General features: G+C 51.5%; 49 protein-coding genes and 2 tRNA genes (1 of these 51 running past the window's edge). 6 read left to right on the top strand and 45 right to left on the bottom strand.

The features are described from left to right. From K6V98_RS06105 to K6V98_RS06010, 20 genes are all read right to left on the bottom strand, one after another. A protein-coding gene (locus tag K6V98_RS06105) for a DUF47 domain-containing protein (RefSeq protein ID WP_222199643.1) crosses the window boundary here: on the bottom strand, window positions 1-122 show its 5' end (the start). The gene continues 505 nt to the left of window position 1, outside the view; the window shows 122 of its 627 coding nt (coding positions 1-122); the start codon lies at window positions 120-122; its stop codon lies off the left edge, out of view. A gap of 53 nt (window positions 123-175) precedes the next feature. After that, window positions 176-1225 (bottom strand): inorganic phosphate transporter, encoded by a 1050-nt coding sequence (locus K6V98_RS06100; RefSeq protein ID WP_222199642.1) that lies wholly within the window; start codon window positions 1223-1225, stop codon window positions 176-178. Window positions 1226-1746: 521 nt separating this feature from the next. Further along, window positions 1747-2415 (bottom strand): DivIVA domain-containing protein, encoded by a 669-nt coding sequence (locus tag K6V98_RS06095; protein ID WP_222199641.1) that lies wholly within the window; start codon window positions 2413-2415, stop codon window positions 1747-1749. A 43-nt stretch (window positions 2416-2458) separates the two neighbouring features. After that, entirely contained in the window at window positions 2459-2734 is a 276-nt protein-coding gene (locus K6V98_RS06090; protein WP_371734532.1) for a YggT family protein, read from the bottom strand. A gap of 6 nt (window positions 2735-2740) precedes the next feature. Continuing rightward, window positions 2741-3463 (bottom strand): cell division protein SepF, encoded by a 723-nt coding sequence (locus K6V98_RS06085; protein ID WP_222199640.1) that lies wholly within the window; start codon window positions 3461-3463, stop codon window positions 2741-2743. 67 nt (window positions 3464-3530) lie between these two features. Then, window positions 3531-4271, bottom strand: a complete 741-nt coding sequence (locus tag K6V98_RS06080) for a YggS family pyridoxal phosphate-dependent enzyme (protein WP_222199639.1) — start codon at window positions 4269-4271, stop codon at window positions 3531-3533. A gap of 77 nt (window positions 4272-4348) precedes the next feature. After that, a complete protein-coding gene (locus K6V98_RS06075) occupies window positions 4349-5194 on the bottom strand; it encodes a phosphate signaling complex PhoU family protein (protein ID WP_222199638.1) in 846 nt (281 codons plus the stop codon). A 228-nt stretch (window positions 5195-5422) separates the two neighbouring features. Next, window positions 5423-6214 carry a purine nucleoside phosphorylase YfiH/LACC1 family protein gene (locus K6V98_RS06070; RefSeq protein WP_222199812.1) on the bottom strand — a complete coding sequence of 264 codons (792 nt, stop codon included), beginning with the start codon at window positions 6212-6214 and terminating at the stop codon, window positions 5423-5425. Window positions 6215-6292: 78 nt separating this feature from the next. Continuing rightward, window positions 6293-7417, bottom strand: coding sequence for a cell division protein FtsZ (gene ftsZ / locus K6V98_RS06065; protein ID WP_222199637.1), 1125 nt, complete (start codon window positions 7415-7417; stop codon window positions 6293-6295). A gap of 242 nt (window positions 7418-7659) precedes the next feature. After that, window positions 7660-9282, bottom strand: coding sequence for a cell division protein FtsQ/DivIB (locus K6V98_RS06060; protein WP_222199636.1), 1623 nt, complete (start codon window positions 9280-9282; stop codon window positions 7660-7662). Continuing rightward, window positions 9239-10150 (bottom strand): UDP-N-acetylmuramate dehydrogenase, encoded by a 912-nt coding sequence (gene murB, locus K6V98_RS06055; RefSeq protein ID WP_222199635.1) that lies wholly within the window; start codon window positions 10148-10150, stop codon window positions 9239-9241. Before murB ends, K6V98_RS06060 begins: the two co-directional genes overlap by 44 nt. Window position 10151: 1 nt before the next feature. After that, window positions 10152-11612, bottom strand: a complete 1461-nt coding sequence (gene murC, locus K6V98_RS06050; RefSeq protein WP_222199634.1) for a UDP-N-acetylmuramate--L-alanine ligase — start codon at window positions 11610-11612, stop codon at window positions 10152-10154. Between the two features lie 144 nt (window positions 11613-11756). After that, window positions 11757-13436, bottom strand: a complete 1680-nt coding sequence (ettA, locus tag K6V98_RS06045) for an energy-dependent translational throttle protein EttA (protein ID WP_222199633.1) — start codon at window positions 13434-13436, stop codon at window positions 11757-11759. A 455-nt stretch (window positions 13437-13891) separates the two neighbouring features. Further along, window positions 13892-14659, bottom strand: coding sequence for a TatD family hydrolase (locus tag K6V98_RS06040; protein WP_222199632.1), 768 nt, complete (start codon window positions 14657-14659; stop codon window positions 13892-13894). Next, entirely contained in the window at window positions 14656-15654 is a 999-nt protein-coding gene (locus K6V98_RS06035) for a tRNA threonylcarbamoyladenosine dehydratase (protein ID WP_222199631.1), read from the bottom strand. Before K6V98_RS06035 ends, K6V98_RS06040 begins: the two co-directional genes overlap by 4 nt. A 24-nt stretch (window positions 15655-15678) precedes the next feature. After that, window positions 15679-16365 carry an HAD family hydrolase gene (locus K6V98_RS06030; RefSeq protein ID WP_306792801.1) on the bottom strand — a complete coding sequence of 229 codons (687 nt, stop codon included), beginning with the start codon at window positions 16363-16365 and terminating at the stop codon, window positions 15679-15681. A gap of 461 nt (window positions 16366-16826) precedes the next feature. After that, the gene (locus K6V98_RS06025; protein WP_222199810.1) at window positions 16827-17135 is read right to left on the bottom strand and encodes a YjcQ family protein; all 309 of its coding nucleotides are present in this window, start codon (window positions 17133-17135) and stop codon (window positions 16827-16829) included. A 73-nt stretch (window positions 17136-17208) separates the two neighbouring features. Beyond that, the gene (locus K6V98_RS06020; RefSeq protein WP_222199630.1) at window positions 17209-17391 is read right to left on the bottom strand and encodes a hypothetical protein; all 183 of its coding nucleotides are present in this window, start codon (window positions 17389-17391) and stop codon (window positions 17209-17211) included. Between the two features lie 1262 nt (window positions 17392-18653). Continuing rightward, window positions 18654-18730 (bottom strand) — tRNA-Lys (locus K6V98_RS06015). A 25-nt stretch (window positions 18731-18755) separates the two neighbouring features. Then, window positions 18756-18832 (bottom strand) — tRNA-His (locus K6V98_RS06010). 210 nt (window positions 18833-19042) lie between these two features. Here K6V98_RS06010 and K6V98_RS06005 point away from each other — a divergent pair. Further along, on the top strand, window positions 19043-20341 hold the full coding sequence (locus tag K6V98_RS06005; protein ID WP_222199629.1) for a phage minor capsid protein: 1299 nt from the start codon (window positions 19043-19045) through the stop codon (window positions 20339-20341). A gap of 284 nt (window positions 20342-20625) precedes the next feature. After that, entirely contained in the window at window positions 20626-20922 is a 297-nt protein-coding gene (locus K6V98_RS06000; RefSeq protein ID WP_222199809.1) for a YjcQ family protein, read from the top strand. A 406-nt stretch (window positions 20923-21328) separates the two neighbouring features. Here K6V98_RS06000 and K6V98_RS05995 read toward each other — a convergent pair whose 3' ends face one another. From K6V98_RS05995 to argS, 4 genes are all read right to left on the bottom strand, one after another. Next, window positions 21329-21802: a VanZ family protein gene (locus K6V98_RS05995; protein ID WP_222199628.1), complete on the bottom strand. Its 474-nt coding sequence runs from the start codon at window positions 21800-21802 to the stop codon at window positions 21329-21331. A gap of 4 nt (window positions 21803-21806) precedes the next feature. Continuing rightward, entirely contained in the window at window positions 21807-23129 is a 1323-nt protein-coding gene (locus K6V98_RS05990; protein WP_222199627.1) for a hypothetical protein, read from the bottom strand. 774 nt (window positions 23130-23903) lie between these two features. Beyond that, entirely contained in the window at window positions 23904-26294 is a 2391-nt protein-coding gene (rho, locus tag K6V98_RS05985; RefSeq protein ID WP_222199626.1) for a transcription termination factor Rho, read from the bottom strand. Between the two features lie 207 nt (window positions 26295-26501). After that, complete coding sequence (gene argS, locus K6V98_RS05980; protein WP_222199625.1) at window positions 26502-28349, bottom strand: arginine--tRNA ligase; 1848 nt, start codon at window positions 28347-28349, stop codon at window positions 26502-26504. A gap of 250 nt (window positions 28350-28599) precedes the next feature. Between argS and K6V98_RS05975 the strand changes: the two genes are divergently transcribed. Beyond that, the gene (locus tag K6V98_RS05975) at window positions 28600-29100 is read left to right on the top strand and encodes a CarD family transcriptional regulator (RefSeq protein WP_222199624.1); all 501 of its coding nucleotides are present in this window, start codon (window positions 28600-28602) and stop codon (window positions 29098-29100) included. A 191-nt stretch (window positions 29101-29291) separates the two neighbouring features. After that, the gene (locus K6V98_RS05970) at window positions 29292-29885 is read left to right on the top strand and encodes an HD family phosphohydrolase (protein ID WP_222199623.1); all 594 of its coding nucleotides are present in this window, start codon (window positions 29292-29294) and stop codon (window positions 29883-29885) included. Window positions 29886-30016: 131 nt separating this feature from the next. Here K6V98_RS05970 and K6V98_RS05965 read toward each other — a convergent pair whose 3' ends face one another. From K6V98_RS05965 to K6V98_RS05930, 8 genes are all read right to left on the bottom strand, one after another. Beyond that, a complete protein-coding gene (locus K6V98_RS05965) occupies window positions 30017-30637 on the bottom strand; it encodes a DUF5028 domain-containing protein (RefSeq protein ID WP_222199622.1) in 621 nt (206 codons plus the stop codon). Window positions 30638-30646: 9 nt separating this feature from the next. After that, window positions 30647-31291, bottom strand: coding sequence for an ATP-binding cassette domain-containing protein (locus tag K6V98_RS05960; RefSeq protein WP_222199621.1), 645 nt, complete (start codon window positions 31289-31291; stop codon window positions 30647-30649). Between the two features lies 1 nt (window position 31292). Next, the gene (locus K6V98_RS05955; RefSeq protein ID WP_222199620.1) at window positions 31293-32123 is read right to left on the bottom strand and encodes a hypothetical protein; all 831 of its coding nucleotides are present in this window, start codon (window positions 32121-32123) and stop codon (window positions 31293-31295) included. After that, window positions 32120-32974: a hypothetical protein gene (locus K6V98_RS05950; RefSeq protein ID WP_222199619.1), complete on the bottom strand. Its 855-nt coding sequence runs from the start codon at window positions 32972-32974 to the stop codon at window positions 32120-32122. The genes K6V98_RS05955 and K6V98_RS05950 overlap by 4 nt, the downstream gene beginning before the upstream one ends. Continuing rightward, window positions 32971-33651: a hypothetical protein gene (locus K6V98_RS05945; protein WP_222199618.1), complete on the bottom strand. Its 681-nt coding sequence runs from the start codon at window positions 33649-33651 to the stop codon at window positions 32971-32973. Before K6V98_RS05945 ends, K6V98_RS05950 begins: the two co-directional genes overlap by 4 nt. A gap of 13 nt (window positions 33652-33664) precedes the next feature. After that, window positions 33665-34165, bottom strand: coding sequence for a DUF2712 domain-containing protein (locus K6V98_RS05940; RefSeq protein WP_222199617.1), 501 nt, complete (start codon window positions 34163-34165; stop codon window positions 33665-33667). Window positions 34166-34263: 98 nt separating this feature from the next. Then, window positions 34264-36801 carry a helix-turn-helix transcriptional regulator gene (locus K6V98_RS05935; RefSeq protein ID WP_222199616.1) on the bottom strand — a complete coding sequence of 846 codons (2538 nt, stop codon included), beginning with the start codon at window positions 36799-36801 and terminating at the stop codon, window positions 34264-34266. 12 nt (window positions 36802-36813) lie between these two features. Then, window positions 36814-38100 carry a glutamate-5-semialdehyde dehydrogenase gene (locus tag K6V98_RS05930; protein WP_222199615.1) on the bottom strand — a complete coding sequence of 429 codons (1287 nt, stop codon included), beginning with the start codon at window positions 38098-38100 and terminating at the stop codon, window positions 36814-36816. A gap of 67 nt (window positions 38101-38167) precedes the next feature. Between K6V98_RS05930 and K6V98_RS05925 the strand changes: the two genes are divergently transcribed. Further along, on the top strand, window positions 38168-38365 hold the full coding sequence (locus tag K6V98_RS05925) for a hypothetical protein (protein WP_222199614.1): 198 nt from the start codon (window positions 38168-38170) through the stop codon (window positions 38363-38365). A 3-nt stretch (window positions 38366-38368) separates the two neighbouring features. On the opposite strand, the gene proB is transcribed toward K6V98_RS05925, so the two are convergent. The 4 genes from proB to K6V98_RS05905 all read right to left on the bottom strand — a co-directional run bounded on the left by proB (window position 38369) and on the right by K6V98_RS05905 (window position 47485). Continuing rightward, window positions 38369-39490, bottom strand: coding sequence for a glutamate 5-kinase (proB, locus tag K6V98_RS05920; RefSeq protein ID WP_222199613.1), 1122 nt, complete (start codon window positions 39488-39490; stop codon window positions 38369-38371). Window positions 39491-39570: 80 nt separating this feature from the next. Then, complete coding sequence (locus K6V98_RS05915; RefSeq protein WP_222199612.1) at window positions 39571-44628, bottom strand: glycosyl hydrolase family 95 catalytic domain-containing protein; 5058 nt, start codon at window positions 44626-44628, stop codon at window positions 39571-39573. Between the two features lie 768 nt (window positions 44629-45396). Then, entirely contained in the window at window positions 45397-46902 is a 1506-nt protein-coding gene (locus K6V98_RS05910; RefSeq protein WP_222199611.1) for a nicotinate phosphoribosyltransferase, read from the bottom strand. A gap of 169 nt (window positions 46903-47071) precedes the next feature. Continuing rightward, window positions 47072-47485: a hypothetical protein gene (locus K6V98_RS05905; RefSeq protein WP_222199610.1), complete on the bottom strand. Its 414-nt coding sequence runs from the start codon at window positions 47483-47485 to the stop codon at window positions 47072-47074. A 319-nt stretch (window positions 47486-47804) separates the two neighbouring features. Between K6V98_RS05905 and gpmA the strand changes: the two genes are divergently transcribed. Then, window positions 47805-48563, top strand: a complete 759-nt coding sequence (gene gpmA, locus K6V98_RS05900) for a 2,3-diphosphoglycerate-dependent phosphoglycerate mutase (protein WP_222199609.1) — start codon at window positions 47805-47807, stop codon at window positions 48561-48563. A gap of 570 nt (window positions 48564-49133) precedes the next feature. Here gpmA and K6V98_RS05895 read toward each other — a convergent pair. From K6V98_RS05895 to K6V98_RS05855, 9 genes are all read right to left on the bottom strand, one after another. After that, window positions 49134-50240, bottom strand: a complete 1107-nt coding sequence (locus tag K6V98_RS05895) for an SIS domain-containing protein (protein ID WP_222199608.1) — start codon at window positions 50238-50240, stop codon at window positions 49134-49136. Between the two features lie 74 nt (window positions 50241-50314). Beyond that, entirely contained in the window at window positions 50315-51319 is a 1005-nt protein-coding gene (locus K6V98_RS05890; RefSeq protein WP_222199607.1) for an SIS domain-containing protein, read from the bottom strand. 197 nt (window positions 51320-51516) lie between these two features. Then, window positions 51517-52368, bottom strand: a complete 852-nt coding sequence (locus K6V98_RS05885; RefSeq protein ID WP_306792800.1) for a PTS system mannose/fructose/sorbose family transporter subunit IID — start codon at window positions 52366-52368, stop codon at window positions 51517-51519. After that, window positions 52349-53128, bottom strand: a complete 780-nt coding sequence (locus tag K6V98_RS05880) for a PTS mannose/fructose/sorbose/N-acetylgalactosamine transporter subunit IIC (protein WP_222199606.1) — start codon at window positions 53126-53128, stop codon at window positions 52349-52351. The genes K6V98_RS05885 and K6V98_RS05880 overlap by 20 nt, the downstream gene beginning before the upstream one ends. A 145-nt stretch (window positions 53129-53273) precedes the next feature. After that, window positions 53274-53741, bottom strand: coding sequence for a PTS sugar transporter subunit IIB (locus K6V98_RS05875; protein ID WP_222199605.1), 468 nt, complete (start codon window positions 53739-53741; stop codon window positions 53274-53276). A 279-nt stretch (window positions 53742-54020) separates the two neighbouring features. Next, window positions 54021-54443 carry a PTS sugar transporter subunit IIA gene (locus K6V98_RS05870; protein WP_222199604.1) on the bottom strand — a complete coding sequence of 141 codons (423 nt, stop codon included), beginning with the start codon at window positions 54441-54443 and terminating at the stop codon, window positions 54021-54023. A gap of 190 nt (window positions 54444-54633) precedes the next feature. Further along, the gene (gene pgi / locus K6V98_RS05865) at window positions 54634-56343 is read right to left on the bottom strand and encodes a glucose-6-phosphate isomerase (protein WP_222199603.1); all 1710 of its coding nucleotides are present in this window, start codon (window positions 56341-56343) and stop codon (window positions 54634-54636) included. A gap of 80 nt (window positions 56344-56423) precedes the next feature. Continuing rightward, window positions 56424-57218, bottom strand: a complete 795-nt coding sequence (locus K6V98_RS05860) for a phosphatase PAP2 family protein (RefSeq protein ID WP_222199602.1) — start codon at window positions 57216-57218, stop codon at window positions 56424-56426. Between the two features lie 218 nt (window positions 57219-57436). Then, a partial coding sequence (locus tag K6V98_RS05855) for a hypothetical protein (protein WP_222199601.1) occupies window positions 57437-57671 on the bottom strand: 235 nt, incomplete at its 5' end.

Raw genomic sequence — 57671 nt, 5'->3', positions numbered from 1 at the left:
TCTTCAATCGTTTCGGGATCAAAGTTTTCCATGATCTCGAACAACATCTGTGCGGCACGTTTAGAAATTTCAGCGCACTTGATGAAAGTATTGAAGTAGAACTCATCGGATTTCTTTGCCATGGTGGTTCCTCTCTCGATGTTCGACGATACGCAAACCTGATACGCAGATGCGATCAGAAAATGAGGATGAAGATTTTTGCCATGATGAAGCTAATGAGACCACAGCCTGGGAAGGTAAAGACCCAGGTGAGCATCATGTCTTTGACTACAGAGAAATTAATAGCAGAAAGACGCTTCACCGCACCCACGCCCATGATGGCGCTCGTTTTTACATGAGTCGTAGAAACAGGAACACCCGTTAAGGTGAAGACTAAAAGTGAAAGTGAGCTGGCCAAATCTGCGGAAAAGCCTTGGTACTTTTCCAGTTTGACCATATCCATACCCACGGCCTTAATAATGCCCTCGCCACCCACCGAGGTACCAACACCCATCATGGTGGAGCACAAAAGCATCAGCCAAACTGGAATAATGACACCCTCAACGCTTGGGTGTCCATTTGCAAAGGCCATACCTAAAAAGAGCACGCCGATGAACTTCTGGCCATCCTGAGCTCCATGCATAAAGCTCATTGCAGCTGCGCCAAAGATCTGTGCGTACTTAAAAAACACGTTGGCCGGACGACGCTCAACGCGTGCAAACAACATGGTTACTGCCTTGCAAACAAAATAGCCAAACAAAAAGCCACCGATGAGCGAGAACACCAGGCCAACGATCACCTTTGCCCACTCATCCATATTGATACCACTCGCTCCTCCAAGGGCAAGTGCGGCACCAGTAAGGCCAGCAATGAGGCTGTGGCTCTCTGAGGTTGGAATACCAAATTTAGCGGCACCTGCGCTATAGACCACAATGGAGAACAGGGCTGCGCAAAGCGCCACGATGGCATTGCTAGTATCTGCACCAAAATCCACCATATTCGAAATGGTGGATGCAACGCTGGCATTAATATGCGTCATGACCAAAACGCCCAAGAAGTTCAGAATGGCGCTCATGATAATTGCTGGGCGCACGCGCATACACCGCGTGGTAACACAGGTGGCAATGGCGTTTGGTGCGTCTGTCCACCCATTAACGAAGATAACGCCCAATGTGAGCACAACAGTAATAGCAAGCGCTGGCGACGAAAGCACTTGCTGGACGAAGTAGGATAACGATACGTCCACGGTCAACTCTTCCTTCTCGGGGATGCAGTTCTGAAAGACACCCCTCTGTGTCAGAATCGCGTCTAGCATAGCATTACGAGAAGCATACATTGCCCATACTTAAGATTTGCTGTGTAAGGTTATCGTAAGGTCTCACGTTACTTGAGGTGAGTTTGAGCGATTTTGAATCAGGAAAAAGAGGTACTCCAACGGGATCGAGTCGCCTTACATCAGGCAACGAACGCGTATTTTCCGCCTTCGAGTATGAGTCGGTGCTCGAACGATAGTGAGCCGGTGCTCGAACGAAAGAAAGCTGGCGGCTCACATACTGGGATTCTGAGGTTGATCGATATCATGCAGGTGCTCGGGCGTTGAAACAGATGACTCGCAAACGATCAGTTGAACTGGAAGAGCCTGGTTTCCATCCAAAACAAACAGCCTCTTCGCAAAACATTGCTGTTGCGAAGAGGCTTGTGCTCAACATCTCTTGTCTTGAGCACTACAGAGTAGCTGCAGTTCCTATTATGCGTGCGGGCTAGAGCCTAGTCGAGATCATCCATAGCAAAATTGGACTGAGGCGCAAAGGGGTCAGCAGCCGGTGCTGGAGCTTGAACAGGAGCTGCTGGCATGGTCAGCGCCGGGGATGCAGGAGATCCCGATCCCGTTGGCAAGTTGGACATGAGCTCAGCTGGAAAGGAGTTTTGAGCATCATCCATGAAGTGCTGAATGAGGTTCAGATACTGATTCTTAAACTCCTCACGGGATGCCTTCAAGCGATCAATCTCAGCAATCTCATTTTGCTTCTCAGCCAGAGCCTGGCGAATCACCTCGCGCGCCTTCGCATCCGCCTCGGTGCGAATACGCTCTGCATTATCGTTAGCCTCAGCAACAATGGCATCTGCCGTTTGCTGGGCAGCAATGAGGGCTGCAGAGATCTGGCGCTCAGTTGCAGCTGTGGAAGGCTCAACCACCGCAGCAGGAGCTGCCAACGCAGAGCCACCAGAGGTGCGCTCGCGCTCAAGCTCGGATCGAGCCTCTGCAAGCTGCTGCTCGGTAGCAGTCAAACGACCTTTTAAATCCACAATCTTATTGAGCATTGCATCAACCTCAGCTGAGATGCGCTCTAAAAACTCATCGACCTCAACTGGGTTGTATCCGTGCTTTGCCTTGCTAAATTGCTGGACTTGAATGTCTGCCGGTGTAATAGCCATGAATAACAGTCCTTTCGTTGCTGGATACGCGAAAGCTCGCGATCTAGGCCATAGACATCATAGTAGTAAGAACAATCTGCTCAACCAGTTTAAGCACAATAATTGCCGCTACTGGCGAGAAATCCATGCCTCCAATAGGTGGAATGACTCGCCGAAAGATGCTCAAATATGGCTCAACAATTGAGGCTAAAACTGCAGCCAGATCAGAGATCAGGCCGTCTTGCCTACGTGGGAACCATGAGAGCAAGCAGTACACGAGAACGAGCAAGCTATAGAAGTTAAACAGTGACTCAGTGAGTCTCATGATCGATAAAAACACGTAGGCCTACTTTTTGAGATAACCCTCTTGGCGAAGTTTTGCCAGATCGGATTCCCGAACCTCGCTACCCGCCGGAAGGACAATGAATAAACGGTCTCCGAGCTCGCGGACAGTTGCACCAAGACCGCACGCAAAACCATAGCTAAAGTCAAGCACGCGCTTGGCAACCTCGGTTCTCACACCAGCAAAGACCAAAACAACCGGTTGCTTGGTGCGAACACGGCGAACGACAGTCTCAACATCGTCATAGCTCTCTGGCCGCAAAATAAATGCAGGAAGCTGCGGTGTTGCATGAATGGCTTGAGCTGTGCGAGTTGCTATAGGATCGGGCGAGCTTGCCGGGGCAGCAGATGCATACCGAACGGATTCAGCATAGCTCGATGGCGTGTCATACGCACCAGGGCGCATCGCAGCATCTGCGCTACGAGCAGGTGGAGCATAGGTTGAAACATGGCGATCCGCATCCCCTACCAACTCACCGCTGCGGGTGTAGACGGCGATGCTTTCTGCCTCACCGCGACGCGTCTGGCCAAGCACGCCGGAACGCTGGCCATCATCTGCTCGAGCTGGATACGCCGAATCGGGCATATGATACGCATCATCGCCATAGGGATCCTGCGAAGGATCGTCATAATACTCATCGACATAGTCATCATCTTCATGACCGTAGGCGGCATTGCCGCCCAGACCAAAGGGGAGTCTGCCTTTGATCTCATCTAGGAAGCCCATACTTCCCCGCCTCTCTGCCTGGTGCGTTCAGATCTCATGTGCAAGATCGGCATTGTGTCCGATCTGTTTATTTTAGCGCAAACACAGGATCGAAGACCACTCTACCAAGTCGAACGATTGTAGAACCCTCTGAGACGGCCTCCTCAAAATCCTCGCTCATCCCACAGGAAAGCTCTACGAGATTAAGATCTGGGTGGCAAGAAACAAGCTCGTCGCGCAAGAGACGCAAGCCCTCAAAGCAGTGACGCGCCTCATCAGCGTTGCCCCGTGGTGCCATGGTCATCAGTCCGCAGATCCGAATGCCAGAAAGCTCCTTCAAATCATCAATTGCAGCACGGAGTTCATCGGGTGAAAATCCAGCCTTGGTACGCTCTCCTGAGACATTCACCTCAAGAAGCACCGCCTGCTCAGAAAAATGAGGATCCTCCCCTGCCAGGCGCTCTGCGCGCTTCGAGACTGCTCGCGCCAAGTGCATCGAGCTGATGGAGTGAATCAGATCAACGCGACCAAGCACTGCATTAATTTTGTTGGTTTGCAAGTTTCCAATTAGCTCAAAGTGAGGAGTAACTTCAGGCGAAGCAGCGGCAAGGCCTTGCAGCTTGGCATGTAACTCCTGTGGACGATTCTCGCCAAAAGAGCGATAGCCAACTCGAATGGCCGCCAACACCTCATCAATTCCTACCGTCTTTGAAACTGCAACTATACGTACCTCGTCTGCAGAACGGCCACTTGCAGCAGCTGCAGACGAGATACGCTCACGAATCTCAGAGAAGCGGTGTTTGAGTCCGTCCTCATAGGCATCTAGCATGTGTGCACTCCTGTTTCTGATGGCTCAGGCTCATGGTAGCGCAAGCAGCTCACACAAAAAGACAGATCCCAGCCTTCTTATGCGTGATCCTCAGATCCATCATTGAGACGACGAATATGCTCAGCCAACTGCTCATCAACTTCATCAAGCGGGACACGAGCAACAAAGCGAGCATCGCGAGCAGGATTCAGGATTGTTCCCTCTCCTGACGGGATCCTCATATCTTCCAGCTCATCGGTATCTGCATCGGCAACATCGGCCAAGCTCCAACGCTGGCCGGTCAGCATAAAGGTAATCCGTGAAGCGGCGTCGATTGAGATGGAAGCAATCCGGTCGAGATAGCGCGCAACCATTATGACGCGACGCAAATCATCCAGAGAGCTATCGCCAGCCAACTGCTCAGCACCAATGCGGTTGTAGGCACGGAAGAAACGCTCGTACATTTCATGAACAGGCTCATCTTGCTCAATGAGCGCACGAGCCAAGGTCATATCGCTATTTACTAAGGCACTAATCGTCAGGCCGAGTACCCGATACACATCTGAGGCTTGGCGCTCAATGAGATCGGCTAGCTCAGATGGCAAATCGATATCTGCCTTGACCTTCTTACGTGCTGCTCGAGCAATGCGACGTACCTTATCGCAGATACGCTGGAGGTTGTAGTTCACAAAATTGATAGTTTGCAAGGTGCGAAAGTCAGAAGCCATAGGACCTTGCATTGAAATGAGGTTATAGCAAACAACCTCAAGATTTTCGCAACGCGCATCAATATGCAAGGTCTCCTCGCGAGCTTTGGCGGCAAGCTCAGTATCATCGGTTAAAAAGGCACGGACGGCATCGTGAAGCGTGAGATCAAGGGCTTCAAAAATTGAAAGCATCTCGTGGCGTGCTTCGATGAGTTGATGAGAAAAGAGCTTGCGCATGGATGAATCTCCATTCATGACGATTACTGGCTACTGCCCTGATCAGTGTGGCAGCAAGAAGACAAGACTATGTAAGGGAATCGTGTGTACATCGTAAGGGTTGAAATGTTAGGACGTATAAGGCCGTCTTGACTCCGCTTGGTCGCTCACCTGCTTCGTGGGAATTCACTCCCCTTGTTACACATCACTCCAACGGATTCACTCCGTTAATAAGACCTGTGCAATCATCTAGGCTTCAGGCAACAACACCGCAAAGGCACCATGCCTGCCGCAAGTGCCCGCCTCTGCACGATAGGAAAAGAAGCGATCAGTCCCGCTCGCAGTAGAGAGCTTCGTATCAAAGATGGAAGCCTTCTTAACTCCTACATCACACAGAGCTTCTTGTATGCACTCAGATAGATTAATCATGCCGGGGTGTTCAGGCGAGATCGCACGTCTAAACTCAGAGAAAAACTGAGCAGCCAAATCATCGGATACGGCGTATTCAAATCCTTGGATATGAGGTCCGATATAGGCTGAGATCTCAGCTGGCGTGCACCCGGTTACACGCGCGAGCTCAAGGGCAGCCCCAGCAGCAATGCGCGCCAAGGTACCACGCCATCCAGAGTGGACAACCGCAAAAGCCGCACCAAGGGTAAGGATAACCGGTACACAGTCGGCAAAGCACAACAGAATTGGCACGCCCGGCGCAGTGCAGATAATGCCATCGGCACCAGAGCGCGCAAGACGTCGAGCAGCAGAAAGCTCGTGAGCATCAGACGAGGTAATGCTCACCAGATTTGTTCCATGTACCTGACGCGGAACGATCAGCTTATCTTCAGCATCCTCAACACCAAAGGCAGCAAGCACCCGACGGCGATTCTCTAACACCGCAGCCGGATCATCACCAACATGCTCACCTAAGTTCAAGCTCAAAAAGGGCTCGGCGGACACGCCTCCGGTACGCTCAGTAAAACCAAAACGAAGCCTACTTTCTGTAGCTGCAATGCAGCACAGATCACCTATACACATGCGTTTCATCTCAACCAAGGTGTTGCTCCTTAAACAAAACCGGGGGCAAACATGCCCCCGGTGCCATAACGAGATGTACGTGCAAGCCTAGAAGCTACCGCGTTTTAAGAAATCGGGGAGCTCAAACTGCTCGTTGCCAAAGTTTGGCAAATCGGTGTTTCTGGAAGGAGCGGCAGGCGTGCTTGTGGCAGCAGGAGCCGTTGTGTCAGATGGACGCGAGCTGCGCTGACCAAACAGATCATCCTGGCGACGAACATTTGCATCAGTAAAACCAGTTGCAATCACGGTAATACGAACCTGATCGCCCAAGGATTCATCTACAACCGTACCAAAGATGATATTGGCCTCAGGATCAACCGCATTCGCTACCAGGTCGGCAGCATCGTTGATCTCTTGGATACCAAGATCTTTACTACCAGCAATGGAGAGCAGAACGCGGGTTGCGCCATCAATCGAGCTCTCAAGCAAGCGGCTAGAAATTGCCTGCTGTGCAGCGTCAACAGCACGGGTATCGCCAGAGGCAACACCGATGCCCATCATGGCGGTACCAGCCTGGCGCATGATGGTCTTCACGTCTGCGAAGTCAAGGTTGATAACACCCGGAACCGTAATCAGATCGGTAATGCCCTGGGTACCCTGAGAAAGCACGCCATCGGCCATAGAGAAGGCCTCAAGCATGGAGGTCTTCTTCTCAGCAATATCCAACAGCTTATCGTTCGGGATCACAATGAGGGTATCCACGCTCTCAGAAAGGGTCTTGATGCCCTCTTCAGCAGCGCCCTTGCGCTTGCGACCCTCAAACGTAAAGGGCTTGGTTACCACGGCAACCGTCAGAGCACCAACCTCGTTCATGGCAATATCTGCAACGATGGGAGCAGCGCCGGTACCCGTACCGCCGCCCTCTCCTGCGGTGATAAAGACCATATCTGCACCGGCAAGTGCCTCAGCAATGTCATCGCGCGACTCATCTGCTGCCTTGCGGCCAACCTCAGGATTGGCACCGGCACCTAAGCCACGAGTAAGATCAGTACCAATGTGAACCTTAATATCGGCATCAGAGATAGCCAAAGCCTGGGCATCGGTATTGATAGCCACAAACTCAACGCCGCGAATGCCCTCTTCGATCATGCGGTTCACTGCGTTGGTGCCACCACCGCCGACACCCACAACCTTTATGACGGCAAGGTAGTTGTTGATCTCGTTCTCGTGCATGTATCGGTCCTCCGAACATCGGGGTCTCGCGGATGCGAGTACGGTCGATTCGCAACGTTAACCTTCAAGTTGAGATTAAACATCAAGGTAAATCACGGTATCTTTGCACAATTTCGAGCACTAAGTCAAATTATGCAGCCGTTTTCATGAAAGGTGCTAGAAAAGCCCAGATGAATATCGAAACCATTCGCACGTCCACCGTCGGTAAATGGCATATACGCAGGAATAGTTCGCACAAGCCACTAGCTCGCAGGTGCTGAGCGGAAGGTATAGGCATCCGGCGTTCTCACATTGATATAAGTCACGCCTTCTTGCTGCTCTAAGAGCTTGTTTACCACGCGCTCCTTGGTCGTAATATTTTCTGGTGTGCCAAGCGAAACCTCAACACCGGAGGTCAAGCTAGCAGAAATCGCCTCAACAGAGGCCACTGACATAGACTTAATCTGTGCCACAAACTCTGAGGAAAACCCCGTTGCATATGCAAGCGCAGCTTTAATGACCTCAGAAGAGACTGCTTTGCCACTCGATGGATCCACATCGGCAGCAACATCGGTTAGCAAAATTGCCCCGGAGTTGCGCGCGATTGCAGCTGCAGCTGCCACCCCAGTAACCTGATGCATGCCCGAATCTTCTGAAGGCTGCTGGGTACCTTGCTCCGGCGCAGCCTCTGTAGCTTGTTCAGCACCTGCATCGTGGGATGAACCCTCTCCACCCTCACCGGACGCGACAGTTGCGGTATCTGGCGCTGCCTCCGAAGGAGCCTCAATGGCCAACGAACCATCTGCGTTGAGCGTAGCTACCGTGGACACAGGAGCAATCCATATCCCATCGGTACTGATTGCCCAAGCAACATCGTCTGCGGGCATATAGGCAATAAGAGCCACCGAACGTTCCTCTGGTTCAATAATCAAGGTATGAGGGAACTGTCGCTCGATTTTTACATCTTGAACCCAAGGGCTCCGCTTCACGTTGTCGCGAATAGCTCCCGTGTTCACATTGAGTAGCGTGATCCCTTCTGGAAGGTCAAGCAAGGTCTTCAGCTCTTCGGCGCTCACATGAGATCCGCCCTTTACCTCAATATCGGTGGCAGCAAAAAGCGGCGAATGAGCAACGATAAAAAAGGCCAAAACAAGCGTAATGAGTACTCCAGCACCGAGCATGATGCGACCCCGAAGATGGCCAGCCGATGCTGGTACATGCGGGCGCGGCATACGGGCAAAGGCTGAGCGCATATTCTCGCTCAGCGCTCGAGCAGATGCACGTCGCGGTGGTCGAGATGTGTTTGTAACAGCGTCGGAGCCATGCTCGGCACGAAGTTTGCTAAACGGGAGGCGAAGGCCAAAGGCTGGAGCTTGAGCATTTACCTTACGCTGGCGGGGTGCCTTTGATCCTCCCGTTGATACACGTGAGCTTCGTGCTTCTGAACGAGCTGGAGGCGCTTGCTTTGGTCGAGGACTTGCTTTGACAAATCGTGGAGCCCGAGGTCCTGTTTCGAGCTTCCGAGAAGCTGGAGATCCAGATAAACCCGGGCGCGCAGCTGGCCTTCGACCATACGAAGAACGTGGCGCGTCTCCAGCTTGTGCCAAAAAGTCTCTATTCTTCGAACCTGCACCCCGAGAACGACGCGTAGAGGCACCGAAGGTTTTACCTGAAGCAGCAGAGCGTACACTCGGACGCACCTGGGACGAAACGCCAGATGACGTGCGTGAGCTGGTAGCACTCGATAGCGAAGAGCTTCCCACCAGCGAACCATCAGCTCCGGCAGAACGACGACGCTTAGCTGAGCCGGCAGGAGCGCGGCGAAAGGTAGGTTTTGAGGACTTAGAACCCGAGGAATTTGATTTCGGGTTTAAGTTCGATGTCATACGCCGCCTTCACCTCCCCGAGCATGCGCTTGATCAGATCAAGTACGTCTGCAGCACGAGCCGAACCCTTATTTACAATAAAGTTTGCGTGAATCGGAGAGATTTCTGCACCTCCCGAAACGCAACCTTTCAAGCCACAGGCTTCAATCATAGCGCCAGCGGCATGGCCTTCTGGATTCTTAAAAACAGATCCACAGCTTGCCGATCCAACAGGTTGTGTGCGGCGACGGCGAGAAAGGTGGCGCTCCATGCGCTCGCGTACATCTTGCTTGGGCGCATGCTCGAGTTCAAAGGTTGCCTCAAGCAGAATCTCATCGTGTGGGAGTGAACAGAAGCGATACCCCCATACCAGCTCATCATGGCTGCGGTGAACAATTCCCTCGCAGGGCTTATAGGTAACCACGTCACGAATGCGCGCGCCAACCCATTCCTCGCGCGATCCCGCGTTCATAGAAACTGCTCCGCCAACGGTGCCAGGAATGCCGACAGCAAACTCAAGACCCGTCAGCGAGCGTGTTAGTGCTTCATTGACCAAACGCGGCAACATTGCCCCCGCACCAGCCGTGATTGTGCAGCCATCTTCTGCAACGGTAAAGCGGGCAAACCCAGCACCTAAGGTAACCACAGCACCGCGATAGCCATCATCGGCTACCAAGATGTTTGAACCTTTACCCAAAACGACCCATGGAACTTCTTCTCGAGATAAGACCTCGATCGTCCGGCGCAAGGCATGATAGCTATGACAGGTTATGAAGAGATCTGCGGTGCCGCCAATCCGCAGGCTCGTATGACGCGCAAGGCGCTCACCTTCTATGACATCGGTATCAATCTGCTCTGATAGCCGATATGTCGCGTTAAAAAATGCCATGCTAGTGAGTATCTTGGTCGCTTGCGAGCATCTCAGCGGCGCGCTCAAGGTATTCAGGGCCGACGGTCGTCACATCCCCTGCACCCATCGTGATAAGCACATCTCCTGCACCTGCAAGCTCATCAATGGCAGCCATGAGTTCAGTGCGATCTTGAGCATAACGCACGGTCAAATTCGGGTGACGCTCAGCTACCGTATCGGCAAGCATCTTTGAGGTAACACCTGGGATTGGCATCTCACCTGCCGGAAAAACATCAATGAGGATGAGCCGGTCGGCATCGGCAAAAGCATCAGCAAAGCCATCTAACAGGGCTTCGAGCCGCGAATACCGATGCGGTTGAAACACCACGCACACATGCTCATAGCCCAAAGAAGCTGCGGCTTTAAGCGTGGCCTTGATCTCCGTTGGATGATGCCCATAATCGTCCACAATCGAGACACCGCGAATCTCGCCAATCCGCGTAAAGCGGCGACGAACTCCCTCAAAGCTGGAGAGCGCCCGGGCAGCTGCTACAGTATCAAGACCTAACTCGTGAGCAACCGTTAAGGCAGCTGCGGCGTTCAGCATATTATGACGCCCAGGATTGCTATGAATTTCTACTGTGTGCTTTTCGCCTTGAGGGAAAATAAGCTCAAAGGTAGAAGCTGATTCTGGAGCAGATGCCTGAGCTTGTACGATCACGTCGTTTGTCTCATGAAAGCCATAGGTAACAAAGCGCCTACCGGTGCGTGCTGCCAGTTCTGCCAAGCGAGCATCGTCCCCACACACAACCACAACGCCGGCCTCGCCCACCAACGACATAAACTCACAGAAGGTATCTTCAATCTCTGCCAAAGATCCATAGTGATCAAGGTGGTCAGCCTCAACATTGGTCACCACTGCAATATGGGGGTGAAGAAAGAGAAACGAGCTGTCCGACTCATCGGCCTCGCAAACAAAATAGGCACCGTTGCCATTGCGACCATTTGTTTCATATCCCTCAACAATGCCGCCAATCAGAAAGCTGGGGTCGAGCGACATGCGATCGAGCATAGTGGCACACATAGAAGACGTAGTTGTTTTCCCATGAGTACCGGCAACTGCGATCGTAGTTTGGCCGCATGAGAGCACCGAGAGCATCTTGGCTCGAGGCCATACCGGTATCCCCAGCTCACGCGCACGAACAAGCTCTGGGTTTGATTCTGGAATGGCGGTTGAGACGACTACAACATCAGGTGTGATCTCATCAATAGCAGACGCTTCATGCCCAATACGAATCGGAATACCAGCTGCCAACAGACGACGGATATACCGTGACGTTTTAAGATCAGAGCCACTCACCTCAAAACCGCGCTCATGCAGCACCAAAGCAATACCGCTCATACCCGCTCCACCAATACCAATAAAGTGGACTTTTTTAAATTGAGGAGGAGTGTGAGGGCACGTAGCAGCAGTTTGGTGAGATGAAGTAGTGGTGGGCATAGGCTCCTCCAGGCGGGAACGGTTAAAACCAAGGGCTAGTATAGGGCATTCGCAGCGAGCTACAGCGGATCAGGCGCGAACACAGCGCCTCTCTGCCACAATCGCTAGTTGCATGTGAGCTTTCGCGAATGCGGTGTGGCCGTGCTAGTCGCGCGTGAGCTTGCGCCGAATGCGATGCGGGCGCGCCGCGTCTTCTCCGAGTCGCGCTACACGATTTTCTTGATAGGCTTCAAAGTTACCCTCAAACCAATACCAAGCACCTGGATGTTCATCCGTTCCCTCCCAAGCCAAAATATGTGTAGCAACACGGTCTAAGAACATGCGGTCGTGGCTAATCACAACCGAGCAGCCAGGAAACTCCAAAAGCGCGCTCTCAAGAGAAGACAGGGTTTCTACATCAAGGTCATTCGTTGGCTCGTCAAGCAACAGGAGATTGCCGCCCTGTTTTAGGGTCAAAGCTAAATTGAGGCGATTACGCTCACCGCCAGAAAGAACCCCAGCCCGTTTTTGCTGGTCTGACCCCTTAAATCCAAAGCTCGCTACATAGGCTCGAGAAGGTACTTCGCTCTCCCCCACATGCATGGTATCCAAGCCGTCTGAGACCGTCTCCCAAAGCGTCTTCTCAGGATCAATACCTGCACGATTCTGATCTACATACGAGATCGTAACGGTCTCGCCAACCTCCAGCTCGCCTGAGGTAAGGGGCTCGTCTCCCATAATCATCTTGAAAAGCGTGGACTTACCTACACCATTTGGACCGATAACGCCCACGATTCCCGCTCGAGGCAAGGAAAATGAGAGGTTATCAATGAGAACGCGGCCATCAAATTCTTTGCAAAGATTACGTGCCTCAAGAACCTTAGAACCCAGCCGAGGGCCGACTGGAATACGGATGTCGGTATAGTCCAGACGCTGACTTGTGCGAGCTTCGACTTCCAGTTCTTCATAGCGTGCCAAACGAGCTTTATTCTTAGCCTGGCGTGCCTTGGGGCTTGAGCGCACCCACTCGATCTCTGCTGCCATGCGCTTGGCCAAACGCTCTTCGCGCTGGCCTTGAGCGGCTAAACGAGCGGCCTTAGTCTCCAAATACGTGGTGTAGTTGCCCTTGTACGGATAGAGCCGACCCCGATCTACCTCGCAAATCCACTCAGCAACGTGATCCAAGAAATACCGGTCATGCGTAACAGCCAAAACAGCACCTGGATAGGTGCTCAAGAAATGCTCAAGCCAAAGCACGCTCTCTGCATCCAAGTGGTTGGTCGGCTCATCGAGCAACAGCAGGTCAGGAGCCTCAAGTAAGAGCTTGCATAAAGCAACGCGGCGGCGCTCACCACCAGAAAGCTGCGACACCGGCGTATCAGAATCGGGAAGTTGCAAGGCGTCCATGGCAACAGAGAGCTTGGAATCAATATCCCAGCCGTCGGCTGCATCAATCTCATCTTGGAGCTTGCCCATCTCAGCCATCAAGGCATCAAAGTCTGCGTCAGGCTCGGCCATCAGATTGCCGATTTCGTTGAATCGATCAACTTGAGCCAAGACTGAACCGAAGGCTTGGCGCACATTCTCAATGACTGTTGCGTCCTCATCCAGCGGAGGCTCCTGCAATAAAATGCCAACGCTATACCCCGGGGTAAGCCGTGCATCACCGTTGGAAACCTCTTCTATGCCAGCCATAATTTTGAGCAAGGTAGACTTTCCCATGCCATTTGGACCTACCACGCCAATTTTGGCACCGGGGAAAAAGCTCAGCGTCACATCGTCCAAGATAACCTTGTCGCCGTGAGCCTTGCGAGCCTGATGCATTTGATAGATGAACTCAGCCATGAGCACTCCCTTAATACTGCAGTGAACATGAAGATGGTATCTTATGAAACGGGCTTTAAGCTTACCTGCGTCAAAATACCCAAACCGCTCCGCCTAGGTATGATGCAGCGGAGCGTGTCGAGCAGTACTGATTGATGTCTTTATGAGCAGGCGCTTTGTTTGATCGGCTCTTTCGACTGGCGTGTTCGAGGTTGAGTAATTCGAGTAGCGTGGGCTGTAACCTTCATGGGCGAACGCTCCATTTGAACAGCTCCCTTCAGCTGGCATAATCCAGCCGCGTGCAATGCAGTAACGCGGGAGCTACCTCCCGAGCGCGCCTCCAGCTTGATGCGGCTCAACTAAATGCGTCATGCAACGTGGGCTGTAGCCTTTATGAGCAAGCCCTCCAGCTTGGGACGCCTCAGATGGGTGCTACCTGTGTGCGAAATACCGTATACGAGCTACAAGATGAATGACTAGATACCAAGCAGCTCAGACGAGCGCTCGGCAATGCGTGCAGCAAGTGAATGGCGATTTGTCCCACGAATTGTGGCAAGCTGCTCTATGATTGCCTCAAGCGAAGCCAGCATCTTCTCTGCCGGATAGGAAGTATCGAAGGTTGGAGGAGCATCGGTTTCGAGCAATAGGCACTCCTCGGGAATAATCCGAGCGTATTCCCGACCACGCTTAGTCGCAAGCATTCGCTCACTTACCGAGAAGGAGCACCCCAGCGCCCGTGCGCGACCAAGCTCGTCACTTGTTCCCGAAAACCAGTGAAAGATGCACGTTGCAGAAGACGTAAGATCAAAGCGTTCAAGCATATCGAGGACAAGCCCAGCTGATTTTACGGCATGCAAGGATAGAACTCGCCCGGCATGCTGATGCTCAGCCAGTGCCTGTAACATCCACCCGAAGGCCTCAACCTGAGCGCCCCGCATGGGAAGGTGCGCTTTACTAAAATCCAAGCCAATCTCGCCAATAAAACGTGCATGCCTCACATCTCGAACAGCCTCAGCAATTACTACCGCCTGATCATCGTCGCCTGAAATCCACCAGGGATGCAGTCCATACGCAACTTGAACATTCGGGTGCGCTGCAAACCGCTCCTCTGCCAATTTTGATTCTCGCGGAGTGACCGGCGTGCATAAGAAAGCGCAACCGAGCTCATGAGCATGCGAGAGTACCGACTCAGCATCTGCTATGTGATCAATATGGCAGTGCATGTCGTAGAAGCGATAGGTCATAACTCAACCGAACGCCGTTGTAATTCGATTTCTGAAGTGCATGGCCTTACTTGATCGCAAACAGGCTCCGCACCCTTGCCGAAGGCTTGACATTGACCACGTGCATCAGAGTTCGTCTCGGGTGCATATGATTCCACAGTAATTCCTAGAGATTGAGTCTGGGCAGGCGGCGCAGAACGCTTTGAGGCTGTATCTGGGTCTGAGCCCACACCGGTAACCGTACGAATGACCTCGCCAGCAATCATCTGCCCCATGATCGCTGGCATATAAGGAACCGTTCCCATACCTGCTCGTTCGTGGCGCTCAGTACCTACTGGAGCGGTTGCAACCTGAGCCTTTTCACACGAATAGAGAACCTTCAGGTGGCGAATCTTTCGACGTCGGCATTCTTTGCGAATAATCCGCGAGAGCCTGCAGTTCACCGTTTGGTGAATATCTGCAATACGCAAGCACTCTGGGTGCAGCTTGTTTGCTCCACCCATACTGCTAATGAGCGTAAGGTCGTGAGTTTGCGCAAATTCAGCAAGAGCAAGCTTAACCGAAACGGTATCGATTGCATCAATAATATAGTCAAACGACCCACCAACAGCCTCTTCAAGTTCCTCAAACAAGACCGAAACGCTCGCAGCCTCAATTCGGGTCTGGCGAGCAATAACGGCGCAGTCGGGATTAATGTCGTGAATCATGTCCTGCATGACCTCGACTTTTGGACGCCCAACCGTGCTCATAAAAGCAATTGCTTGGCGATTGATATTGGTGAGCGAAACGATATCGGCATCAACAATTGCTAAGGTGCCCACACGGGCTCGTGCAAGTGATTCGGCACAATTTGAGCCCACACCCCCTACCCCTAAAACAAGCACGCGAGCCTGTTCGAGGGCTAAAAGGCCTGAGATGCCTAGAATGGGCAAAAGTTTTGCATCAGGTTGATCGTGAGTGACTGGCGTTGCAGATTGCCTAGGCTGTACGCCACTTTGCAGCTGCTTGCTTTTCATGAGTTGTTTCACTGGGGCTCTACCTTACAGAACCTGCAAGAGATCCGGAATTTCATCAATAATCAAATCTGCCTCGTCTTGAGAAAATCCAAAGCGCTCTTCCCGCTTCGCAATGACCGTTAAACCAGCACGTTTGCCTGCGGTAATGCCCGGGACTGAATCCTCAATACAACAACAAGCGCCCGGCTTGAGACCAAGCTTTTCAACCGCATGAAGATACACCGCAGGATTTGGCTTGCTTTCTTCAAAATCATCGCCAGAGACTACGATCTCAAACATGTCAACAAGACCGCACGCATCCAGCACCTCACAGATATTATCCATAGGTGAAGATGAGGCAAGTGCTAAGCGAATCCCGCGCAACTTTAGATCAGTGAGCGTTTCGAACACGCCGGGGTTCATGATGGCGCGATAGTCTCGCCCACGGGGTTCTGCCCACGCATGATACGCCGCCTCTGCCTCCGCTTCGGTGTAGGTTCTGCCTGCTGCAGCCCACCATGATACGAGAGCGCGCTTGAACTCCTGGTTCGAACCACCGACGAGATCAAAAACGGTTTGCTCGGTAAGTCCCATGCCAAATTCCTGAGACATCTCGAGGTATTCTCGCAAATACATGATCTCCGAGTCGATGATGACACCATCCATATCAAAGATAGCCGCAGCAAAAGGCTTTCCTGACTCATCCAAACATTTCATGTGATCAGCCGACATATACGCTCTTCTCCTTACGTACGACATAGCTGCAGTGTATCAGCACTGAACGGGAATATGTACACGTTCACGTTTTACCGCTTGCATTCTCATCGGTTTTCTAAGTAGGGGGTTACTATTGGTACATTTATTGTCCTCGAAGCACAGATTTGACGCCAAGTGCGGGCAAAAATGGGCGAAACGACACCAAAATGCACACTTTCCCACTCACAGCAAAGTCTAGGCATGGCTTGAGCCTCAAGTTGACCCTCAACAATTTTTCCGAAGCCCCTTTTGTCCCATTATTTACGTTTGTTCGGCGGTTCTCTCCGCGATCGGGTGCCGCTTCGGTTGCGGCGTAACCATCTGAGGCGTTGGCCGCCTCCTGCCGCTTGGTATGTTCGTAGGTACGTCACGCAGCAAAAGAAAAGGGCTTCGCACATGCGAAGCCCTAAAAGCCCGTATTTCGTTGAAATGTATGCTTAGCCCATATTTGCAGCACGTACAAGAGAAGCGACGAAAGACGCAACGGCAGCCTCAAAGGCAGTGCCTGCAAGCTTTCGCGCTTTTGCCATCATGGCGTTTTCGCTTAGGTACTCAGCTCCTGCAAGTGTGAGGCGAGTCTCGCGAAAGATAACACCTGTACTACCGTCGATATAATCAGTAACAGAAATACCACTCACGAGACCATCGTCTGCCAGCGATGTAAGTACCGTAGCAAAATAGCGATCAGAAACGCCTGCGGCCTTTTCTGCTAGTTCTTCAACAGGCTCAACGCCGCCTTTTGGCAGGCATCTAGATAGCGAAGAACGCGATAGGCAACAGCGTGCATATCATCACGGTTCATCGAGGTCACCTTATTGCTTATACTAGACCGCACTTTCTAAATATCTCTCTATGCTGCTCTTCACTTAAAGGAGGCATGTTACCGATAAGCGCTTTCTCCTCTTCAGTGAAGATGGGGGCATAACAAAAGATAGCTCCACTCTCCTCAAGCTCTTCAAGCTCCTCGTTTGTTAAGCGCCCAGCTTTCGGATCGTCAGCCATTTCTTCGCCTCCCTGCTCTGCAAGAACATATTTAGTGCGTCAGCTTGGATTATACCAAGATCTGAAACGTTTGGTTTTTCATTCTTCACGGCCTTTATATAGTGCTTAAACACATCTACGATCCTCGGTTCATCGCACTTTACCTCATACACAGTCCCATCATGGCATGCAATTAATGATGCCCTGATGCATGAGTTTGTAGCCACTGTTTTTATGTCAGTCCATGACGGGGCACTGCTTCCCGGATGATTGTGCAGCGTCACCACGCCTCCTGGTTCAGAATTAATCTTTCGCGCATCAGCTGCTGTAAATGCGCATCGGAGCCTGCTTGGCTTATTGTCAAACGTAGGCGCCACACGTTTGCCAGTACGACACGAAACGGCAACCATTCGCTCATAATCCTTACCGTCACATTCCCGCAAAATACGAACGGCTTCAATCCGTAGGCTCTCTGCCGTCCGGTTCGATACGCTTGAGCTTTGAAATCTTTGGGCATAGCTTTTCCCGGTCACGGCTTTGTAGTTTACGGAATAGCGATTACGTTCCCCCTTCTCACGCCTCGGCCATTCTTTCTCACGCACACCACCAACTCCGGCGTGTTTGCCTCGCACCTTTAGCGGCTCACCAGAGGCGCTATATGCCCGCTCACGAGCCGGGCGGCGTACTAGTTCGGGATACCCCTATATAAAGAAATTGAAAAACGTATGTAACATGCTCTAGCTCTGATATTTGTAAAATCTGAACACGCTTTTTCCTATAACACTTGTTTTATTTATTTCCAGCTCCAGATCAAATTCAATTTTCAAACTCGAAATAGTGCGGTTTACCAGTGAGAACACCACAAGAAAGAGCACACTTTTTGTCCAACCTCAAAGCTACTGCTTTCCAGATCCACATAATTTAATTCCGGGAAAATCGAGTGAAGGCAGCCAAGACACGAACAACGCCCGGGGAAGGTACAATGCATACTGTCCGGGCGTCTTCATTACGAATACTACCCAGTTTCTCAATTTGATGTAAACGACCTCGCCACGATGGTTAACGAAGAGTAGACGCTTGAGGGATCGCAACTCGGTGACGCGCTTGCGTAGTTCACGCTCCGCAACCACGTCGGATAGACTCTTCATCCTATAGCCCATTATTTACGTTTACTCGGCGGTTCTCTCCGTGATCGGGTGCCGCTTCGGTTGCGACATAACCATATGAGACAGAAAAATGATTGAAAATAGGGCACCACACTCGGTGCCCTACCTGAGGTTTTATGGTGGATCGTCAGGGATTCGAACCCTGGACCTTGGGATTAAGAGTCCCCTGCTCTGGCCAGCTGAGCTAACGATCCATATGTGCGAGGCAAGGGAAGGAAGTGGGGTGGGTAAAGGGACTCGAACCCTCGACCTACGGAGCCACAGTCCGTCGCTCTAACCAACTGAGCTACACCCACCGTGTATCCCTCGCGCAAAGCGCTTGCTCATTATGCACGTTAGGTAAGGAGGACGCAAGCCTTATTTTTTGTAAGTTCTGTTAACAAGGCTTAAGCTCGCGCTCCTTGATTGTCAAACTTCGTATCCAGAATAGCCAGCGCTATCGAACGAATTGTTGGAAGGAATTATTTGCATTCACTCCCAGTTTCTCATCCATAGGGCTGTAAGGGATGGCACAGGCGTATCGAGAAGCTGTGGCGGAGGTCTTGCCGCGCGTGGCTCGCTCTGAGCTTGCATACGAAGAGGGCGTAGCAGAAGCAGTTAAAAAGCTTGCCGATCGGGGTGTGCGGGTCGTGGACTACCGAACCGGCAGAGCGGCTCAGCCTGACGTGGCAGTGCGCCGCCATATCCAGACGCTTGTCAAGCGTGCAGCGACCGACGGAACGCTGGAGGCGTGCGCGCGCTTGGGCGTGCGACTGGTTGAGGTCGATTCGCACGTGGGCGCGCGTCCGACGCACCAAGAGTGGCAAGGGCGCATCTATGGGCTTGATGGCCCGGTAGAAATTGACGGCGTGCGCTATCCAGGGCTGGAGGAATCAGGAGCGCTCGCCGGGCTACATGAGCCAAACTGCCGCCATTCGGTGGCACCCTATACGCCTGGCAGGGCAAAGAGATGGAGCGAGAACCCGGACGAAGAACAAGGACTCAATCCAGAAGAGACCTATCGAGCAACGCAGCGGCAGCGCTATAACGAGCGCGTAATCAGAGCAGCAAAGCGCGAGGCGGATGCCCTAACTGCGGCAGGGCTTGACGATACACAGGCAAGGATTCGGCTTGGAGCGGCACAGAGGCGGCAAAGAAGCCTCTTAAAAGAGCATCCCGAACTAGTACGCCGCCCGGCTCGTGAGCGGGCATATAGCGCCTCTGGTGAGCCGCTAAAGTTGCGAGGGGTAGAGGCTGAAAGGCTCGGAACGAAAGGGTATGTTGCCCTTCCGTCTCAGATCGCAGCAATTGAAAAAGCCGGGGTAGCCCGAAAACATGTGCTGCGCGTGATAAAGGACGAGTACAACGACCTAATCGGCATGGATGCGCAAGCAAAGAGCACGGCGTTAAAGCGGTGCCTGAATATCGCTCGGGCAGAAGATAAGAGGGATAAGCTTCTTAAGAAAGGGGTTCAGCATACCGTAAATACTGGGCTGCAGAAAAAGCATATCCGAGGTGAGAGAAACTACGAACAAGAGCGCGCCAACGTAGAGAGTGGCAAGCGAGAGACCATGCCGAGTTACTTCCTTGATGGCACGACGGTAGAAGACGTCCAGAAAATGATCCTTGAGCATGCGGGAAAGGGTAAGGTTCGCATAGCTGAGCGTGGAAGCTGGAGAAAGCAGGAGATTGTGACCCTAGATCGGGTCATTGGGTATGATGTTTTTAAGGGGGATGTGGAAGTTCCTGCTCGTTCAGTCTTTATCCATTACGGGAAAACGCAGGTGCACGCGGTGCCGACAAGTCTAAAGGAGAGTGACATCTAATGAACCTTGACCAAGTCGAGAAAGCCTTAGGCAAGCGGGTAGTGATCACTAGCATCAGTGGGGGGGGGCAGTACAAAGGCACTGCGATCTACCTTCTCTTGCCCGTGAATGAGCCTGACATGCCTAACGGAGGGCTTCTGGTTAAGGAGACGGTTGATAATTTCCGGACTAAGGGTGGCGCTCTTATAGACTTCCCTTGCGAAGAGATCGCTTCAATTGAGATCATCGATGAACCGTGATGACATGCACGCCGTGGCCTACCGCGTTCTTCGCTATCTAGATGCCTGCCAAAAGGCGGCGTTGAGCCTGTTGAAGAACTAGCAGAAAAGGCCGCAGGCGTTTCTGATCGCTATTTTGCTACGGTACTTACATCGCTGGCAGACGATGGTCTCGTGAGTGGTATTTCTGTTACTGATTATATCGACGGTAGTACAGGTGTTATCTTTCGCGAGACTCGCCTCACACTTGCAGGAGCTGAGTACCTGAGCGAAAACGCCATGATGGCAAAAGCGCGAAAGCTTGCAGGCACTGCCTTTGAGGCTGCCGTCGCTTCTCTTGTACGTGCTGCGAATATGGGCTAAACATACATTCCAACGAAATACGGGCTTTTAGGGCTTCGCATGTGCGGAGCCCTTTTCTTTTGCTGCGTGACGTACCTACGAACATACCAATCGGCAGGAGGCGGCCAACGCCTCATATGGTTATGCCGCAACCGAAGCGGCACCCGATCGCGGAGAGAACCGCCGAACAAACGCGAAAAATGGGACAAAAGGGGCTTCGGAAAAAATGATGAGGGTCAACTTGAGGCTCAAGCCATGCCTAGACTTTGCTGTGAGTGGGAAAGCGTGCATTTTGGTGCCGTTTCGCCCATTTTTGCCCGCACTTGGCGTCAAATCTGTGCTTCGAGGACAATAAATGTACTAAATATAACCCCCTACTTAGAATCACACTAAGCATGCAGCCAGCAAAGACACGGCCATGCACCACTCACACAGGCGTGCGCTGGCTTCGTCGCGTCAAAAAAGCCGTCCCTAACAACCAGCAAGCTGAGCCCATGAGAGCTCCACAGCAATCAATACCAACATCAAGCACCTGGCCTGATCGACCTGGCACAACTAGCTGAATCATCTCGTCGATACTTGCCACAACTGCAAGCAGCAATATCGCTCGAACAAGCAAACCTGCCTGCGATTGATGAAGCTCATCTGGCCGATGCAGCGCATTGAGAACAAACACAGCAAGTACGGCATATTCGGTCAGATGTGCTGCTTTTCGAATAACCAAATTGGTAAGCCAGCCCGCATGGATTCCCAGCCAGCTTAAGCCTCCTATTGCCCACGAAAGCACGGCATGGCTCGCAGCATCGCTCCTCACGCCAGGAACCAGCGAGTTGCCCCAAATCAACAGAGCCATAATGCCCGATGCGACAAGCCATATACGCTGTCGCGACCGCTCTGACATGCCTTTATGCCTCTACCGTAAGACGCGGCATCGAGGCTGTACCGCCCTGAATTACCCGGAGATACTCACGGCTTGCCCCTCGCATACTGCGAGACTCAACCTTGGCGACTTCCTCTCCTAAAATTTCATTCACACGACCATGTATTTCCGTGAGGCGCTCACCCTCGGCCACCGCGCGACCACGTCGCGATGTAGGAGAGACAGACTCAGAGCGTACACGTGGCGCAGCAGCAGGTATTTCCTGGTCATCCTCTGCTTGAGCGACAACTGCCTGAGAGACCACCTCAGATGGGTCGTGATCCTCGGCAAGTATTGCCAAGGCTTGAGCCCACATATCCTCACGGCCTGAATAATCAGCCATAGGAACTTCGACAGCAGCTTCATCTGCTACAGTCTCATCTACGAGAGAGCTCGCATGTGCAAGCGCAGAGTCCCTGAAATCAGAGGCTGGAGCACCATGAGACACCTGCGAATGCATCATAGCAGGAGATGCCTCAACAGCCGACGCATCTTCATGCGCGACTTGTGTCTCAAGGCCAAGAACGTTGTCATTAACAATGGAATCTGGCTCATCAAGCTCAAAGACGCCAAGAGCAGTCAAGGCAGCCTGGCGTCCTGGCTCCGTAAGCGTCGCTGCCGATGAGCGCGGCGCAATTGGGTCTGATGCAACCGGGCGTGCGGCATGAGAAGCTGAGTCAACAAACGTAGAAGCAGTTGAGTCTGCAGCCTTCTCACCTGACGCCGCGAGATGTCCGGTCATGCCGGTATACGAAGCGGCTGAGCTGGCAGACAAGCTGGCTTGAGGCTCAGCCTGAGATTCATACTCCGTACGGGCAAGCTCTTCTAAGGCAATCTGATAAATATCCTTGGAGGTAGCAGGATCGCAACTCACGGGAGAGTCTTCATTCATGAGCTTATCGATCTCTTCCCAAGCCTCTGCCTCACTGAGAGCATCTGCAGCTCGAGCAATAACAGGAACTTCCTGATAAGCGCGACGCCCAAAGAACCGGCGACCATGCTGTCCGATATAACGCGATCCAACCTCTTGCTGAGCGTCCTGAACGCTCTCACCATCAGCAGAATCCCGCAAGGCAAAAGCACCTTGAGCTGATTGCTCGGCTGATGCACCAAGCAAGACATACGAACCAGCGCAAAGTCCGGCACCTGCGAGGGCACCAAGAGCAAAAGGCGCGCCTGACGAACGAACAAGCTCATGAATACCTTCAAAAGGCAGGGTCAGCACAAATACTGCTGCGGGAGCAATCAGCCCAATTCCCCCAGCAATACCTGCGGCAATCGCGGGATGAGTATGCATCTGAACAGACATGTATGGTCTCCTCCATCACATCTACCCATGAGCTTCATACGAAGCCATAACGAAGCTGTACGTTCGCGGGAAAGCGATGAGGACGGTGGGGTTTTACCCCAAGCGGCGGATTGGCGTGTTTCATCTACGTTTTCCGTCGCGAACTACCCTCGTATTATGCGAGACTCCTCGATCGTTTGCAAGGTATGAGCAGCGCACGTGAGGGAAAATGCGCCGCATGACGCCTGCATGATGAAAATGTACGTACAGGAGAGACGCTCATTGTGCCTGGTCTGATCTGGCGAGCGCACTCCCCTATGGGAAAGACACGACCCCTATGGCTGGGTGACACGTTGCATAACTCTAACGGTAGCGCACCATCCGATGTGAAAGACACGGGCTCCATGACTGGATAACACGTCGCGTAACAGTTGCATCACACCAGATGGAAAAGACGCGGGCTCCATGACTGGATAACACGGTGCTTAACGGCGGTGCACCATTCGGTGGAAAAGACACGACCCCTAAGGAAAAGGTGTGTTGCATAACAAGCAGGACGTGAAGCTTATCGGGAAGGCGTAAGCCCAATGGTAAAGGTGCACTGCATAGTAAAAGGCGCGACGCCCGAAAGAGCGCCGCGCCTCCTTACGCCTGTATGAGCTGCAGTAAGAGATGAGGAACGATTCAGGCGCGCCCTACTGTCGGTACCCTCTACCATCGGCCCGCTCTACCGTTCGCGCGCCCCATTATCGGCACGCCCAACCGCCTCTCAGCGCGCCCGCAATGAGTGAGCACTTAGAGCGCGTCGGGATGATCCTGAGCACGCCGGGCTGAGCGAACCAAAAACTCCTGATTGGTGTCAGTTGCCTTCAGTCCCTTAATAAAGCTTGCGGCAGCACGCTCAGTATTGCTCATATTGGCAAGCACACGACGAATGCCCCAGATAAACGGACGCATCTGTTCGGCAATCAGCAAGTCTTCGTTGCGCGTACCAGAAGCAACCGGGTCAATAGCAGGATAGATCCTACGATCGGCCAGATCTCGGTCGAGCTTGAGCTCCATATTGCCCGTACCCTTGAATTCCTCAAAAATCACTTCGTCCATCTTGGATCCCGTGTCAATGAGCGCAGAGGCTAAAATCGTCAGTGAGCCTCCACCTTCAATATTGCGAGCGGCACCCAAGAAACGCTTTGGCGGATACAAGGCTGCAGAATCAACACCGCCCGAGAGAATGCGACCAGATGCAGGAGCGGCTAAGTTATATGCACGAGCAAGACGCGTAATAGAATCCAAGACCACCACGACGTCTTCTCCAAGCTCAACTAAACGCTTGGCACGCTCAATAACCAGCTCAGACACGCGCGTATGGTTTTCTGCCGGCATGTCAAACGTGGAAGCAACCACATCGCCCTTAATCGAGCGCTGCATATCGGTAACTTCTTCAGGACGCTCATCGACAAGCAAGCAGATGAGATGCACTTCAGGATTATTCAGAGCAATTGATTGGCAGATCTTTTTCAAGATCGTTGTCTTTCCTGCCTTAGGAGGCGAAACGATGAGGCCGCGCTGACCTTTTCCAACGGGAGCTACAATATCAATGGCACGACCCGTAATAGAATCTCTGCCATGCTCCATACGCAGGGGCTCATCAGGATAAATCGGCGTCAAATCACTGAACTTTGGACGGCGGCGTGACGCCTCAAGATCCTCGCCGTTAATACTTTGAATGCGAGCGAGTCCCGGATATTTGTCGTTCGCGCGCAGCGGCCGCAAGGTGCCAACAATAAGATCACCCGGACGAAGGCCTGTGGAGCGAATCATATTTGCAGAAACAAAGGCATCATCTTTGCTCGGCATATAACCATGGGCACGAATATGACCAAACCCCTGGCTATCAATATCTAAGATGCCAGAAATCTCACGGAAGCCCTCGGCGTGTGCTGCGGCAGTATAGATAGCCTCTACGAGCTCTGCCTTTTTCTTCCCAACATAATCAATCTCAAGCTCACGAGCACGATCACGCAGCTCAGCTACCTTGAGAGCTGCAAGCTCCTCGCGGCTCACGCTCGGCTCAATTGGAGCTCCAGAAGAACGGCCACCGCGCTTTTGGCGACCATTTTGCTGACGTCCACCAAAGCGCTCGCGACTACCATTGCGCTCAGGCTGACGCTCAGGTTGGCGCTCAGTTTTCTCTTCAGCTGCCCGCTGAAACCTACGCGGACGTCCCCGGCGCTCTCTCTCATCATGTGCATCAGCATCTGAGCTTGAGGAGCGCTCACGAGAAAGATCGCTCGAATCCTCAGAGCTTGTGCTTGTGCTTATGCTTGTGCTTGTACGGCTTTGATTTCGCGAGCTACGACCAGGTCGCATATCCCGCTCAGCAAGTGCTCCACGCTCAACAACTGCATCAGAACGAGATTGCGACTCACTGTCCTGACCTTCATGCTCAGCCAAGCTCAAGCCTTCAAGATCTAAGCGGGGCATGCGCTCAAGTTCTGCATCGCGATCATGACGGGCACTGCGAGAACTGCCCTGCTCGCGCTCAGTCTGCGCACTGCGCTCAGTCTGCGCACTGCGCCCAGATCCTGCTTCGCGATGAGCGCGACTACGATCAAATGCGTCATCACGACTCGAGCGACGAGCTCGATACGAATGACGATCTTCAGGCGTATCAGTACTCGTTTTTGAAGCCTTGCCGAACGTCTCATCCTCACGTGGAAGGAGTCCAGCCTGCTGTGCTGCAAGTCGTGCTGCAGCGGCACGCTCAGCCTCAATATAAGCCTTGGGCTTTCTACCCCGCCGATGCGGACGAAGTGCCGGATCTACCAGCTCAGCTGCCTCGCCTGACGCAATTGCCTCAGCAACACGAGCCTCTTGGGCACGCTGGCGACGCACAACCTCTGCCTGCGAAACCTGACTTAGAGCTCGAGCCTGGGCAACCTCTGCAGAAATCGGGGCTCCTGTTGAGGCTGTATCTACCTTGCGTGGACGACCACGGCGACGCGGTCGGGTCTCACCTGAGTCTGCAGATACCGCCCGAGAGCTCTCCGCCGCAGCTGAGCGCTTTGCAGCACTCGCCGCAGATGGCCTTCGCCCACGACGCGAGCGAGATGAGCCATCCTCAGCTGACGCCTCGGACACGACGCTTTTTTCTTCTTCTGTCACAGGATGCTCTTTCTGCTCCATCGGCCGACCTACTCGACCGCTTACAACCGCAAGAAATAAAAGGGAAATGCGGATGAGATTTAAAATGTCTTTGCTGGGCAACGCAGTGCGTTGCGCTCAGTGTACCACAGCTCGCGTTCGCTGCAGAGAAAACCTCCCATTCCTTTTTACAGTCAATGGGAGGTTCAAACCAAACACTATGTTAGAAAGCCAAACTTCAAACTCAGCCTACATCTTCGTGGGTGCCGATACGCCAATGAGTGAGAGCGTAAGCTCAAGCACCGAACGCACGGCATCACAAGCAGCAAGGCGGGCACGTACAAGCTCATACTCAACCGGACGACCCTCGCTCGGAAGTACCTGACAGGCTTGATAGAAGCTATGGAAGCATGCTGCTAGCTCCTCAGAGAAGTGCGTGAGGCGGAAGGGTGCACGATCACGTGCGCTGCCCGCGATGAGCTCTTGAAGCTCAGATACCTTGCGTGAAATAGCAAGCTCAGTCGGATCGGTCAGAAGCGCATAGTTGATCTCACCGTCTCCGATTGCCTTAATTGCTACTGACTCCATGCCCATAAGCTCTGCTTGCTCGGTCGTAACACCGGCGGCACGGCGAAGAATCGAACAAATACGTGCATGGGCGTACTGCACATAATAGACCGGATTAGATTGACTCTTCTCCTTCACCGCATCGATATCAAAATCAATGGTCTGGTTGCTGGAACGAGAAACTAAGGTATACCGGGCAGCATCAGCACCAACTTCATCAATGAGCTCACGGAAGGTGATCATGGTGCCTTTACGCTTAGACATACGAACTGGCTTACCAGAGCGAAGCAGATTTACGAACTGACCCAGTGGCACCTCAAACTGCCCCGGATAGCCCAAGGCATCGCAGACGGCGCGTACGCGAGCGATATAGCCATGATGGTCTGCGCCCCAAATATCAATAACATGGTCTACACGCTGGAACTTATTCCAGTGATACGCAATATCTGAGGAGAAATACGTGTAGTTACCATCAGACTTTTGAATGACGCGATCCTTATCGTCACCAAACTCGGTTGACCTAAACCAGAGCGCCCCATCCTCGGTGCGATACAGATAGCCCATCTCATCAAGCTTGGCGTAGGCGCGCTCTACCGGCGTTGTTCCTGTCCAGTCCTTCTGATACATGGTGCGTTCGCTCATCCAAACATCAAAGTCACAACGCACATCATGGCAGGTTTCACGCATATCTTCGATCATCTTGACGTAGCCGCGCTCACGCAAAGAATGCATGCGCTCCTCTGGATCGGCAGTTACCCACACATCGCCATCGGTACGGAAAAACTCCGCTGCCTCATCGATAATATAGGTACCGCCGTAGGAGTCATGCCCCAGCTCGGCCGTGAAATCATCCATATACGGATGGCTATCAGGGTGAAGATCCTCTTCATCCTGAACAAAGTTATCGCGATCCTGAGCAAGAATATCGCGAGCCTCATCAATGCCCACGCCATGCTTCTCAATAATGTCTGCAAGCTGCATATAGCGCTTAGAGATTGAATTACCAAAGGTATTCATCTGATTGCCGTAGTCATTAATCCAGAACTCACGCTGAATATCGTAACCGGCATGCTCCATAACACGACACATGGAGTCTCCAAGAGCCGCCCAACGGCCATGTCCAACATGCATGGGGCCTACGGGATTGGCGGAGACAAACTCAATCTGAGTTTTAAGGCCGCCACCTACGTTTGAACGAGCAAAATCCAAACCAAGTGCGCGAGCCTCAGCAAGGATTGCATTGCTTGCAGCAGAGTTCAGATAAAAATTAATAAATCCCGGGCCTGCAATTTCTACCTTGGTAATCGAATCGTCAGCAGGCATATGAGCAGCAAGAGCCTCGGCAATTTTGCGCGGTGCCATGCGGGCTGATTTTGCTGATTTCATTGCGAGGGTGGACGTCCACTCTCCATGAGAAGTGTCAGCCGGTCGCTCTATGCCACAGTCCTCCACCTCAAATGCAGGTAGATCCCCAGCCTCCTGGGCGGCAGCAAGGGCAGCGCGTACCAGCTCTTCTATCTTCTCAGGCATATGTCCTCCTTCATGGTGCATCTCAACCGCAGCGCATGCTCGCGGCTACACGCTACTTTAACACATCATTTAGCACATCAACGCATGTATACTGCAGGTCTCGCGTAGGCATCATTCAGTCTCATGTAATAAACGAATATGTTTGAACCTATTTTAATTCATGCAGGATCAGAGGTTTTTGCCTATTTACCTGCAGGATTGTTCTAAAAGATGCTAAGCTAGTGACTAGCGTATGAACTAAGGAGGAAGCATGTTTAGTATCGGAGAGCACGTCATTCACCCTGGTCAGGGAGTTTGCCGCGTCATAGGGTTTAAAGAATCGCCCTCACCTATGATTATGCTTGAATCAAAGCAGGGCCATGCCAAAACACGCATGATGTATCCACTTGCCCAGTCAGATCGCCTTCGCCCTTGTATTTCTAAGGCTGAGGCAAAAGACTTGATTGAGAACTACGATGAGCTTGAGTGTGATCCTTTTACCGGACGCAATAGCTCACTTGAAGAAACTCATTTTAAGCAGGAGCTTAAGCGCGGAGCCCCAAGCACACTTCGTGTTGCAAAAACAATGCGTACACGTATTCGTGAGGCTGAGGAGCGCAATAAGAAGCCTAGTAGCTATTATTCACGGGTGCTCAAAGAGGCACATCGCCGCGCGGTAGAAGAACTTGCAGTAGCACTTAAGCTGAGTGAAGACACAGTTTCTGACCGTATCGAGGCACTCTTGGTAGAAGATGAATCGAGTCTGAATTAATCCTTTAAAGGCTTTTAGTTTCACTCCCCGTAATCGATGCTCAAGGCCTTTAAATAGCTTTGAGCTTTATGCCCCATAACCACGCCCGAGCTGCGATCTTGTACGCATCGGGCGTGTTACACTTTCAAACACCCATCATAGGCAAGCTTGGCTTGCAGCAGGTACACAGTCATGTATGAGGGAGGAACACCATGAGCCAAAAGCTTTCTGCTGGTATGACACGCGATGAGGCCTTTGAGTTGCTCTGTGAGCATAATAAAGAGGCCTTCCATATTGAGCATGGCGAAACTGTCGAGCAAACCATGCGCTATTTTGCTCGCGAGTATGATCCAGAAAACGAAGAATTCTGGGGCATTGTTGGTCTCTTGCATGACCTTGACTGGGAAGAGCATGATGATGAGCCCATGATGCACACACTCTATGCCGAACCTCTCATTCGAGATGCCGGCGGAACAGATGAGCTCGTCCGCGCCATACAAAGCCACACCAGCGACTTTAATCCGGATCTTCCCCGTCCAGAACATATTATGGAAAAGATCCTGTTTGCCACCGAAGAGCTAACGGGACTGATTGGCGCTGCAGTGGTTATGCGGCCGTCAAAAAGCGTTATGGACTTTACGGTTAAATCCCTTAAAAAGAAATTTAAGGATAAGCGTTTTGCAGCAGGAGTCTCACGCGATGTCATCCGTTCGGGAGCCGAGATGCTCGGCTGGGAACTCGATGAGCTCTTTGCCAGAACTATTGAAGCTATGCAGAGCTTTGCACCAGAGAATGAGTCAGTCTAGGCAAGTAACACTCAAGCGCACCAAAAGCCGTGAGCACCTGTCCGGCATAGTCAAATAACCATGGGCTACCGATCGGACTTACCTCTTGAGTCGCTAGCCTCCCCCTGTTCGTGCACAGGCATCTTGGTTCGCTACATCTGCTTGAGCGGTATTCTGATCATTTTGCGTACTGGAGCATTAGAGATGACCAGGTCAACATATGCATCGTCGGCAGGTTTGCGTCGCCATGCAGACACTGACTCAAGATACCTCGGTGCTGTAGCATTCACGAATGGAACATGCGTCTCATAAACCGAATTCTCTACGAGCTTAAATCCTGACTCATCTCTCATAGAAGGCTCCGCAAGCTCCCAAAGATCATAATCATACTGATAGGTACGATCCTTACGCTGACCAAGAAGCCATTGACTGAGGATATCGATAAACCCCTCAGAGTTTCCTTGATTTCTTATTGATAGATCGAGAACAATGACATCGCCAGTAGGATCCTGCGGAACTACATCAGATTCTCCTGCGTAAGCACGTACATATTCTTCAGCTGTCATCACTGAGGCATTAGTAACCTTGATGGCATAGCCATCCGTTTGCTCTTGATAATCAAAGAGAAAAGCTCCGTCGAGTTCAACCCACTCCCTCATCCCGTAGTGCTCAGCTGGTATCGATAGTTGATTTTGATTGACTACCCAAATCCGAAAAGCTATGGCTGCGACGGTGAAAGTCAGAAGAGCAGCTGCTAGCATCTTGCGTCTCATATGAATCCCCTACCTTAAGACGCGAGATACTAAATGACCCTCATGTAAAACATGGATGTCATCGGCAAGGTCTAGCATGAGCTGTTGATCATGACAAGAAAGAATGACGCATGCGCCTCGCTGTGCCTCACGACGAATTATGTTCTTGACCATGTGAATTCCTTCAGTATCAAGAGCATTAAAGGGTTCATCCAAAATAATCACGTCAGGCTCTCCCATAATGGCAGCTGCAATACCTAAACGCTGCTTCATACCCAGAGAGTACTTAGAGAAGCGTCGTCGATCTTCAGGATCAAGCCCGACACTGATAAGAAGCTCCTTTATATGAGATGGGACATGCGCCACCGCCTGTATTGATGCCAAAATATCAAGATTTTCAAATCCAGTGCGCATGGGCAAAAAGGCAGGGTTTTCTATCAATATGCCAATACTTGGTGGAAACGCAATTTGGCGTCCGAGCTCCTTACCGTCAATCATCACCTTGCCCGAGGTTGGTCGAACAAGCCCTGCAATCACACGCATCAACATTGTTTTTCCGGAACCATTGATACCTGAAAAGCCATTCACTTGAGCATCCGCAAGAGTCACCGATACGTCAGTGAGGACTTTGACTCCACCCATCTGTTTTGTCACTCCAAGCACACTGACAGTCATCTCAGTTCCCCCTATCCACAATGTCAATGAACGGCATCCGTATCGCGCCAACAACGACACACATAGCAATCACCGAACAGCCAATTACAATGCCCATAATCGGATCATGCCCAAATCCGTCTGAGGCAAGATTGCGCAAGAACATAATCTGATTGCCAAGCAAATAAGGAATATCAAAGATCAGCACGCTCAAGACAAGTATTGAAAGCGATGCAACATATGCAATGAGCGGATGCCAAATAAGTGAAATTACCAGCTGAATCAGCGCAAGAGCGACGGTATTTACAACTACACTGCAAAGGTACAAACAGATGAGATGATAGTCAGACAAAGGAGATCCGTTCCAGGTCAGTGCATAACCGAGGGAATCTGTCACTCGAAGATCGAGAGCACCCCCTGTGATGAATGCGCATATAAACGCGCAAACACCAGCAACCATCCAATACAACAAGATGCTTGCACATACCCAAAAACATTTCGAGAACCACCACGCTAAACGGCCTCCAGATGCAACCATGATCTGGCTACCAAAGCCATGAAAATCTCGATAGGGATACCAAAGAACCATATACAAAGAGAGCATAAAAATGATAAGCCATTCAACTGGAATTCTCACAGGCTCCGACTGTCCGAGAAGCTGCTCAGGAACGCCTGCAGAGAGAAAAACCAAGGCTTCACCCAGCGAAAACACAGCGGGTCGTCCGTACGCCAACAGTGTAAGCAACGCCGAACAAAAACTAAGCGTACAGACCCCAATGAGCGCCACATACCATCCGGCAATCGAACGCAGACCCTCTCTCAAATCAAGAGCAACCATACGCAAAGCTCTCATATGACATCCTTTTTCATGCCATACCAACTGAGCAATATCCCACTAATGAATAGGACGATGCACTCAAGCGCAATGACGCGACCATCTTGGTCGTAAGATTCCACCATAGCTCGCATATTTTTTGCAAAAGATAGCTGAAACCCATTGAGCGAACCAAGAGCTATGAATATGCGTTCATTTACAAAGGTAATAAATAGAAGTACTAGATAGGGTGCAGTTAAAAGAATGACACGATTATCAATAAAATATCCAAGACCAGAAACGAATAGACCCCAACACCCACACATGATAAATGGCAAAATACTATAGCCAATAACATATAGTTGAGGAAAAGTATAAAATGTCTCAGACCATAGATCACCTTCCGCTATGCCAAAATAAATCATCTCGTAAACATCAGGCTGATAGGCTGGAATAAAACAAGCCAAGAGAAGAAAATTTATAACTACCGGAATCAAAACAATAAGACCAGAAGAAATAAAGACAGCGATGCCTTTTGCGCAAGCGCAAGAAGAGCGATTCGTACGTGTATAGAGCTGAGCACTATAGCCCCAGTTGAGCTCTGCACGGCTCGACCAAGCATACGGAATAACTGATAAAAGTGGCATCAGCTGAAAAAATAGTGCTGATGACGGCTGAAGCCCATCCAAAGAAATCCACCAATGATAACAGCTATCTGGTGCTGGGGATACGTACCTATACGTCTGAAGCTCAAAGATGCCATTCTCAAAATGGTAGAGAAGATTTGAGATTGCACTTACCAGTGATATGCAAAGGCCAATTCCAACCGCAATTAAAAACCAAGGATTTCGCAGTGCTTTTGAGAGCTCAATACGTATGAGGTTCATCATGTCTGCTCACCATGTTTACCATGCGCTGTCAGGGCAAATGCATATTTTTCTTCCATGCCAGAAGGGCCAATTTTCATCAGGCTTGGAAACGTGTTGGCAAATGGTCCAGAGGCAAAATGAGCGTATGCAATAGTAAAAACTTTCTCTTCTCCCTGAGCGAGATGAAATCTGAATTCCCCTCTGTGATCTGAAGGATCAAAGGTGCCATCGAAATAGCAAATTTCACATCCATCTAAATTAAAGATACTCGCATTAAAGAGATGGTTGCCTGCATCGTCCACGAACTCTGGAACTGCATTGATGTTTTTCAGCCAGAGCTCGGCAACAAAAATGCCATTTATTGCTTGAGCTGGAAGGTTGGTAATTTCAAGACCCGTTTCTTCAGGGGTCTCAAAGAAACGAACTTCTTTTGTAAGAGCCGCTTCCACCTTTCCCTTCCAGCCAAAGTCAAGCACAAATCTATCTCCTGTAGGCAGAGTGATTGGATTTTCCTCCTCCACAGAAGAGTCGAGCGATAGCACTTCCCCAGGAACAGCAACTGTACGCTCAACGTTTCCCCAGAGATCAAAGGTCTCGGCGCGCCACTGTTGATATGCCTGAAAGCCCCAGGTAACTACCGTAGCGAGAGCACAGATCGTAACCAGAGCGATTGCTGCAATACGCTCATTTCGCCTCATATCATCATCCAGATCAGTAGTCGCCGTTAATTGCTGTATAGGTTCCCCAGCTATCCGGACTCCACTCACCTGAAATCACGCCTGTGCCATCGTTTGCCCACGCTGTTAATCTGGCATTGGTGTTTCCATACATCTCATATACATTTGAGCGAATACGCCATTTCCCCACTTGTCTTGCTCGTGCGTATCCATAGACAGTTTCGTTTTTCCAAGTCCGACCTGTCCAACCATCAACATAAAGACGGCATGACCGCATTTCAATTTTTCTTATCCTGACATAAACTGATGAGGCGTCTTCCTTAGGCCGACCGGACGTAGCCCATGTTGAGCCTGCATGGCGCAACGGAAAACTAAATGATGTATCACTAGTATTTGCACGGCTACGCTGAATAGAAGCAGGACGTGGGGCTGGATCAGCAAGCACAGTCAATGGAAAACCCATCGCACTTATTATGAATCCCGCAGCAAGCATCGAAATGAACGCTGTGTACACTCGTTTAAACTTGGTACTCATACCTACCTCCTTGACGTACAGCAGAGACATAGAAACCATGTAACATCTGGCCAGGTTATGCCACACATCAGGGATATGAAATGAGATATGTCAGCTGTCTATAGCCCTAGACCTTGCCGAATCGCCTCGATCAGCTCAAGTCGACTATGAACTCTCAATTTCTTATACGAAGAGGCTCGTGCTGTATTGATGGAGCCGCGTGAGTAATTAATCGCCTCAGAAATCTCCGGTGATGTATAGCCATGAAATATCCGGGTTGAAACCTGGGCTTCCAAATCACTCAAACCTTGTGAAATAAAGAAAGCGTGAAGCCGTTGATCGAGATTTCCAACAACTACCCGTTCAAGTTGATGAATCCTCTCTGTCGTTCTAATTGAACGCATAAGACCCACGGTAGCTATGGATCCTAATAAAAACATCACAGCTAAAAGATAAAGAAGAACAGACTGAGCAAGCAGCACGTCGCCACTATATGCCTTCAAGGCCATCGCATGAGAAAAGAAGAGGCGATCATAAACTGCATTTACCACCCATGCCAAGCCGCATGAGCCAATCGCAAATGCAATCAGCGCATAAGACAAAACTATGATAGCTTCCTGACGATCTGCCTCGCGGATAAGCATTGATAAGATAAAGATTACGGAGATGCAGCAGATAAAACACAAGATTATTGCGGGCGGAATCAAGAGTAGATGCATCAAGAGCACCCAAGCACCCAAGACGAGGAGCAGTCTCATGGCAATACGACGCACAATAAGCAAACACACCATGCATGTAGACGCAATCAAAGTAAGAGCAAACGGTAGAGAAGTGGCCCAATATGATAAGCCAGATAGCTCACGCCAAGCCTCTTCTACCATTCCACCTAAGCTCAGCCCTAAAAGCACAACGCCAACCAGCACATATCCTGATAACTTAACCTCGGTTTTGGTGCTAGAAGAAGCCGGTATACAACCAACTCTGCATTGAAAGATAAATATGTACACAACGCCAGCGCCCAGAAGTACCGGCCGCACCATAGAGATAGGTAGACCAACTCCAATAAGCCCAACAACAAGGAAAATTAAAGGGTAAATACAGCTCTTTTTAGCCGTGTGAGCACAAACAGCTTGACTGCTAGCCACATGTATCAACATGCATGCATCAAGGGCAATCAATGCAACGCGAGCAATGAATGGGAGCAACGAAAATGGCTTCAGCCAAACGGGCCGCCACCAGGCTGAGCCATCAATACTCAGCAAAACGACCACACCGCAAAGCAGCCATACTATGAGCCCTAAGTAAAGAAAACCCTGGACTCGTGACTGCTTTTCAGTAAAGCAGGAATTGCCCTTTCTTAGTAAAAATCCTCCGAGTGAACCAAGCAGCATACCTGCTGAAGTGGCAAATATCACATCTTGGCCAATGCCCCATATGCCTCCTGCGCCGGGAACGGGCAATAAGGTCGCTCCCAGCACAACCAGCAGAGCTACAAGAAGCATATGATGACGTACTGAGCAAGGATCGAGGTCGTCATCGCTAGACGTATCATACGTTTCATCAGAATCCCTCTGGTTACCGTCATCAAGCACTTTCCTTCTGAGTGCATCTGCATCGCGAACGCCTATCCGTCGATAAGCGCGCTGCAGCCTTGAGCGAACGGTTGAAGCCTTAATACCAAGCTCCTCTGCAGTTTCACTTGAACTTAAACCCGCCAACATCGCTGCGACTGCTTCAGATTCTCGAACGGTCAATTCATACGAAGCGAGAAGCTCAAAAAACTCTTTATGTCGAACCTCATCCCCATCCTGAGGCTGATCGGACTCCCTTTCTTTGGAAGTAACCAGCAGCCAAATTGCTGAGACACAGATCGCACCCACAGCAATGAATGCTACGAGCAGGCTTTCAGCATAACCAAGGCGAACACCTCTTGTTACAAGATTCCAAATGAGGCCACCAAGACCCACGGCGGTTAAAATCCACAGGACTCTCGGTCGAGCCTTTCCATCTAAATACCCACGTTTAGCTGTGCGTACGGCAAAAGCAATACTCACAGCAGCGACGACTCCCATAGCAAGAGAAAGCACACGGGAAACCGAACCATAATCTCGTGAGAAGCCAAAGATATGCATCGGATACCACAGCCCCTGTCGCAAACAAGCGATGATCAATACAGGTATAACCAGCGACGTAAAAGAGCAATCTTTTTGCTTCTGATTAACTCGACCTGAACCGCCATGCTGACTCGATACAATCACCGAGAGTCCTACAAGAAAGCCCGTGAGCGGAGATATTACGATTTGCATCTCAGCAAGAACTCTCATGCTTTGAAAAGCGGGAATAAACCAGCCGCCGTGCAGAATAAAAAGAGGAATACTCAAAAGCTGGGGACAAACATAGATTGAAAGCAGTCCTGCAGCGAGCATAGACAGAATCCGAGCTGCAGTTATTGACAGCCAATCAAGCATTCCGATTTGGTCGAGGAAATAAGAACATCCCACTGAACCCAAAAGACCGAGAGAATACAAAACATAGTCTGCTGAATACCCAGGGCCTACCGTGGGATTAAAAACAAAATATGGAGTAGCAAGTAAAATGGCCAACAGTAAGGGTGAGAGTTGCATGCTCTTCTCAAAAACGCTGGTGATATGACCCATACGATCCATAAACTACGAGCGTACCTGTCCGGTACCACGAATCTCGTACTTATACGTTGTAAGAGCTTGAGCCGCAAATGGCCCGCGTGCATGCAGCTTTTGAGTGGAAATACCTATCTCGGCACCCAGTCCAAACTCACCACCATCAGTAAAGCGAGTTGATGCATTTGCATATACAGCGCTCGCATCAATTTCCCGTAAAAACTGCTCGCAGGCGTTTTTGTCCTCAGCAATAATTGCTTCGGAGTGGCCGGTGCCATAGCGATTAATATGCAAAATGGCCTCATCAATTCCAGATACAAGCTTGGCGCTGATATCAAGTGAAAGATATTCACGACCCCAATCCGCATCGGTTGCAGGAACAACCGCATGCGCAATCCTGCCGCCTGCTGCCTCTGCAAGTGCGCAAATATCCTCATCTGCATGGACAGCAACACCTGCAGATGCCAGATCGGCAAGTGCGACAGGCACAAACGAAGGGGCGATCTCCTCATCAATTAGAAGAGATTCAGCAGCATTGCACACGCCTGTTCTCTGCGTTTTTGCATTCAAAAGGATGGCTCTCGCCTTGTCAAAATCAGCAGATGAATGCACATAAATATGGCAATTACCCGTTCCTGTTTCGATAACCGGAACAAGACTCTCGCGAACACAACGCTGAATAAGACCAGCGCCACCACGAGGGATGAGCACATCGACCAAGCCTCTCAGCTCCATAAGCGCACCTGTTGCCGCACGGTCGACGGTTTCAATGATGCTGACTGCCTCTCGCGGCAAGCCCGCCTCATACACCGCATCGGCAAGCACGTGAGCAATAGCAACGCAGGAACGCTGAGCAAGAGAGCCCCCGCGCAAGATGCATGCATTGCCCGTCCGAATGCAGATACCAGCAGCATCGGCCGTCACATTTGGCCGTGCCTCATACACCATGGCAACCAAGCCCAAAGGAACTGCAACCTTCTGAAGATCCAGCCCCTCATTGATTGTCCGATGCTCAAGAATCTGTCCTACAGGATCAGGAAGATTCGCTAAAGCCTCAAGACCTGCAGCCATGCTTTCCATGCGCTCAGGCGTCAATAGCAGTCGGTCTAAGAGGCCTTCTGAAGTTCCTTGGGCGCGCGCATCTACCATGTCTTCCGCATTGGCGTCCAAGATTTCTGCAGAGCGGTCACGCAAGGCGGCTGCCATTGCACGCACAGCGCCCTGGCGCGTTGCATTATCGGTAAATCCGAGTGAACGTGAAGCCACCTTTGCCCCACGAGCAAGCTTTTCTACATACAGAGATACATCTTGAGACATAGCTCCTCCTTAGCATTGGTTTCTTTGCTCTTATACTAACCCGGCGCAAAGATATGAAGGGTCTAGAATGGCTTTGGTAACGCGCGAGACACCCGAACGTGAGACGCTCATGCGTGAGGCGCCTGAGCGTGAAACGCTTGGGCGTAAGACACCCGAACGTGAGATGCTCATGCGTGAGCCACTCCAGCATGGGACACCCCTGCGTGAGGCACCCACACCTCATGCCACCATGTCTGTATTCCGTTTTCCTAAGCGAGCCGGTTGATCGTTAAAAAACGATCAAGTCATCTCGATGAATGGCGGGATGTTCCGCAAGTTCTGCAATGAGGCGATTCGCTGCAATCTCTTCTCGTCTGCGACCAGCTGCGAGCTCCAACACCTCGGAGCTTGCTCCAGCGATACCTCGAGCGATAATCCTGCCGGTCTGATCGCGCACATCGAGAATATCACCAGCAGAAAAGCTCCCTGAAATTTTTTGAATACCCACTGGCAACAGTGAAGAGCCACGTTGCTCTAAGGCTGCTTTCGCCCCTTCGTCTATCGTGAGAGAGCCATGAGCGCCATCGCCAAGCGCAATCCAGAGCTTTCGCGGAGCAATATCGAAGCGAGCACGAGGAGGCTCAAACCGTGTTCCTATCGCCTCTCCTGTTGCTAGGCGCTCTAAAACATGAGGCTCGGCACCTGAACAAATAACGCTCGGAATACCTGCCGTCATTAAAATACGAGCAGCTTGAACCTTCGTAATCATGCCGCCCGTACCAACTGCTCCACTTGAATCCCCCGCTCCCTCAACAATGCTGGCATCAATTCTGGTAACTACAGGAATAAACTCAGCATCGGGCACCAGTGAGGGATTGGCAGTATACAAACCATCAATATCAGAGAGAATGACGCAGAGATCTGCGGACACCAAGCAGCTTACCAAGGCGGCCAACGTGTCATTATCGCCGAAGCGAATCTCATCAACCGAAACGGTATCGTTCTCATTTACCACCGGTACCACGCCAAGCTCAACCAAGCGCGTCAAAGCATCACGGGCATGCAAATACGAGGCACGCCGAGCGGTATCGTGACGTGTAATGAGCACAAGTGACGAGATTAACCCACTGGACTGAAAACCCTCGTCCCAGGCTGCCGATAACACGCACTGTCCAACTGATGCGCAGGCCTGAAGGCTTGGCATGTCCGTTGGACGGGTATGAAAACCAAGGAGCGGAGCGCCGGATGCAATAGCGCCAGAGCTTACCACCACGAGATTCCAGCCAAGCTCGCGAAGACGCGCTGCCTGACGCGCCAGATCAGCAATAAACTCACTCCTGATCTGCCCATCAGAGTCCACAAGGGTTGAAGAGCCGATTTTAACAACCATCGTTTTTGGGCACACAGGCATGCATCTATCCTCTCTGAGCAGCCAACTCATAAGGATATAAGACAGCATCTCCCTCTGAGCTGTCCGCCCATTATATACGCTTATCGACGCTCAGCTCGCCGGTAAGAGATCAACCAAGCTGCCACACACACGGCACCCGCCAGAAGCAGTACTCGAATCAGGCTACTCGCATGATCAGCTGTCCGAGGAAGCCGAGTACCGTTCTTCTGAGCTGCGCTGGTTTGCCTGTGCTGTTCTCCATGGTTGGACGTGCCGGTGGTGGTATGCTCGCCTTGCCCTCCTGGATTCGAGGCTCCCGGCTTTTGATCCTCATCTGTTGTTGTGTCAGAAGAAGAGCTCGAGCCTGGATCCTTTTCCGTATCCGATATCTCCCCCTCATCTGATGTATTCGAATCGATTTCAGAGCCACTATTGGGGTCAATCGGCTTTTTTGGACCTGCATAGATGAAATAGAAAGCTGCTGGAAGCGAATATGCTCCCTGTCCATCTTCTACCACCAAGCGAACATGATAGGCGTGGTTGCGCTCAAGATCAGACAACGTTGCCTCAGGCACCCTCACGCGAGCTCGCTCTTTCCCATTCACATACAACCGATAGCTCAATGCTTCGGCTGACCGCGCACTCCCTGCTCTCCACGTTACCCGAACCGTACCTTCATCCTCTGTAGGCTCAATAGCAATGCCGGTTGGTGGAACAACCTGTGCTTCTTGCATCTCTTGCAAGGTAGTCGCAGTTGTTTCAAGTGAGCGCTCAGATACACCATCTACTCGATTGCACGCGAACACACTGATTGCATAGTGCGTATCAGGCGCAAGATCAACAAATCGTGCAAAAGGCTCAGCAACCTTCATCTCTTTTGTAGGCTGGCCTTCTGCTGATGCGCAAACGATATACGCAGACGCCCCGGGCACCGCATCCCAACGTACAGCAAACGCATGAGGCTCTATGGCAGCAACACGAAGAGCAGCATCTGGAGCAAACTCTGGAACAGGTACGGGTTGAGGCTCGAGCTCATCTGTTGTAGACGTGAGCGCCGACAGCGCTTGAGCTACGTCTTGCTCGGTGGAGCGATCGTCATTCATCGTACGGGCTGCCTGCTTATATGCTTGCTCAAAACGAGCCCAGCTCGAGGGTGAATATTCATCAGCATACAAAGCCGCACCAGCCTCAATGCCTTCCTGTAACTGAGACTTATCGACTATAGTGCTTGGAGCGAGGATTTCAAAATAATCAATATTCGCCTTCTGGCGGCCTGCCCGCTCAGCCACCGTGAGCGTCAACACATGATCAGTGTTCTCAAGCCCCGTCTTTTCAAAGATGAGCGACTGCGGATCACCCGTGGACGATCCCGCAAGACTTGCCTGGCCAAAGCTCTGCCCATCAATATCAACATCAAAGGCTGAGAAATTCTCGTGCTTTTGTGCAAAAACGCGCACACCTGTGCCATGAAAACTCAGGCGCACCCGCTTACCTACACCAGTTACTTCCGTCTTTGAGCCGCCAAAATGCTTCGATGCCTCTCCAAAATATGGCGACCAGCCAGCATCCCAGGTCAGGCCATCACGATTGAGCGCTCCGTTTTTTGTATCATCAACGGGACGCGCTACCTCACCTGGTTGAGAAACAGTAATGTCACAGCTCCCAGAAACTCCTGATCCATCGGTTGCGTGCGCATACACACGCAAAACTCCTGATTGGCCACGCACACTTAAAAGACCGGTATTGATAATACTTCCCTGTGCTGTGCCAGACAGAGTCTTAACCGACCATGCGAGTGCTTGTTTTGAAGCATGTTCCGGAGTAATGACGGCTTGCATCGAAAGATTGGAATCAGGCTTTGCAACGGTAGTTATACCATGTGCTGTACTCAGGGATATGTTGGATATTGGCACCGCATCACGATCAAGAATACGAAAAGCATCCAGCTCGACCTTGGCACTACTCCCCTGCTTTTTCTCTCCTGTTGCACGCACAACGATGCGGTGGACGCCGCGCTGTAAATCCGTTTGAGAAAACACCGTCTTTTGACGCTCAGAAGAGGCTGCATAGGTATCAACCGTCTCAGCAACCTTGTTATCAATTGTGATCTCGAGCGTGCCGCGATCAGAATTTCTCGCAGTTATAAGCTCAATACCGGTACCGTAAAACAGCAGTGACGCGGTCTCGGATCCTGTTGGCTGATTGAGATACTTAATGGTTCCGCCACTATTGCCATCAGATGCCACATTCCAATTACCCCAGGCTCCGGTATAGATCACCCGTGGGTCTTGATCATCAATGATGCCTGTCATGGCTCTCAGATCTTGAACAGCGATAGGCTCAGTTGGTTCACTTTCCCGCCCAGTGGAGCGAGCACTCACACGATATGTAAGCGCTCCTAAAGCATCAAAGGCTTCAAGATCGGTATACGAAGGCTCAACAAGCTCTGTTGCAATGGGCACCCAGCTACCCTCGCCCACCCGGCGAGAAACCGTATATACCGCCCCTGGTTTTGCAACTGCTTCCCAGCTCAGATCTACCCGATTATCAGTGCTTTTGAGAGCCATGCCACCGCTTGGTACCGGAGCTTGATCTATGGCCGGTATCATGCTCAAGCAATAGGTTTCTCCAGCAACGGTATCAAACGCAATTCGATCTTGTGAGATGGCTCTTATCTCCACCGGCTCGGCTGAGGCATTGGTCACAACAGCCAAGGCGGCGTTTGGTACCTGCACGACCAGCTCACCGCCTGAGCGCGGCAGGAATTTCGCCTCGGTGAGCGCACCGGCACTCCAATCCATATCAACTACCACATTGCCCCGAGCAACAAGGCCAGAAACGGAACCCGTCTGCCACGCCTTAGGAAGAGCAGGCAACAGATCGATGTAACCATTGCTGCTCTGCAACAGCATCTCTGCAATACCTGACGTTGCACCGAAGTTTCCATCAATTTGGAACGGAGGATGCGTATCCCAAAGATTCGCGTAGATACCGCTCTGCAAGAGATCTCCAATGAGCTTATGAGCGCGCTTACCATCGTGCAAATGTGCCCAAGTATTAATGCGCTGGCCCATACCCCAGCCAGTAGAGCTATCGGTTCGTAAGTTCATGGACTTTTTTGCAGCTTCAAACCATGCAGGCGTATCAGATGAGATCAGAGTTCCCGGAAAGAGCCCAAGCATGTGAGAAAGGTGGCGGTGCCCGAAGCCTTGGCTATCCGGAATTGGCTTGCCAGATGCATCCTTATTGTATGCATCCTCGATATACCACTCTTTTATCTGACCATCCGAACCAATCTCAATGGGAGTGCGCAGATGATCAAACTTATCCTGCCAGTCCGCCATAACAGACGCATCTTCTCCAAGCAGCTTGCCAGCCTCCAGAGCATCATGCAGCAACTGCCACGCAAGCGTTTGTTCATACGTATTGCCTGCAGTACGAGGGCCGTGCTCAGGCGAGTACGACGGCACAATGGAATAGGTTCCATCGACACCCTTTACCAAGAGCCTGCTGTATAACAACGCCTGTTCACGCAAGGCAGGATAGATATCTGTTTTTAACTGCTCAATATCGCCGCTATAGCGCCACGCATCATAGGTGTTCTGCAAAATCCACGGCACCGCCGCCGGAGACCAACCCCAACTAAACTGCCAACCAGGGCACGTCCAGCCAAATGGAGTATTTTGCGTATGCGCCATAAAGCCTCTACCAGCCTCATCTCCCTCAGGAGTGGCAATACCTGCATACACTGACGCAGTTACTCGGCCAGGCTTTCGCAAGGAGTCCACATACGAAATAAGCGGACGGGCGCATTCAGCAAGGTTCGTGGAGTACACCGGCCAATAATTCATCTGAAGATTGACATTCATATGGTAGTCAGATGCCCAGATCGGATTCACATTATCATTCCAGACTCCCTGTAAGTTGCTGGGAAGCTGGGAATCTTCGCGCGAGGATCCTAAGGTGAGATAGCGGCCATATTGAAAGAGCATGACCTCAAGCTGTCGGCGCTCAGCATCGCTTGCAGTGCCTTCGTTATACGCGCGCAAAAACTCATCGGTCGGACGCTTAGAGACTGCGCCAAAAGAACCAAGGTCAAGTGCTACGCGCCCCATAAGCGCCGTATGATCAGCAATATGAGCGGCTCGCAACTCTTGGTAGTTGGCGGGATTTGCACCTGCAGCCGCAGCGTTGACTCGCTCGGCAAGTGCCTCCGGTGTCTCCCCGGTTCGATACGTTGGATATTCATTTTTGTAATCAGTTGCTGCTACAAGCGTAAAGGTCAGCTCACGCGCGCCAGAAATAATAAGTTTATCCCCTGCCGCTTGAACCGAACCACTCCCTGCCGTATCAATCGTCAAGATTGAGTCATAGCGAAGCTGATTGTCGCTCACTTCTCCGGCCAGCCGAAGCGTATTCCCTTCGGCATACGTGGTGCCTCCTTGCTTTGAAGGAAAGCTTATTTCTAGGTTGAGATTGCCAGCCCTTTTTGACTCAAGGTGGCCTACCAACGCCTTTGCCGGATGGCTCATAAAGAACTCACGGGTATAGGCTGTGTCTGCCGACTCAAACGAAACATGTGCGATGCCCTCAGAAAGATTGAGGTCACGCATAAATCCTTGGACATGTGCTGGATCAAGGTCGATATGCTTGATATAGATGTCTCCCCAGGGCTGAAAGGATCCATACCCATCGCGTGAACCCACCAGCTCATCACAGAGAGCCGATGCCTCAGCAGTTTTGCCTGCAGCAAATAAGGCCTGAATCCGCTTGAGCGTATCTCCATGCTTGCCCTTTGCATCCAAGTTACCGCCCTGATAATGAGGGCGCTTCTTGCTCGGCCCTCCCGTCCAAAGCGTTTTCTCGTTAAAAGTCAGATGCTCAGTTCCAATTTCACCATAGATATTGGCACCCATATCTCCATTGCCAATCGGCAAGGTGCGCTTCTCCCACGTACGCCTGTCCTGCTCATCTTCACCACGAAACGCAGAGGATGGCTCGTCGTACCAAAGGCGCAAGGGATTGGCAGGTGCTTTGGCAGCAAGCTGCTCGGGCTGAGATTCCACCTCATGCTCAGAGAGGCTGATGGCAGGCTCGCTGGCTCTGCTCGCAAATGAACGCGCAAAGGCGGGTGTGGGACATGCGAGTACAAAAGCCACGAGCAATGCCATGAAGGTATGCAGCAAGCGCGCTACGTGCCCTGAATGAAGAAGCGGTGCGTGCTGCGTAAGACATGCTGCCTGGGTAAGGTTCGTGCGCGCGCTCATACATCTGGCTTGGAGCGAGTGCCCACATAACCGCACGCGTTTTGCTTGAAATCTTTCAGCACTCGCCAAAACACTGCCTGACGAGATTTCAGAATGCTTTTGCTGCATGATTCCTCCGCGCTCAAACTGGGGCGTACGCATGAGAAAAATCCTATCAGCAGCGATATGAGCCGATTGTTAACGTAATCATTTTTTAGATGCGCTGATCCACGGATGGTAGCAATCAAACCGTGAATGGCTCTGTAGGACACAGGTACACATGCTGAGCGCGCTGAGATGTATCTCGGTTGCAATACCAGACTTGAGGACGTTTTGTCATCGGCTGGAGATCGGCTCCGGCGCTCTGTCAGGTAACGGACTACCAGATTTGAGCGGGCTTGCTACACCGGATGCCAATCAACTGAGGTGCTGCACCGATCGCCATACGGCACATTTCAGCACGTTTTCTGCCACGCACCAAAAAACTGAGACGCTCGATCGAACGTACACTACAAAGCGTGAGCGTATTTGCTTTCATGTATCAATCATCTGGGACGCGCGACCGAACGGCACACAGCAAAACGTGAACACACGTGCCATCACGCGTCAATTGCATAAGTCGCTCGCATGGCTGCTTGCCCCACAACGGATGTATGCACCCTGCCCTTCGCCGAAAAGGATTTATTGGCGTCGGTGCCTCCATGGCAGCGCTGTTGAGACCTCGGCCATGCGCTCACGCACTAAGCGATCCCGCAGATTCGCAAGGCCACGCTCAAGTCCTACCACGTATGACTGTGGATACAAGAAACGTTTATACGCAGGGTCAAGTGCCGCAAGGGCTCGCTGATTACGCTCGCGAGCAACCTCAAGGCTCTCACGCGGCCTCACCGCTTGGCCATCGCGCACACATGGTTCTAAAAGCTCGCGGAAAGCAAAGCCTGACACATCGGTTACCAACGCCGGATCGTGAACCGCCACCAAGGTCGTGCCTGCTCCCTCCACACATGCCTGGTCATAAATCATGTCGCATATGGGTGAACCGTGCTCGTCCATATAGCGCCTCACGCTTTGAAATCCCGGAATCGTACGCTTTGCGGGCTGCTCAGAGAGCTTCAAAACAGGCGTCCAGTCCTGCTCTCCTGTCGCTCGGCGCGCTGAAAGCTTGTACACACAGCCAAGTGCCGGCTGATCAAAGCACGTAGCCAACTTAGTTCCTACGCCAAAGCTATCCAGAGGCGCTCTTTGATCAAGCAAAGAATGGATCGTGTATTCATCCAGATCATTTGAAACGGCGATCTTTACGTAGTCCAAGCCTTCAGCATCAAGACGAGCGCGCACATAGGTTGCTAGCTTTGCTAAATCCCCTGAATCGATCCGCACTGCAGAAAGCCGCTCGCCGCGCTCTTCCATCTCATGAGCCACAATAATGGCATGCTCTACACCCTCGCGCACATCATAGGTATCTATGAGCAGCGTGCAGTTATTAGGGCTCGAACGCGCAAAAGCACGAAAGGCCTCAAGCTCGGTATCAAAACTCATCACCCAGCTGTGGGCATGAGTGCCAAAGACCGGAATATTATAGCGTCTACCTGCAAGCACATTTGAGGTTGAAGATGCACCAGCAACATAGCTTGCACGCGCAACGGATAGGCCGCCATCTGGGCCTTGAGCACGACGAAGACCAAATTCAGATACCGGACGACCTTCTGCAGCACCTACCACGCGCGAAGTTTTTGTAGCAACCAGCGTTTGAAAGCCAATGGTATTCAACAAGGCAGTCTCTAATAGCTGACATTCAAGCACCGAACCAGTTACCCGAACCATAGGCTCTCGTGGAAATACCAGCTCCCCTTCTGGTATGGCATCGATCGTGACCTGCATCTTAAAGGTGCGCAAAAACTCAAGAAAGCCTGGCTTGAACATAGAGCCGCCACCTGGCGCAGCCAAGCTTGCAAGATAGGCAATATCTGTATCACTAAAGCGAATCGACTCAACGAGCTCAGGCAGCTCAGCAGTTCCACACATGACACAAAAGGCAGAGCCGAAGGCGCTCTCGCGGAAAAATGCTGTAAAGCAGGCCGAGTCATGCAGCTTGCCGCTCTCCCAAAGCCCTTGAGCCATCGTTAGCTCATAGAGATCCGTCAGTAGAGCTACATCGGTAGCAGAAGTTTTATCAGTGAGAGCCATGGAGCTCCTTCCTGCATGTATTGCTCAGCGCCTGAGGCTTCTCATCCTAGCGCTTCTGTGTGCAGCGCTACAAGCAGAGCGGTTAGGGAGCAGTGCGCGGATGAGAGCATGCAGGTCCTTCAACCGACATACAGGTTCATCGACCGGCATGCAGGCTCATCAACCGATATCAACGGAAAAAGATGTAACGAACCATCAAGAACAGGGCGATCAGAGCAAAGGCGATAATGAGCTTTTGCGCTGGTGCCATAGGTGGAAGCTCATCAGGGTCATGAGGCTCTGGCGTGAGTACCATTTTTTGCCCAAAGGTCAGGTTATCAGGATCGACGATCGGGTCGTCCTTGATGGACTGAGCCGGAGCGGAAGTAGGCTTTTTGCCTGCCGGATGCGGCGCAGCCTGTGTGGGCTGATCTGTTGGGAGCGGAAGCGATGAGGCTTCTTCTTGAGCCTCTGCCCGCAAGGCCTCAAGCTCTGCACGCTCTTGAGCTGCACGCGCGGCTTCGCGCTTGCGCTTTTCTGCTCGAAGCACCTCAAGCTCTTGGCGTTCGTCATCACTCAATGGAAGACCGTTCTGATCAGCCATATAACTCCTTCAGCTCCACGTCTCAACTGTACTTCTCGCATCACATGCTGCATGAGCACCAACGGCAGACATCCACGAGATCTAAACACAAGCCGAGATCAACTCATGTAGCCAAGTATAGCTGTCGTGCGCTTGAGGTTCTTATGCAATGCCCAAGAGCTCAATAGAACCTCAGACCATGATATGACCTCGACAAACAGACGCCGGCACTCGCCTGAGCCATGAGATCTCTTAGCCTTAAAACCTCGACACGCATGGTATAGCGTGCGACAATAAAACAAGCCAAGACACGGCTGGTAACCACAACGAAAGGAAATCCATGTCACAAGACACCATGCAACTCGTGATCGTTCGTCACGGTGAGAGTGAGTGGAACAAGCTCAATCTCTTCACTGGCTGGACCGATGTGGATCTGACCGATACAGGCCGCGCTGAAGCTGCTGCTGGTGGACGTGCCCTTAAGGCCGAGGGCTTTGACTTTGACGTCTGCTATACCTCACAGCTGAAGCGTGCCATTCATACCCTCAATATCATCTTAGCTGAGCTTGATCGCGAGTGGCTCCCGGTCATTAAGAGCTGGAAGCTCAATGAGCGCCACTATGGTGCCCTGCAGGGTTTGAACAAGGCCGACGCTGCTGCTGAGCACGGCAATGAGCAGGTAAAGATTTGGCGCCGGAGCTTTGATGTACAGCCTCCCGCCCTTGAGGCTGGCGATGAGCGCGATCCGCACACTCAGGAAATGTATCGCGATATCCCCTCAGATGAACTGCCCTATACCGAGTGCCTGAAGGACTGCATCGCTCGCGCTTGGCCATATTTTGAGGACAATATCCTGCCTGAGATGCGTGCTGGCAAGCGCGTGCTCATTGCTGCTCACGGCAACTCACTTCGTTCTCTCGTGATGAAGTTTGAGAAGCTGACCCCTGAGGAGATTCTTGAGGTCAACATCCCCACCGGCGTTCCTTGCGTCTATACCTTTGATAAGAATATGAACGTCTTGGATAAGCGCTATATCGGTGATGCCGATGCAATTGCTGCCAAGATTGATGCTGTTGCAAACCAGGGTAAGGCCAAATAAGCATCAAGTGCGGATTTGTATGAGGCATTGCAAGCAGGGTTTGAGTGAGGCTGAACCGAGTCTTCAGTAAGACGTACGGTAAGAGCTTATCGAGGTTGAGACGACCTAAAAACTCAGTGCAATGTCTGCATTGATAGGAAGGCAGTCGGCTTAAAACCGGCTGCCTTTTTTATTGTGAACCATAGCGTGCGTGCATTTTGGTGTCGTGAGGAGCATTTTTGCCCGCACTTCGCGTCAAATCTGTGCCTCACGGACAATAAATGTAATAAATTGAACCCCCTCTGTACCCTTTCGGCATTCCGCGCTGCTATTCATTTCAATATGTGGCAATGTAATCCTTGGCACTTCCGGTTCAACGTCCAAGGCTCGGAGTGAGAACGATGAGACGGATATCGTCCACAAGCTCAACACGCATCACCCAACAGCACAACGCGTCGCCCCGCAGCGCACGTCACGCGTCGCATCCCACTCAATGCTCCGAGCACATCGCACGTCACAAGTCGCACCTCGCTCAACGGCACAACGCGTCGCACCTCGCTCAACGCTCACCAACTCAGCGCTCAGTGCATCCTAGTCATCACGATCGTAGTTCACGAAGGTTTCCGTCTTTGCAGCAGCAATTGCTTTAAAGCGCCGGATCAAAGGATGCTGTTTCGTGGATCCCAACGCATCACTTACCAAAAAGCTGAGGGTTTGTATTGCTGGCAAAAAGGCTAACGATGCGAGGTCAGCAGAAGGAAGCTCAGGCACCGCAAGAACCCCTAGCTCGGCCGCTAACTCAGGTCGTGTCGTCAGTAAATAGGCGCGATCAGTCACCTCAGCCGTTGCTCGCCAAATTTGGCAACAGCGATCAGAAGCACCATCTGGTGCATCAAAGAAAAAGGCAGTGTAGGCAGGCGTGAGTTGAAGATTAGGGCCATGAATAAACTCTTCGAGCTCATAAAGCGGACTTGGAATATGAACCGTCTCGCCCATTTTCAACGCGCCCTCAGCCGCAACTCCCCAAGTAGGGCCTGCTCCCATGAAATAGGCAACGCTCATGGAGGTCAGATCCTTCATATGAGATTCAAAAAAGGCAACTGCTTGGCTACGCACGTCCTCCGAAGTCCTGATAACCTGTTCTATCTCTTGCAATCGCTCAGAACATCCACCGAGCTTTGCCGCAAGCATCATGAAAAAGACGGCAAGTGTTACCACACCTTTAGTTACATAGCCAACAAGCTCCTCACCAGCACCATAATCAATGACGTTCTCGGCATGCTCACGAGCATCTGCATGCGGATTGGCAGTTACACAAATTGTCTGCCAGCCACGAGCGTGAACGAAATCCAGAGCTTCAATCGCATTGGTAGAAAGACCACTTTGCGTAACAACGAACACAATATCTTCGGCTTCCACCTCATGATCGTAGTACATAAAGGTAGAAGGTGGAATGACCTTTACATCCACAGAGGGCAAGCAAGAGCGCATAAAGGGCAGGGCAATCAGGGCAGCATGTTGCGACGAGCCCGATGCAACAATCCAGATCCTGGCAGGCGCAGCACTTCCCATTGCCCAAAAAAGTGGCTCGAGAAGCTCATCTGATCGGCCGAGATTGTTGAGCGCCACACCAGGTGCCTCAACGATGTAGTCCCACATGGTCAGACGTCGCTCTTCTGTGATCTTAATGCCTGACATCTCACTCCCCTATTCATGTAAAAAAGATGCTGAGCTCAACTCGAGCCCAGCATCCTCTTCCCACCATCCGGTTTTTAGTAGTCCAGCTGGCGATAGTAACGACGAATCTCCATAGGATGGCGCGTTTCAATTTCCATATGCACATCAATCCGATTGTTGACCGCATGCATAACCAGGTGAGAAATATTGCCACGGAAACGCTCAGAGATACCCTCAAGTGGGTAGTCGCGCGTATCAATGACTGTCGAGTTAGCCGTAATGCGCGGTAAGAATCGAGCAACACGCTCAGACAGTGGGCGCTGGGCGTCCTCGCCGATATAGACCGTCACCGGAGTTTCTTTGGTCACAATCTCAAACATGCCATGGAAGAACTCACCAGATGTGATGCTTTTCGTTTTGCGCCACAGCTGCTCTTCCCAGTAGCACATTGCATAGGAATAGGTGGCACCCCACTGATTGCCGGCACCCACAAAATAATGGATTGGATCCTCAGCGTGCTTGCTGGCAAACTCAGCAGCAAACGCATCGGCACGCTTCTCAACCTCTACAAGGGCGCGAGCCAAATGGGCATCAAACTCAGCGTACTGCTCATCATACTCATCAAACTCGCCAGCGTTTTTCATAAATCGATCTGCCACCATGAAAAACTTGAGCTGCTCGTTTTCATCATACGAGATGAGATGATCCACCATGCGCGCAAGTTCAGTTTCGGGGCGATCAATGAAACCAATAACGATAGCTCCTGCCTCACGAGCCTTGCGCACTGCATCTACCACCTCCTGCGTGCTGCCGGTAACCGAAGACGTAATAACAACAGTGCCCGTACCAATGCGGCGATTTCCCGTTGTAAGATACTCCGCTGCATTCTCAGCCCACACCTCACATGCTGAGCGCTCCTTCATGTGAACTGTTGCCTGCATAGCGCTTGCCCAGGTTCCTCCAATACCAAGCCAGCATATATTGTGATAACCCTGCTCGAAAATTGCATCGACCACCTGCTCAATCTGAGCACGCAGGCCAAGAGCGCCTTGCACACTTGCAATCTTTGCTTGCTCATCAAACTTCACTAAGTCAGCCATGTAGCCGCCCTCTCTGTATCGCGTAAAAACAACTCATTGCCAACATATCTCGACACGCAGCTAGCGCCCTTCTCTTGCACTGCATTATGCACAGAGGAAGGAACCAATAAGCACCCTTCTGTGCTTCAGCACTCCAGCGGCTTGCACCATCGCCGCCCCCGAACATCTTGGGTGGCAAAAGTAGCTGTATGCCTGCCCTAGACTCCAAGGACTCCAAAAAAGGAGCCAGCAAGACCTATGACTACCAAGAGCAGCAATAACGTTGTTGTCTTAACGTTCTTCTTAGCCACCAACCAATAGAGTAAAAGAGTGAAGGCAAGTGGTAGCAAGCCAGGCATAATGGTATTGCAGATCTCACCGAGCGTGGTGGCGGCTTCACCCTCGCCAATTACCAAGGGAACCGTAATGGATACGTTTTCTGCCGTCATACCACCAATGACCATGAGGCCTAAGATTGATGCTCCAAAGGTTAGGGTCTGCATAAGGCCACTTGCTTGAATCCTTTGTAAAAAGCCACTACCCAGCTTATAACCGGCATGCATCAGGTAGTATCTAAGGCCTTGAGCTGGGATATTGAATAGTAGCAAAAACAAAATCGGTCCTAAAATATTGCCTTGGGCGGCAAGGCTCACACCAACACCGGTCGCAATAATGCGCAAGGTTCCCCAGATAAAGGAATCGCCAATGCCGGCCAAAGGCCCCATGAGCGATACTTTTACATTGCTAATGCTCTCGGTATCAAAATCGGGATCCGCTGCGTTTTGCTCCTCCATCGCCGTGGTAATGCCAAAGATCAAAGTTGACATATGAGGCGTGGTATTAAAAAACTCCAAATGTCTCTGCATAGCAGCTACTCGGTCGGCAGGATCTTGATAGAGCTTTTCGATGATGGGGAGCATGCCGTAGCAAAAGCCCATGTTCATCTGCCGCTCGTAGTTCCAATCCCACTCTATACTTAAGGAGCGACGGATCACTTTATTAAGATCGCTCTTAGTGAGCTTGGTCTGTTCAGCTGTAGCGGCCTCTGGCTTAGAAGTCGTCGTCATCATCCATACCCCCCTCAATTGCAGGACGCATATTTAGCTTTTGATGAATCTGTCCGAGCACAACGGCGGCAACGGCACCAAAAATGGCAACGCCGGTAGTTGGGATCTTGAGATAGGTGGCAATTGCAAAACCTAAAATAAAGAAGCAAGCAACCTCACGGTTCATAATCATCTTGAGGAGCAGTGCAAAACCGATAGCCGGTAACAGCCCCATCGTGATCTGTAGACCATTAGAAACCCATTCAGGAATGATATCCAGCAGAGCCTGAACGGCAGAGCCTCCTGCATAAAAACCAATACCGACGGCAAGGCCAATAATCAGATTGACACCCAAGAAGCCACCTAAAAAATGCATGCGTGCAACTCCTGCAGCATCACCTTGAGCTGCGTACGTGTCTGCACGGTGCACAAAGGGAGGCAAAATAAAGACCATGCCGATGTTTTTGAGGATCAAGACAAGTGAGGCTACCGGAATACCAATAGTGATAGCGGTTTCAAGCCCTGAACCCGTAGAGATCGTAAATGCCGTACCAAGCACGGTGCCTGAAATCATCTCAGGAGGAATGCTTGCACCAATAGAGAATGAGCCCATAAAGGCAAGCTCTAAGGTGGAGCCAAGCGTAACACCAGTGGGAATATCTCCCATCACGATGCCCGTGAGCGTACCCATCACCAAAGGACGGGACAAACACGAGGTACCCAAGAGGTACTCCGCGTTGCCGAGCATGGCGACGAGTCCGAGCATAATTGCTTGGACAATCATCTTCTTGCTCCTTTCTTTTTTACATGCGCATGAGCGAGTCATCACGCAGGACAGATACCCGTACTTTTTGCCGCACGGAAGCTACGGAAGGCACACATGCCATCCGTGAGCTTGATTATATGTTTGCCGCAAGAAGAATGTGAGACTACAAGACACGCATCACATCTACCGGTGAGTCATCCGGCACCATTTGAATCTCTACCTGCACACCTTCTGATACGAGCTCGCGCAAAATCCCTGCTTCTTCCTCGGTGATATTCATCGCCTTAGAAATATTTCGCGTGCCCGGGCGCACCTTGGTACCACCTAGGTTTACAACAGAGATCTTGCAACCTCGACAGAGCTTGGCTGCATCGGCAATGGATTCAACCACAATCAGAAGTGAGTACTTGTCGGTCACACCACTATTAATTGCCTCAATCGAGTCCGCAATGGTCTTGATTACCAGCTTCGTGCCAGCAGGCTTGGCTACCTTGAGCGCAGATTTACGAAGCGCATCGGTGGGTACAGCATCGTTTGCGATGAGAATACAGTCCGCATCGAGTGCACCCTTCCAAGAAACTGCAACCTGACCATGGAGAAGGCGATGGTCAACCCGTAAGAGCTTAATCATTTCTTTCTCTTTCTCTTTTTGATGTACAGGATACGAACTGAATACAAACCTGAGTGCCGCAACCGGTGTAGCAATAACGGCTTTTTGATGTACAAGGTACGAACTGAGTACAAACCAACTGCTCGTAAAACCTGAGCCCCAGCGCTCTGGAAAAGCCTAGAAAAGCTGTAAAGGTACAGGTGGCCTCGTTGCAAGACCTTACGTCAGAGAGGTTGCGCTAGAAAAAATCATACGAAACAAGCAAGGCAAGCTAGGACAGAGCACCAGCAGGCATCTGTCTTAGAAGTCCTCGTCTTCGTCTTCCGCAACTAAGGAGAAGCCTCCGATCCTAACCGTCATACCCTCGCGGGCTCCTGCAATGAGCTCTTCTGCCCGCTCAGCACTCACAATATCCTGAGCAGTGAGCGCAACTTCTAAGGCAAGTGCCAGGGTCACACCAGAAAAGATCAGCACATTTGGAAGATGGGTAAGCCTCAACAAGGTTGTATGAACACTGCCACCTAAGATGTCGCAAAGGATAATAAACTGCTCATCACTTGCTTTAATACGCTCTTCAAGTTCCTGCCGAAAATCATCAGCGCTTTCACCGGGAAGTAGCCCGTACGACTCAATACCGTCTGCTACTCCGCCGGCAATCATGCGAATAGAATCAACGATTCCTGCAGCTAAGCCACCATGTGATGCAATAATAATCTGTGCCATATGCTCCCCTTTGTGTGCACGCAACCCTATCGAGCAACCGCAATTCGTTCGCGTGGGCACTGCTTGCGCGCACTCGCGTCGTTCGCAATCCCCTGCGATCATTTCTGGTGCTCGCACGTGTTCGCAACCGTCTACAACCATAAGGCGTGCCGAACACGAAGCTCGACACATCTCACGCCTACGCTTACCACTACCGGCGATGTGCCCGATAAAACTCAATCAATGAGCGAGTACTTGCATCCTGGGCAGCAAGCGCCTCATCGTCATGGAAGGCTGGGGTAATCTGGCGCGCCATCTGCTTGCCAAGCTCAACGCCCCACTGGTCAAAGGAGTCAATGCCCCAAACCGCACCCTGTACAAAGGTAATGTGCTCATACAGGGCAATAAGAGCTCCCATAGTATGAGGAGTAAGTTCAACACCAAAGATCGACGTGGTAGGACGGCCGCCCTCAAATACGCGAGCAGAAACCATCCACTCAGGCGTACCCTCGGCACGCACCTCATCGGCAGTCTTTCCAAAAGCAAGAGCTCGAGTTTGAGCGAGGAAGTTCCCTAAGAAGAGCTCGTGCACGTCTTGCTCGCCATCCTTTGCAGGATGGGCAGTGTTTACGAACGCAATAAAGTCTGCAGGGATGAGCTGACTTCCCTGGTGAATGAGCTGATAGAAGGCATGCTGACCATTTGTTCCCGGCTCACCCCAGAAGATCTCGCCAGTGGCAGACGTAACCGGCGTGCCATCGCGGCGGACATGCTTGCCGTTGCTCTCCATCGTAAGCTGCTGCAAATATGCTGGGAATCGATGTAGATACTGGCTATAGGGCAAGACCGCGTGCGTGCGGATAGCAAGGAAGTTCACGTACCAAACGTTCAGAAGACCCATGAGCACTGGCACATTTTGCTCAAGCGGAGTCTCTGCAAAATGGCGATCCATCTCATAAAAGCCACCGAGGAACTCAGCAAAGCGCTCAGGGCCTAACGCCAGCACCAGCGAGAGCCCAACGGCAGAGTCGACCGAATACCGGCCGCCCACCCAATTCCAAAAGCCGAAGGCATTTTGAGGATCGATGCCAAACTCAGCAACGAGATCAAGTGCCGTAGACACCGCAACAAAATGCTGAGCCACAGCACGGGCGCGCGACTCCTCGCTGCCATCAATTGCTCCACACTGAGTGAGTGCATCCAAAAGCCACGTGCGGGCAGCGCGAGCATTCGTAAGGGTTTCTAGGGTGGTAAACGTCTTAGAAACGATGATTACGAGCGTAGTCTCCGGATCGAGGCCGCGCACCTTTTCTGCCAGGTCATTCGGATCAATATTGGAAACAAAAGTGCAATCGATCCCGGCATCGGCATAGGGGCGCAACGCCTCATATACCATCACGGGACCCAAATCAGAGCCGCCAATTCCAATGGATAGAACGTGCTTAATTTGCTTACCAGAAACGCCTGTCCACGAACCAGAACGTACCTGATCGGCAAAGGCATACATCCGGTTCAAAACCTCATGAACGTCTGCTACCACATCTTGGCCGTCTACGATAAGCGTACCGACATCAGTTGCAGGACGACGAAGCGCCGTATGCAACACGGCACGGTTCTCAGTCGTGTTGATATGCTCGCCAGACAGCATGGCATCGCGTTGCTCCTCTAGGCGCACATCGCGAGCGAGATCGCAGAGCAGTCCTACCGTCTTTTTGGTGAGCAGATTTTTTGATAGGTCGAAATGCAGGTCGCCCACGTTATAGCTTAAGGACTCAACGCGATCTGGATCGGCCTCAAACCAGTCAGACAAGCATGCTTTACTCGCAAGCATCTCATCTCGATGCGCGGAAAGTGCTTTCCAAGCAGTCGTTTGCACAGCGTCTACAGGTGCATGATCGGGTTGGACGGGAAGGGTTGACATGGATCCTCCTCCGGTACGGCGCGAGCAGTTTGCTCGCAGACTTTCTCTGGTTTCTATTGTAGCGCCTGTTTGGCTGGTTGTTAGGAGCGTGGGCGCAAGAAAAGCGGCACCGCGAGACGTGTATACACTGCAAGCCAAATAAGCGCTGCCATAAAGCCAGCAAGCACGTCGCTCGCATAGTGAACTCCCAGATAAATCCTGCTTACTCCAATCATGACAATGATGATGGCAAACGCCGCCGTGAGCAGCACGCGACGCTTTTGATCTTTTCCATAGTGCCAAACCAGCCAAACGATCAGGCCAAAAAAAGCCATGGCAACCATGGAGTGTCCTGAAGGAAAACTAAAGCCACTTGCTTCCGCTATTCGAAAACCTATTGGACGGGGACGCTGGACAATGCTTTTTAGACCGAGATTTAAAAGAGCTACAAGCCCAAGGTTGATGGTGCAGCACCAGCCTGGGCGGCGTCCCGGCGCAAAAGCAGCAATAACGAGCAAGAGAACTGCAAGAATAATGGGAGACGCAAGTGCCGAAAAGGCAGACATAATCGGCGTGAGCCAGGGAGCGCGGAGCCGTTCCACAATAAGACTGTAAGCCCAGGCATCAATCTTTATCGTCTCGGTGCGGGTGACCTCGCGAAGGAGCAGCAGAAAGATCGCCGCGCACGCCAGAATACTTAAGAGCAAGGCATTGGTGCGAATAAGAGATGCCAGTCGATGCGGTAAGCTTCGCCGCTCTTCTGGCGTAAGAACATCGCTTTGAGCGCTGATGGGAGCTGATGCGCCTGTAGACAGATGTACTGGCTCAAGATGTTTAAGCTCGCGGCGCTCAGTCGTTGCATTAACTGGCTCAGAGGTACTGTCACGTCTATTCATGTAACTCCCAAGTGCAGATTCGAAAACACCAATGATATACAATATAAATAGCAGGTAGAGTATATAATTTGATTATCAGGCATTATTCATTTTAACGACAAAGTAAGAGACGCATTTTCCGCAACCTAGGGACAAATTAGGGACGCGGAGAAAGCTAAGAAACCACCGAATGTATAAAAAGAGGGGTCGCCATTACAGCGACCCCCTACCTTAAGAACCTAATACCTACTCCCCGGAGTTCTAATAGCCCCCTCGTCCGGGTAGCGGTACTCCACATCAAAGCCCCGCATGCGAAGCACGCCTCCAGCAAACCGCGCACAGCCATTTACGAAGCCATAGCTGCCCGGGTCGCGCCCGAACTCATCATATTGTTCTTGGCTTCTGTAGAGCGTGAACACCACTGTTTCCGGTTTATGCTCTGCCTCTGTTACCTGCATGATCGCGTATGAAGCG

This window comes from Collinsella ureilytica, from assembly GCF_019795105.1.
Classification (GTDB): domain Bacteria; phylum Actinomycetota; class Coriobacteriia; order Coriobacteriales; family Coriobacteriaceae; genus Collinsella; species Collinsella ureilytica.
The sequence above is the reverse complement of the archived record's forward strand: the minus strand, read 5'-3'. Positions and strand labels throughout refer to the sequence as shown.

What these genes read in the sequence shown, in the direction of transcription:
- ettA (WP_222199633.1), bottom strand. Translation starts at nt 13,436, where the DNA reads ATGGCTGAGTTCATCTATCAAATGCATCAGGCTCGCAAGGCTCACGGC.
- K6V98_RS05910 (WP_222199611.1), bottom strand. Translation starts at nt 46,902, where the DNA reads ATGGCTCTCACTGATAAAACTTCTGCTACCGATGTAGCTCTACTGACG.
- K6V98_RS06020 (WP_222199630.1), bottom strand. Translation starts at nt 17,391, where the DNA reads ATGGCTGACGATCCGAAAGCTGGGCGCTTAACAAACGAGGAGCTTGAA.
- K6V98_RS06035 (WP_222199631.1), bottom strand. Translation starts at nt 15,654, where the DNA reads ATGAAAAGCAAGCAGCTGCAAAGTGGCGTACAGCCTAGGCAATCTGCA.
- K6V98_RS05870 (WP_222199604.1), bottom strand. Translation starts at nt 54,443, where the DNA reads ATGGCACAGATTATTATTGCATCACATGGTGGCTTAGCTGCAGGAATC.
- K6V98_RS05945 (WP_222199618.1), bottom strand. Translation starts at nt 33,651, where the DNA reads ATGAGGCGAAATGAGCGTATTGCAGCAATCGCTCTGGTTACGATCTGT.
- K6V98_RS06095 (WP_222199641.1), bottom strand. Translation starts at nt 2,415, where the DNA reads ATGGCTATTACACCGGCAGACATTCAAGTCCAGCAATTTAGCAAGGCA.
- K6V98_RS05990 (WP_222199627.1), bottom strand. Translation starts at nt 23,129, where the DNA reads ATGTCTGTTCAGATGCATACTCATCCCGCGATTGCCGCAGGTATTGCT.
- K6V98_RS05905 (WP_222199610.1), bottom strand. Translation starts at nt 47,485, where the DNA reads ATGGCTGATCAGAACGGTCTTCCATTGAGTGATGACGAACGCCAAGAG.
- K6V98_RS05955 (WP_222199620.1), bottom strand. Translation starts at nt 32,123, where the DNA reads ATGAGAGCTTTGCGTATGGTTGCTCTTGATTTGAGAGAGGGTCTGCGT.
- K6V98_RS06040 (WP_222199632.1), bottom strand. Translation starts at nt 14,659, where the DNA reads ATGACCTATCGCTTCTACGACATGCACTGCCATATTGATCACATAGCA.
- gpmA (WP_222199609.1), top strand. Translation starts at nt 47,805, where the DNA reads ATGTCACAAGACACCATGCAACTCGTGATCGTTCGTCACGGTGAGAGT.
- K6V98_RS06075 (WP_222199638.1), bottom strand. Translation starts at nt 5,194, where the DNA reads ATGCGCAAGCTCTTTTCTCATCAACTCATCGAAGCACGCCACGAGATG.
- ftsZ (WP_222199637.1), bottom strand. Translation starts at nt 7,417, where the DNA reads ATGCACGAGAACGAGATCAACAACTACCTTGCCGTCATAAAGGTTGTG.
- K6V98_RS05860 (WP_222199602.1), bottom strand. Translation starts at nt 57,218, where the DNA reads ATGAATAGACGTGACAGTACCTCTGAGCCAGTTAATGCAACGACTGAG.
- K6V98_RS05965 (WP_222199622.1), bottom strand. Translation starts at nt 30,637, where the DNA reads ATGAGACGCAAGATGCTAGCAGCTGCTCTTCTGACTTTCACCGTCGCA.
- K6V98_RS05975 (WP_222199624.1), top strand. Translation starts at nt 28,600, where the DNA reads ATGTTTAGTATCGGAGAGCACGTCATTCACCCTGGTCAGGGAGTTTGC.
- K6V98_RS05960 (WP_222199621.1), bottom strand. Translation starts at nt 31,291, where the DNA reads ATGACTGTCAGTGTGCTTGGAGTGACAAAACAGATGGGTGGAGTCAAA.
- murB (WP_222199635.1), bottom strand. Translation starts at nt 10,150, where the DNA reads ATGGCATTTTTTAACGCGACATATCGGCTATCAGAGCAGATTGATACC.
- rho (WP_222199626.1), bottom strand. Translation starts at nt 26,294, where the DNA reads ATGGAGCAGAAAGAGCATCCTGTGACAGAAGAAGAAAAAAGCGTCGTG.
- K6V98_RS05885 (WP_306792800.1), bottom strand. Translation starts at nt 52,368, where the DNA reads ATGATGACGACGACTTCTAAGCCAGAGGCCGCTACAGCTGAACAGACC.
- K6V98_RS05995 (WP_222199628.1), bottom strand. Translation starts at nt 21,802, where the DNA reads ATGTCAGAGCGGTCGCGACAGCGTATATGGCTTGTCGCATCGGGCATT.
- K6V98_RS05940 (WP_222199617.1), bottom strand. Translation starts at nt 34,165, where the DNA reads ATGAGTACCAAGTTTAAACGAGTGTACACAGCGTTCATTTCGATGCTT.
- K6V98_RS05875 (WP_222199605.1), bottom strand. Translation starts at nt 53,741, where the DNA reads ATGATTAAGCTCTTACGGGTTGACCATCGCCTTCTCCATGGTCAGGTT.
- K6V98_RS05935 (WP_222199616.1), bottom strand. Translation starts at nt 36,801, where the DNA reads ATGGGTCATATCACCAGCGTTTTTGAGAAGAGCATGCAACTCTCACCC.
- murC (WP_222199634.1), bottom strand. Translation starts at nt 11,612, where the DNA reads ATGCCCACCACTACTTCATCTCACCAAACTGCTGCTACGTGCCCTCAC.
- K6V98_RS05970 (WP_222199623.1), top strand. Translation starts at nt 29,292, where the DNA reads ATGAGCCAAAAGCTTTCTGCTGGTATGACACGCGATGAGGCCTTTGAG.
- proB (WP_222199613.1), bottom strand. Translation starts at nt 39,490, where the DNA reads ATGCCTGTGTGCCCAAAAACGATGGTTGTTAAAATCGGCTCTTCAACC.
- K6V98_RS05890 (WP_222199607.1), bottom strand. Translation starts at nt 51,319, where the DNA reads ATGGCTGACTTAGTGAAGTTTGATGAGCAAGCAAAGATTGCAAGTGTG.
- K6V98_RS05880 (WP_222199606.1), bottom strand. Translation starts at nt 53,128, where the DNA reads ATGATTGTCCAAGCAATTATGCTCGGACTCGTCGCCATGCTCGGCAAC.
- K6V98_RS06085 (WP_222199640.1), bottom strand. Translation starts at nt 3,463, where the DNA reads ATGGGCTTCCTAGATGAGATCAAAGGCAGACTCCCCTTTGGTCTGGGC.
- K6V98_RS05895 (WP_222199608.1), bottom strand. Translation starts at nt 50,240, where the DNA reads ATGTCAGGCATTAAGATCACAGAAGAGCGACGTCTGACCATGTGGGAC.
- K6V98_RS06005 (WP_222199629.1), top strand. Translation starts at nt 19,043, where the DNA reads ATGGCACAGGCGTATCGAGAAGCTGTGGCGGAGGTCTTGCCGCGCGTG.
- K6V98_RS06080 (WP_222199639.1), bottom strand. Translation starts at nt 4,271, where the DNA reads ATGCTAGATGCCTATGAGGACGGACTCAAACACCGCTTCTCTGAGATT.
- K6V98_RS05925 (WP_222199614.1), top strand. Translation starts at nt 38,168, where the DNA reads ATGGCTTTGGTAACGCGCGAGACACCCGAACGTGAGACGCTCATGCGT.
- K6V98_RS06030 (WP_306792801.1), bottom strand. Translation starts at nt 16,365, where the DNA reads ATGTCGGCTGATCACATGAAATGTTTGGATGAGTCAGGAAAGCCTTTT.
- K6V98_RS05930 (WP_222199615.1), bottom strand. Translation starts at nt 38,100, where the DNA reads ATGTCTCAAGATGTATCTCTGTATGTAGAAAAGCTTGCTCGTGGGGCA.
- K6V98_RS06060 (WP_222199636.1), bottom strand. Translation starts at nt 9,282, where the DNA reads ATGACATCGAACTTAAACCCGAAATCAAATTCCTCGGGTTCTAAGTCC.
- K6V98_RS06070 (WP_222199812.1), bottom strand. Translation starts at nt 6,214, where the DNA reads ATGAAACGCATGTGTATAGGTGATCTGTGCTGCATTGCAGCTACAGAA.
- K6V98_RS05950 (WP_222199619.1), bottom strand. Translation starts at nt 32,974, where the DNA reads ATGATGAACCTCATACGTATTGAGCTCTCAAAAGCACTGCGAAATCCT.
- argS (WP_222199625.1), bottom strand. Translation starts at nt 28,349, where the DNA reads ATGCCTGAGAAGATAGAAGAGCTGGTACGCGCTGCCCTTGCTGCCGCC.
- pgi (WP_222199603.1), bottom strand. Translation starts at nt 56,343, where the DNA reads ATGTCAACCCTTCCCGTCCAACCCGATCATGCACCTGTAGACGCTGTG.